Source organism: Streptomyces sp. SID13031 (assembly GCF_010548305.1).
Taxonomy (GTDB): domain Bacteria; phylum Actinomycetota; class Actinomycetes; order Propionibacteriales; family Kribbellaceae; genus Kribbella.
The window spans coordinates 57672-112771 of sequence record NZ_JAAGLV010000011.1; the positions used below are offsets into that span (position 1 = coordinate 57672).

Consider the following 55100-nt stretch of genomic DNA (forward strand, 5'->3'; position numbering starts at 1 on the left):
GTGCCTCGACAGCTCCCCGCTGATCTGGCCGGGTTCAGCGGTCGTAGACACGAGCTCGCCCAGCTCGATGCCCTGCAATCCGGCCAGGCAACCGCCGAACTGGGTATCGTCGTCGGCACCGCCGGGATCGGCAAGACCACTCTGGCCGTCCACTGGGCGCGGCGGGTCGCGGACAAGTACCCCGACGGACAGCTCTGGATCAACTTGCGCGGTTTCGGTCCGGGCAGCTGTCTGTCCATCGGCGCGGCGCTGACCAAGTTACTCCGATCGCTCGGAGTTGCTCCCGCGCAGATCCCCTCGGATCCAGAAGAACAGAGCGCGCTGTTCCGCTCGCTCCTCGATGGTCGCCGAATGCTCCTGGTACTCGACAACGCCAGCAGCGCTCAACAGGTACGCGCGTTGTTGCCGGGCGCAGCAGGCTGCTTCACCCTCGTCACCAGTCGCCGTCAGCTGTCCGGCCTGGTGGCCACAGCTCAGCCGGCCGTGATGGTCCTGGATCTGCTGAGCGAGGAGGAATCCCGCGAGCTGATCCGCCGCCGGCTCGGCAGCCGGCGGCTCTACGGACAGGACCTGGCGGTCGACGACCTCATCGCGCTGTCGGCACGTCTCCCGCTCGCCTTGGCCATCGTGGCAGCGCGCGCAGCCACGAATCCCCACTTCGAGCTGAGCACCCTCGCATCCGCCCTGCGAACCGTTGGCGGTCTGGAGCGCTTCGCGGAGGTGGATCCGGAGACCGAGATCCGGTCGGTCTTCTCCTGGTCCTACCAAGCATTGAGCGAGCCGGCCGCGAGACTCTTCCGATTCCTCGGTCTCCATCCAGGACCGGATATCAGCGCCGCCGCCGCCGCGGGCGTCGTCGGCCGATCGCTGTCGGAGGTGACCGGCCCGTTGCGAGAACTGTGCGATGCGCACCTGATCAACGAGGTTGCGCACCGGCGATACGCCCTTCATGATCTCCTTCGCGCGTACGCCGCAGAGCTCGGCACGAAACATGATGGACCGGCAGCCCTGATGCAGGCACGGCAGCGTATGTTCGACTATTACCTGCTCACTGCCTACACCGGCAGCGGCGCATTGCCCCAAGTGGACCTGATCGCCCCTGATCCGCCTTCGGCAGGTATCGAGATCGAGCCACTCGGCGACTATCACCAGACGATCACCTGGTTCACGACCGAACACCAGGTGCTGCTCGCAGTCCTCAAGGAGGCGGTCGACCAGGGCTTTGCGATTCACGTCTGGCAGTTGGCCTGGACGCTCACCGAGTTTCTGTACCGGCGTGGACATTGGCGCGACTGGTCGGCGGTCCTGGAGGAATCCCTCACGATGGCCATCCAGCGCCACAACCGGGTTGAGCAGGCGCGCTGCCACCGCGGGCTGGCGTATGCGTTCGCGCGGCTCGGTCAATTGCCTAAGGCAACACTCCATGTCGAGCATGCGCTCCAGCTGACCAGCCAACTCGCAAACCCGACGTGGTCGGCCTTTGCCCATCGGAGCGCGGCGTTGGTGCTCGAGGCCGAAGGTCGTCAGTTGGATGCGTTGTCGCACGACCTGGAAGCCCTGCGGTTGTTCGAGTCGATCGAACACCTACCGGCGCTGGCGAGAACACTGAACACGGTCGGCTGGAGTTATGCTCAACTCGGTGATACTGAGGCTGCTCTCCAGCACTGCACGCGGGCCCTGTCGCTGCTGAGAAGGCTGGGCGACCGGCAGGGCGAGGCGGCTACCTGGCACAGCCTGGGATTCGCGCATCAGCATCTTGGCCACCGGACGGAGGCCATCGACTGTTACAGCCGCGCCGCGGACCTGTTCCGTGAACTCGGCGACCGCTACAAAGAGTCGGAATGCCTGATGCATCTCGGCGAGGCCTGCCAGGAAGCTGGGGACCTGTCCGGCGCACGCCGGTCCTGGCGGTCGGCCTCGGAGATTCTCGGGCCCTTCGCCGAGCTGGACATCGCGCCCATCAATTCCCGGCTGCGCTCCATCCAGATCCTGACCGACCGCTCAAACTGACCTGCTCTCCAGCAGTGCGGCTCAGTCGGTCCGGCAGAACTCGCGGAGTGCAGTGGCGAGCGCCTTGGGATCGAAGCTGTGCTGTTGCCCGGTGACTGGCCGGACCGTGGCCGTGGGCAACAATTCGCCGACGGCCCGGGCCGCCGTGACAAGCCACGGCTCGGTGCCCTCGCCGTACAGGACCAGGGCAGGAACGGTTACCTGCGGCCAGCGGTCCTTGGGCAGCGCTTCTCCGGACATGGTTCCCGCCATCAGCCGCCCGTCATAGGCGATCGTGTGAGCGGCCTCTTCGAGAGCCGGCCAGAACGGTGTCTGCCGTAGCTTTCCGACAAGCTCGACCGGCAGCGCGGCGGCAGCGGTGAGAAAGAGTTCGACTGCGTCGCCCCGGCGGTCCTCGTCGATGGAGAGTTCGAGCTGCTGCACATAGTCGGCAGGCAGGGGCGGGCGGCTGTTGCCCACGACGAAAGGTGGTTCGAACAGAGCCAGCCGACTGACCGGAAGGCCGCCCTCAGTCGCGTCGAGCGCGAGGACCGCGCCCGAGGACTGACCGCAGATGACCGCCGGTGTACCGAAGACCGCGATCAGCGCATCCAGATCCTCGATCTCACGTTCGACCCGGTATGGCAGCATCTCGGAACTCTCGCCCCGGCCACGACGGTCGTAGGTGACGACGGCGAACTCGTCCGACAGCAGTTCCGCGGACTCCGCGGCCGCTGGGTTCATCGCCCGGTAACTGGTGGCTCCCTCCACGAAGATCAGTGGAACACCGTCGCCGCGTACCTCGTAGCAGATCGTCGTACCGTCCACCGAGTGCACTTTGTCGCGCAGGACCTCAGTCATTCTGCCGCTTCTTTCGTCGTGAGGGTGATGGTGTCCTGTGGCGGGTGTGGCCTGATGGTTCGCGATGCAGAGGCCGCCGCAGTGGCAGGAATACAAGCTGGGTGCTCGCTCCGTTGCCAGGGTTCGGCGACGGTCGAAACTCTGGCCCATGAGCCTTCGGCGTCATCCGAAAGGTTGCTCGTAGCAAGGGGCAGGCTCGACAGTTTCTCCCACTACGCGTTCAGCATCCTTCGGAGGTGCGACCTATTCCGGCGCGTTGACAGCAGGCATTCGCAGCAGAGTGTTTCGCCGAAAGAGGAGCTCACGATGTTCATCACCGCCGTCACTGCCGCCACTGCCGAACGTGTTTCGGTGAGGAATCTGATCAAGGCCAGCCTGGTGGCAGTAGTTTTAGCTGCGTTGGCCGCTGAGGTGCTGACTGCCCTTGTCCGGGCTGCAGGCGTCGATCTCGCGGTTGGTAACCCGGGCGGCAAGGCCGACAGCGTCGTACCGGTCGCGTTCGGCGCCTGCGCGATCAGCCTCACTCTGGCCATGATCGCCGGCACGTTGCTCGCCTTGCTCATCAACCGTTTCTCGAGTCATCCGGCGCGTACCTACATCCGGACGACAATTGTTCTGACGGTTGCCTCACTTGCCGCCCCGCTCACGGCCGCCGGTACCTCCACCGCAACGAAACTGACTTTGATCGCCGTCCACCTGACCGCGGCCTCGATCATCATCCCCGCGGTCGGCCGTCGCCTTGGGCGGCCGTAGTGGGACCCCTCGCGGGAGACTGCTCAGGTCGTGAGGCGGAGGCGTTCGGTCTCGGCCTTGTTGATGTCGGCCGCTGTGCTGAGCAAAGTGGTGGCGAAACGTAACTGGTCGTCGTCCATCGTCTCAAGATGGCTGGCCCATCGACTGTAAATCGGCCCGAGCAGTTCCGCAGGTACTCCGTGTTTGCCGTCACCAAGACCTCGCGACGATCAGCCGTGTCCCGGCTCCGGGTGATCATGTCGGCCTTCTCCAGCCGATCCAGGGCATCGGTGATGCCGCCGCCGGACGTCAGGCTTGACCGCTCGGCGAGTTCGCCCGGTCGCTGCGGTCCATGGAGCGTCAGCAAGTGCGCGAGTTGCAGGTCAACGCCACGTATTTCCCACGGATCGCGCCACGGTGTCCTGGTACATCACTGCGTGAACCATGAAGTTCCGCATCGCGAGGTTCATCGGTGGCGCGAGCTCGTTGCCGACGATGCGACGTACTGGTTCACCGACGGCTCCTTCGAGGGCGTCGAGGCGATCGCGGCGGCCGTCCAGCGGACCTTCGACGAGATCGTGGACGAGGTCTGCACGATCAGCGACCTCCACTGGGTCTGTACCACCCCCGACTGCGCCGTCGTCCGCTATCAATTCCACTGGGCGGGTGATGATGGGGTGGTGGGACGCAAACGGAAGCCTGACCGCCACGAGACCCTCGCCGACCTGGTCGGTGAGGTGGTGGTGGGCGCGGACCTTCAGGCACTCGTGGACGTCTGCGGGTTGTACTGAAGCCAGCGAGACCGGCCCATCGAACAGCGGCGGGCCGTCGTACAGCATCAGGCGATGTACTTCGCGAGGTGTTGGGCGGTGAGGGTTGAACTGTTGGCTATGAGGTTGGCGGGGGTGCCTTCGTAGACGATGTGGCCGCCGTCGTGGCCGGCGCCGGGGCCCAGGTCGATGATCCAGTCGGCGTGGGCCATGACTGCTTGGTGGTGTTCGATGACGATGACCGACTTGCCGGAGTCGACCAGGCGGTCGAGGAGGGCGAGGAGTTGTTCGACGTCGGCGAGGTGGAGGCCGGTGGTCGGTTCGTCGAGGACGTAGATGCCGCCCTTCTCGCTCATGTGGGTCGCCAGCTTGAGGCGCTGGCGCTCGCCGCCGGACAGCGTGGTGAGCGGCTGGCCGAGGCTCAGATACCCGAGGCCGACCTCCGCGAGGTGCTCGAGGATCTTGTGCGCCGCGGGAGTGCGAGCATCGCCGTCGGCGAAGAACTTCTCCGCATCCGCCACGGACATCGCCAGTACCTCGCTGATGTCGCGACCGCCGAAGTGATACTCCAGCACCTCCTCCTTGAACCGCTTCCCCTCGCAGACCTCGCAAGTGGTCGCGACCCCGGCCATCATCGCCAGGTCGGTGTAGATGACGCCCGCGCCGTTGCAGTTCGGGCAGGCGCCCTCCGAGTTCGCGCTGAACAGCGCCGGCTTCACCCCGTTGGCCTTCGCGAACGCCTTGCGGATCGGCTCGAGCAGACCCGTGTACGTCGCCGGGTTGCTGCGCCGTGAACCCCGGATCGCCGCCTGGTCGATCGACACCACGTCAGCCGAGGCCGGTACCGAGCCGTGGATGAGCGAACTCTTCCCCGATCCGGCGACCCCGGTCACCACGGTCAGCACACCGAGCGGGATGTCCACGTCGACGTCCTGCAGGTTGTGCGTCGACGCGCCCCGGATCTCGAACCTGCCGGTGGGCGTCCGTACCTCCGGCTTCAGCGATGCCCGGTCGTCGAGGTGACGGCCGGTCAGCGTCCCACTGGCGCGCAACCCCTCGATCGAGCCCTCGAAGCAGATCGTGCCGCCGGCCGTACCGGCGCCGGGACCGAGATCGACGACGTGGTCGGCGATCGCGATCGCCTCCGGCTTGTGCTCGACGACGAGCACCGTGTTGCCCTTGTCGCGCAGCCGCAGCAGCAGTTCGTTCATCCGCTGGATGTCGTGCGGGTGCAGCCCGATCGTCGGCTCGTCGAAGACGTACGTGACATCGGTCAGCGAGGAACCGAGGTGCCGGATCATCTTCACCCGCTGCGCCTCACCACCCGACAGCGTGCCGGCCGGCCGGTCGAGCGACAGGTAGCCCAGCCCGATCTCCACGAACGAGTCGAGCGTGTGCTCCAGCTTGTCCAGTAGGGGCGCGACGGACCGCTCGTCCAGACCGCGGACCCAGTCGGCCAGATCGCTGATCTGCAGCTTGCAGGCGTCGGCGATGCTGATCCCGTCGATCTTCGACGACCGGGCGCCCTCGTTCAGCCGGGTGCCGTCGCACTCGGGACACGTCTGGAAGGTGATCGCTCGCTCCACGAAGGCGCGGATGTGCGGCTGCATCGCCTCGACGTCCTTGGCCAGGAACGACTTCTGGATCTGCGGGATCAGTCCGGTGTAGGTGAGGTTGATGCCCTCCACCTTGATCTTGGTCGGCTCCTTGTAGAGCAGCGCCTGCAGTTCCTTCTTGGTGAACTTCGCGATCGGCTTGTCCACGTCGAAGAAGCCGCAGCCGCGCAGGATCCGGCCCTGCCAGCCGTCCATGCTGTAGCCCGGGATGGTGAGCGCGCCCTCGTTGATCGTCAAGCTCGCGTCGTACAGGGCGGTCAGGTCGAAGTCGGTGACCGAGCCGCGTCCTTCGCAGCGCGGGCACATGCCGCCGGTGATGCTGAAGGTACGGCGTTCCTTGGTCTCCTGGCCGCCCTTCGACAAGGTGACCGCGCCCGCGCCGCTGATCGAGGCGACGTTGAAGGAGAACGCCTGGGACGAGCCGATGTGCGGCTGACCGAGGCGGCTGAACAGGATCCGCAGCATCGCGTTCGCGTCGGTCGCCGTGCCGACGGTGGAGTGCGGGTTGGAGCCCATCCGCTCCTGGTCGACGATGATCGCCGTCGTCAGTCCTTCCAGCACGTCGACGTCGGGCCGCGCCAGCGAAGGCATGAAGCCCTGTACGAAGGTGCTGTAGGTCTCGTTGATCATCCGCTGGGAATCGGCCGCGATGGTGCCGAACACCAGCGAGCTCTTCCCCGACCCGGAGACGCCGGTGAACACCGTCAGCCGGCGCTTCGGGATCTCGAGGCTGACGTCCTGCAGGTTGTTCACCCGCGCGCCCTGGACCCGGATCAGGTCGTGGCTGTCGGCAACGTGTTGCCCGGTCGACGGCGTACGGGCCGTGGTGCGCTTGCTCATCGGTTCTCCATCTCGTCGGGCGGAACCGTCGCCGACGGCGCCGCCTGGCAGGGGATGCGGGAGTGCTCAGCCGGCCTGTTGCAACCGGACCATGTTGCCCGACGGGTCCCGGAAGGCACAGTCGCGGACGCCGTACGGCTGGTCGATCGGCTCCTGGACGATCTCGACGTCGGTGGCCTGCAGTTTCGCGAAGGCGGCGTCGACGTCCGGGGTGGCCAGCAGGATGCTGGCGAAGGTGCCCTTGGCCATCATCTCGGCGATGAGCTTGCGCTCGTCCTCGGTGATCCCGGGGTCGACGGCCGGCGGGTGCAGGACGATGTTGGTGGTCGGCTGGCCGGGCGGGCCGACGGTGAGCCACCGCATGCCGTTGTAGCCGACGTCGTTGCGGAGCTCGAAGCCGAGCGCGTCGCGGTAGAAGGCGAGCGCGGCGTCGGCGTCGGTGTGCGGGAGGAAGCTTGCGCTGATCGTGATGCTCATGTCGGTGGTCATGGGCATCACGCTAGCTGTGCGTCGGGGGCCGGTGCTTCTCGATTCCTGATCGGTCTGGTCACCTGTTTCGAGACCAGGGACGGCATCCCGGCCAGCTCGCCGGCCGCGTCCCGCCGGTAGACACTCGGCGGTACGCCGACGAGCTCGGCGAACCGGGTGCTGAAAGTGCCCAAGGAGGAGCAGCCGACCTCGAAGCAGACGTCGGTGACGCTCAGGTCGCCCCGGCGCAGTAGCGACATCGCCCGCTCGATCCGGCGCGTCATCAAGTAGGAGTACGGTGACTCTCCGTAGGCGAGCCGGAACTGCCGGCTGAGATGCCCGCCGGACATGTTGACCCCACGCGCCAGCGCCTCGACGTCGAGCGGCTGCGCGTACTCCCGGTCGATCCGGTCGCGGACGCGGCGCAGCAGCGCGAGATCGCGCAGATGCTGGTCCTCGTCCGTCCGGCTCGTCACCCCAAGATCGTGCCATATTCCCGGATCAACGGGACTGGTCCGGCAAGTAGGCGCACTATGGAACCGGCTGGAAGGAGGCTCGCATGTCTGGACCTGGCACCCCCTTCGCGGTGCAGTTCGGCGAGGGCCGGAGAGTTGAGACTCCGACCGGGGACCTGGTCACCGTCAAGGCGGACACCGCCGGTACGAACGGCTCGTTGACGGTGCTTGAATTCCTGATCGGGCCGAAGCAGGGGCCGGCGCGTCACACCCACCTCCGCGAGGACGAACTCTGGTACGTCATCGAGGGTGACTTCCGGTTCAAAGCGGGTGACGCCATGCTCCACGCGTCGACGGGCGGGATGGCCTTCGGGCCGCGCGGCGTACCGCACGCGTTCCAGAACGTGGGAGACACGCCGGGCCGGCTGCTCGTGGTGTCGACGCCATCAGGCCTGGAACGATTCTTCGACCAGTTCGCGGAAGCGCTCCCCGGGCCGGTCGCCCCGGACCTGCTCGCGGCCGTCGGCCACGCCAACTGGGTCGAGTTCGTCGGCCCACCGGTCGGAGTCACCGACCCACTCGACTGAAGCCGGCGCAGAGGAGATCGTCGCCCGGCATAACTTTCTCGCGCTTTTGCTCATCGTGCTTCCTGTAGGGGGAGGAGCACTAGTGAGTGGGGGAAGTTGTGAAGGGTATGCGAGTTGTGAGTGCGGCGGTGGGGTTCGCGCTCGCGGTGAGTGGGGTCGTGGTGGGGTCGCAGGCAGTGGCTGCGGAGCCGGTGAAACCCGGAATCGCAGTACTGCCTGACCTGCCCGAGTTGGGGTTCGCGCAGTTCGACCCGGGCACGAGTAACGTCGTACCGGCTGCCAAGGCAGCGGCGAACGACGTGAAAAGCCTTGCTGGCAAGGGAGCCGCGGTTGGCACCGGCACCGGCATCTACACCTGCCCGGGGTTCAGCACTGTCGACGATGCGACCTCCGTCGCGCAGCTTCAGGCCGACACCTACGCCTGGGGTCCCTACGCTCCGTACAAGGTTGGCAACGGCAACGGGAACGTCAACTGGCGGCTCAATCCGTACAAGAACCCCAGCTGGTACATGTGGTTCCACTCACTTCGTTGGCTGGGGCAAGGAATCATTGCCGGCAGTCAGGGCAACACCGCCGCCCTCAGTCGGGTGACTGCGATCACCAAGGACTGGGTCACCGACAACTCGTACTCGTGGAAGGCCGACATCGGCGCCTACGAGTCCACGATGCACCGGACCAACGTGCTGCTCTGCCTACGCCAGGCGGTTATCTCGGGGCTGGGTGTCACCGCGCTGCCGGCGTCGTACGCGTGGCTCGACACCGCGCTGGTCAACCACGCCAGGTTCCTGACCGCCAACTGGAGCGGCGCCTGGAACCACGGCACGGAGGAGAGCATCGGACTCTTCGGTGTCGGTTGCACGCTGAACCGCAACGACTACAAGACGACAGCGCAGAGCCGGCTCGCGGCCGGCATCACCACGTCGATCGACACGCAAGGCTCGACCAACGAGCAGTCGACCGCCTATGCGCAGTTCAACTACGCACTCTGGGGACGAGCCGTCGACGCGCTCGCGGCGTGCGGAGCCGACCCCGGTACGACGATCACCAGCCGGCGGGAGTTGCTGGCCGGCTGGCTCGCGCTCGCCACGAACTCGCTCGGCAAGCTGCACCAGCTCGGCGACTCCGAGGTGGTGGCGACCAACCCGATCGCCGGTACGCCGTTGCTGTACGCGGGCACCAAGGGCGTCGAGGGACCCACTCCGGTCCGGCGGATCGGCACCTTCACCGCCGGCTACGTCTTCGGCCGCACGGGATGGGGCGAGACGCGAACCTTCGCGCAGGAGTCGACGTACAGCATCCGGTACGGCGCCTCGCGTGCCCTGCATGGCCACAGCGACCACACCGCCATCACCTATACGTCGCGCGGTCGCGAGATCCTGATCGACGGCGGCCATGCCGGGTACCAGAACGATGTCTGGCGCACCTGGGCCAAGAGCCCGTACGCCGCCAGCGCCATGACGACTCCGTTGGCGCCGGACAGTAACCCGGTCACGAAATTGACCCGGTCAGTGATCAGCCCGAGCTCGGAGTTCTACCAGTTCGCGGACGTACCCGGCGCCGGGATCAGCCGCAACCGCGCAGTACTGGTGCTCAAGGACCCGGATCTGATCGTCAGCCTCGACCGGGCGAGCTCCAAGAAGGCGCAGCAGTTCCAGACGCTGTGGCACCTGCCGTCCGATCAGAAGGCGACGGTCTACTCGCGGACGACGGCGATCGGGATGAAGCCCGGCGACGCGACCCGGACCATCCTCTTCCAGGTCCCGTACCTGCAGGCGTTGCCGGCCGGCGCGATCTTGCTCAAGCAGGGCAAGACCAGCCCGATCCAGGGCTGGCACTACCCGAACATCTTCACCCGGAACCCGGCCCCGACCCTGCTGTTCGCCAGGTCGGGGACGAGCGCTTCGATCCTGTCCGTGATCGCACCGGTGCCGGCCACCGGATCCGTTCAGTACAAGGGTCGCTGGTCCGGTACGACGTACATCGTGGATCTTGTTGTCGCAGGCAAGAAGGTCTCCTTCGGCATCACCGCGGGCGGATCGCTCTACCGGGTCCCCTGAGTCACCGCTTCACCGAGGGCCGGCTCGTCGAGAGCCGGCCCAGCCAGGGCCGGCTGGTCGGTGGCCGCCTGGTCGAAGGCTGCCTCGCCATGGAGGTCGATGACGGGGAGCAGCCGGTCGAGCCAGCCGGGCAGCCACCAGTTGGCGTTGCCGAGCAGTTTCATCGTCGCGGGGACCAGGACCAGGCGCACGATCGTCGCGTCCACCGCGATGGCGACGGCCAGGCCGAGGCCGAACATCTTCGCGGTCGGGTTGGAGCCCAGGACGAAACCGAAGAAGACCGCGATCATGATCAGAGCGGCCGAGGTGATGACGCGGCCGGTGACCGCGATGCCACGGACGACCGAGGCCTCGTTGTCGCCGGAGGCGACGTACTCCTCCCGGATCCGCGAGAGCAGGAAGACCTCGTAGTCCATCGACAGACCGAACAGGATCGCGAACATGAACAGTGGGATGAAGGGCAGGATCGGCAGCGGCGCCTCTACGCCGATCAGCTCGGCGCCCCAGCCCCACTGGAACAGCGCCACCATCACACCGAAGGAGGCGCCGATGCCGAACAGGTTCATCAGCGCCGCTTTCAGGGGCACCAGGATCGACCGGAAGACCAGGGTCAGGAGCAGGAACGACAGCAGCAGGACGGCGCCGATGAACCACGGCAGCCGGTCGGCGACCTTCTCGCCGACATCCGTGGAGTTGGCTGTCTGACCACCGACGTGGGCCTGCGCCGGGCTCTGCCGGAGTACGGCGGGAAAGACCTCCGCCCGGAGCCGCTTGATCGTGTCGAGCGTGGCGTCGTCTTGTGGCCCGGTGGTCGGGTAGGCCAGCAGCGTGGCGACTCCCGCGGTCTGCTCGGGCGTTGCCACGGAGGCGATTCCACGGTCGGCGCTGATGGCGGTCTGCAGTGGTTGCAGGATGCCCGGATCCCCTGCGAGGTCGACCGCGATGACGAGCGGACCGTTGGCGCCTGGGCCGAAGCCTTCGGCGACGAGGTCGTAGGCCCGGCGTTCGGTGCGCTGTTGAGGAAGCGTGCCCTCGTCGGGGGTGCCGACCCGGAGGTCGAGCGCCGGCGCGGCCACGGTGAGCAGGAGGACAGCGGCGCCGATGGCGTAGGCCTTGGCGTTCCTCGACACATGCTCGCCCCAGCGCTGCCACCCCGAGCCCGCGCGCGGGCCTGTCGCGGAGTCATGGCGGTGCCGGAACCCGAGGCGGTTGATCCAGTGCCCGGCCAGGCCGAGGAAGGCCGGCAACAAGGTGATCGAGGCAACGACCATCGTCAGCACGATGAGCGAGACGGCGACGCCACCGGCGGTCAGGAACGGTACTCCGGCGACGGTCAGGCCGAGGATGGCGACGACCACCGTGCCGCCGGCGATGACGACTGCCTGACCGGCGGTGGCGACGGCCCGACCGACCGACTCCTCGACGGGCAGTCCCTGAGCCAGGTACTCGCGATGCCGGGTGACCAGGAACAGGGCGTAGTCGATACCGACGCCCAGACCCACCATGCTGCCGATCACGGGTGCCCAGCTGGGGATCTCGATCAGGTAGGTGACCAGCGACAGCGAACTGATGCCGAGGGCGATGCCGAACAGGGCCAGGCCGATCGGGAGCCCCATCGCGATCACCGATCCGAACGCGACCAGCAGGATGACGACGGCCGCGATCAGGCCGGCCAGTTCGCCGATCCCGGTATTGGCCTCCTCGAAGGCGCTCATCAGGTCGCCGCCCGTCTCGAGCCGGATCGGCGAGTCCGTCGCGGACCGGTCGGCGAAGGCTTCGAGGTTGGCGCGATCGGCCTCGGTGAGGTCCTCCATCACCGGGTATTGCAGCCGGATGATCGCCACCCGGCCGTCAGGCGAGATGGTCGTATCACCCACCGAGAGCATGTTGGGTAGCTCGGCGGCACCGGTCCGTACCGTCGACAAGGCCGCCCGCGCCTCCGGGGAGCCGGTGAAGGTCGTCTTCCCGTCGCGCGGGGTCGCCACCAGCTGGGCGGTCAGCCCGGCCTGGTCCGCGCCGGCCTTCGTCAGCAGGTCGGTCGCTTGCTGGGAGTCGAGTCCCGGCGCGCCGAAGGTGTTCTCCAGCTTCCGGCCGAAGGCGCCGGCAGCGGTGATCACCAGCACGGCGAGGACGAGCCAGGTCCCGATCACCGTCCACGGGCGGCGGGCGGCGTACCGGCCCAGGCGGTAAAGAGCGTGCGGCATCATTCGGGTCTCCTTGGGTGGTACCGGCGAATCTCGGTCCCAGCGTGGCGAGAGCCGGTGGCCGGTACCTCGGGCGAAGGGCCGGACTTTCCTCGGCTGTCCGGTCGACCAGCGCGCCGTACTTTCGGTCGGTACGCGAGGCGCTCAGGCTGTCTACGCTGTGGCCATGGTGAAGAACGCGGTCCGTGCGCTGTTGGCCGAGCCACGCGCGCCGCAGCCGCCGAGGCGGGTCTGGCGGGACTGGGCACTCGTCGCCGTGCTGGGGCTGACGGCTCTCCTCGAAGGCGTACTGCGCGAGGACGTGGTCTGGCGGCCCGTCGCGGTGGTGGCCGCGCTGGTTGTCGTGGTCGCGCTCTTGTGGCGGCGTACGCATCCGTTGGCGGTGGTGGGCGTCGCGTTCGGCATCGCGATCGCGCTAGCTATTGCCGGGCTGGTCGGCGACGTCACCTCGGTGGGCCTGTACATGATGGTTGCGGTGGTGCTGCTGCCCTACTCACTGGCCCGCTGGGGATCCGGCCGGGAGGTCGCGGCCGGGCTGGCGATCTTACTGGTCGCCCTCGTGCTGGGGACCGCTGCGGAGTACGAAGGGATCGGCAGTGCACTGGCAGGGGGTGTGTTCCTGCTGTCCCCGGCGGCGTTCGGGGCCGCAGTCCGCTACTGGGCAACTTCCCGGCTGCGAGAGCTCGACAAGATGAGGCTGTGGGAGCGTGCGCAGCTGGCCCGCGAACTGCACGACACGGTCGCGCACCACGTCTCGGCCATCGCTATCCGCGCTCAGGCCGGCCGGGTTGTCGCCGCGTCCCATCCCGAGGCGGCGATGGACGCGCTGGCGGTGATCGAGGTGGAGGCCTCGCGCACGCTCGCCGAGATGCGCCTGATGGTCGGCAGCCTTCGGGCGGACGAGTCGGCGGCGCTCGCTCCGCAACAGGGTGTGGCCGACCTCGAGCAACTGGTCGCCAGTACTGTCGGAGACCGGCCGCGGGTCGAGCTGGAGCTGTCCGGAGATCTCGCCGGCCTCGTGCCTGCCGTCGGGGCGGCGATCTATCGCATCGCCCAGGAGTCGATCACCAATGCGGTCCGGCACGCCCGCCACGCCACCCGCATCGACGTCCGGGTCGTCGGTGATACCAAGTGGATCCGGTTGACCGTCGTCGACGACGGCGACGTCGGGTCGGCCGGGAGGAACCCGCTGGGCTATGGGCTCGTCGGTATGACCGAGCGAGCCGCCCTGCTCGGTGGCTCCTTCACCGCAGGCCCCGGCCCGGATCGGGGTTGGACCGTCGAAGCGGTACTGCCGCGGACAGGGCTGGCCCGATGACCATCCGGGTGCTGGTGGCCGATGACCAGGAGCTCATCCGCACCGGGCTGTCGATGATCCTCGGCGCCCAGCCGGGGATCGAGGTCGTCGGTCAGGCGGCCGACGGACTCGAAGCGGTGGAACTCGCCCGCCGGCTCCGTCCGGACGTCTGCCTGTTCGACATCCGGATGCCCGGCCTCGACGGGATCGCGGCGACCCGCGCCCTCGCCGGTCCCCAGGTCGCCGACCCGCTCGCGGTCGTGGTGATCACCACCTTCGATCTCGACGAGTACGTCCACGGCGCCCTGAAGGCGGGCGCTCGCGGGTTCCTGCTCAAGGACGCGGGACCCGAGCTGCTCGTGCAGGCGATCAACGCCGCCGCCGAGGGTGACGCGCTGATCGCTCCCAGGATCACCGCGCGGCTGCTCACGGCGTTCTCCGACACCCGCCTCGGCCGGCCAGCGGTCCAGCCCGTCGAACCGCTCACCAGCCGCGAGGAGGAGGTGCTGATCACCGTGGCCCGCGGCCGGACCAACTCCGAGATCGCCGAGGACCTGCACATCAGCCTCAGCACGGTGAAGACCCACCTGGCGAGCGTGATGACCAAGCTCGGCGCGCGCAACCGGGTCGAGATCGTCATGTGGGCTTACGAAACCGGCCGGATCGGGTAATGCTCGCCGGTGCTGGTACCGGTGGCAACGTGTCGGCGGTGGCCGAAGGGTCGTAACTGTCCGGGGCTGGGTCTAGTGTGCGAGCGGTCAGGGCAATTCGGGCGAAAAGGGGCAAACTGATGGCATCTCGACTCAATCCGTACATCAGCTACAGCGGGAATGCACGGCAGGCTTTCGAGTTCTACCAGACGGTGTTCGGGGGCGAACTGGTGGTCAACACGTTCGGGGAGTTCGGCGCCTCGGACACGGCTGACGCCGACAAGATCATGCACGCGCAGCTGGAGACCCCACAGGGGTACTGGCTGATGGGCGCGGACACCCCGAGCTACCTGGAGTTCACGCCCGGCAACACGATGTCGGTCAGCCTGAGCGGCGACGACAGCGCCGAGCTGCACGGCTTCTTCGACCAGCTGTCCGGGGGCGGCACCGTGACGACGCCACTGGAGAAGCAGATGTGGGGCGATGAGTTCGGCATGGTCACCGACCAGTTCGGCGTCGCCTGGATGGTCAACATCGGCCAACCGCAGAGCTGACTCACCGGATTTAATCGAGTACTCCGCGGCATGATCTGGCCGTTACCGTCGAGGGAGCCGACGGAAATGGGCAGATCGTGAACAAGGTCTTGTTCGACGCAGTGCGGCACAACAACTGGGCGACCCAGGAGTTGCTCACGTTCTGCCGGGACCAGGACTTCACCGCGGAGCAGCTCGAAGTGACGGGCGTCGGCACCTTCGGCGGCATCCTCGCGACGCTGCGCCACATCATCACCTGCGACGGCAGCTACCTGCGCCGGCTGGCGTCGAGTATGCGGTCAGTTGTGCAGGTTTTGCACTAGGGCGGTGGATTCGTGGACGGGGGTCAGTGGTGCGCCGGTGGTGTACCAGGTGGTCAGGTTGTCGACTACCAGTTGGCCCATGGCGTTGCGGGTGGGGGTGGTGGCGGAGCCGACGTGGGGGAGGAGGACTGCGTTGTCGAGGTCGAGGAGGCCGGGGTGGACTTTGGGTTCGTGCTCGAAGACGTCCAGGCCGGCGCTGAGGATGGTGTTGGAGTGTAGGGCTTCCACCAGGGCCTCTTCGTCGACGACGGTGCCGCGCGCGACGTTGATGAGGATGCCGTCGGGGCCCAGGGCCTGCAGGATCTCGGTGTTGACCAGGTGGCGGGTCTCGTCGCCGCCGGGGATGACGATCATCAGGATGTCGACGGCCGTCGCCAGCTCGAGCAACGTCGGGTAGTAGCGGTAGGCAACGTCTTTCGGGTGCCGGTTGTGGTAGGCGATGGAGATGCCGAAGGCTTCCGCGCGATGGGCGATCGCCTCGCCGATCCGGCCGAGGCCGAGGATGCCCATCGTGCGGCCGCTCAACGTTGCCTTGGTCAACGGATACCCGCGCTCGGGCCATGAGCCGGCCCGCAGGTAGCGCTCGGCGCGGGAGAGTTCGCGGGCCGTCATCAGCAACAGGCCGAGGGCGGTATCGGCGACCTCGTCGTCCAGTACGCCGGGAGTGTTCGTGACGATCACGCCCCGCTCGGCCGCCGCGGCCGCGTCGATCTTGTCGTAGCCGACGCCGAAGCTGGCGACGAGTTGCAGCGCGGGCAACCGGTCCAGGAACGCACCATCGATCGTCGTACCACCGGTAGCGACCGCCGTGATGTCCTTGGCGCGTTCGGCCAGCAGCGCGTCCGGATCGTCCGCCTCCCAGAGCCGGATCACGTCGAAGTTCTCCGCGATCCCCGTCAGTACGGTCTTGTTCATCGGGCCAGGTATCAGCACGGTGGGACGTGACATCGCAACTCCCGCAGGTCGAGGACTACCCGAACCCTATTTCGCCTCCTCTGCCGCGAGACGGACGGCCCATCCCCGGACGGCAGAGACCGGCCACCACAACCTCGTGCTACGGCCCGGGCGCCGCCGCCCCCAGCGATCAGCTCGAAGAGCGCACAACCGCCCAGCAGCACTCCCGCCGAGGCGGCATCGACAGCTAATTCATACTCGCGCACCCAGGATTCCACCCGCTCGCCAAGCACGCTTGGCACTCTAGCCGTCTCCTCCCAACAAGCAGGGGGTACCGCGGTCGTAGTACCGGCGAGCACCATCGGGGTAGAACAGTGAGGAGCCGACCATGATCATCGACTGCGCTTACTACCGGGACGGCCGCCGCCAGCACGTCGGGGCGATGTCGGTGGAGGACGCCGCGTCGCACTGCCGGCTGGGTGGGTTCGTCTGGCTCGGGCTGTTCGACCCGACGCCGGAGGAGCTCGCGCAGGTCAGCAAGAACTTCGGGCTGCACGAGCTCGCGGTCGAGGACGCCCAGACATTCCACCTGCGGCCGAAGGTCGAGCCGTACGAGGGGGACATCCGGCTCGTCATCCTGCGCACCGCCCGGTACGACGACGAGCGGGAGGAGGTCGACTTCGGCGAGGTCAGTGTGTTCGTCGGGCCGTCGTTCGTGATCACCGTCCGGCAGGGAGTGGCCAGCGAGTTGCACGGCGCCCGGACGCGGCTCGAGCAACGGCCCGAGTTGCTGGAGAACGGGACGAACTCGGTGCTGTGGGCAATCCTCGACCAGGTGGTCGACACCTATGGGCCGGTGGTGGCCGAGCTGGAGCGCGATATCGAGGAGGTCGAGCGGACCGTGTTCGCGGGAACGGTGGCGCCGACCGAGCGGATCTACTTCCTCCGGCGCGAGGTGACCGACTTCTACCGCGCGGTGCACCCGCTGCTCGCAGTACTGGCGACGATCGAGCGCGGAGCTCGGAGTACCGGGTTGTTGCCGTACTTCCGGGACGTCCGCGACCACCTGGTGCTGGTGAACGAGGAGGTCGCCGCGCAACGCGACCTGCTCGCGACGGTGCTGGAGGCGAACATGGCGGTGATCTCGGTGGAGCAGACGAAGGTGAGCGTCCAGCAGAACGCGACCATCGAGCAGCTCACCAAGCTCGCGACGGTCTTCCTGCCGCTGACCTTCGTGACCGGCTTCTTCGGCCAGAACTTCGGCTGGCTGGTCGACCACGTCGGCGCCTTCTGGGACTTCGCCGTCCTCGGCCTGGGCGGCCTGCTGATCCCTTGTATCGCCCTCTTCATCTGGTTCCGCCGCCAGCGCGCGGCCAGAAGTCAGCTGTAGTTCGGCCCAGCCGGCCGGGTGACGGCTCCGAAATGGCATCGGTTGCGTCCGAGCTGTAACGGTTCAGGGGAGAGGGGCGATTCAGGGGTATGGGATTTGATGAGCCGATGACGCGGGACCCGCTGTTCTGGGCGGGGATCGTGCTGGGGACGGTGCTGGGGATCATCGGGGTGATCACGCGCGACCTGAGTGGCGGATCCGCCGTCTGGGCGGTGCTCTGCGGCGTGTTCGGCTTCACCTGGCTGGTGGCCGGCGGGCTCGGGGTGGTGATCCGTGGCTACTTCCGGCGTCGGCGGGATCGGAAGGCCGACATCGGGTTGCTGCTGAAAGACGGCGTACAGCTCAAAGAAGTCGAGTAGAGGTCAGTAGCTGGCCGCTACTTTCAGCATGCTTGAGGCATGACGGAGAACAGAGCGGCCAGCCTGCACGCGTACTTCGGGTATCGGGACGCGGTCGCCGCGTTGCGGTGGCTCGAGGATGCCTTCGGGTTCGAGACGACGATGGAGTATCCCGACGACAAGGGCGGGATCATGCATGCCGAGCTGCGGCGCGGCGAGGCGAGTTTCACCCTCTTCACCGACGAGGAGGGGTACGACAAGCCGTCGCGCAAGGGCGACAGCGTCGGGCACGGGCTCTACCTCGCGCTCGGGTCCGAGGCCGAGGTGGACGAGCTATACGCCACCGCGACCAAGCACGGCGCCGAATCGGTCTGGACCCCAGACAACACCGAGTGGGGCAACTACCGCTGCCGCGTCACCGACCCCGAAGGCTACGAGTGGACCTTCGGCACCCACGTCCCCGGTCAGCCGACCGGCGAGTGGGCTGAGGGGTAGGGCGTTTAACCTGCTTCCATGCCGAGTCTGATCGTCATCCGGGGCAACTCCGGGTCCGGGAAGAGTTCTGTCGCCGAGGGGATCAGGGCGGCGTACGGGCCCGGGGTCGCCTGGATCGAACAGGACCACATCCGGCGGATCATCTTCGCCGAGCTGGACCAACCCGACGGCGCCAACATCACCGCGATCGGGCAGCTTGCCCGGCTCTCGCTGGACCGGGGTTTCGTCACCGTTGTCGAGGGCATCATGCCGACCGTCCGGTACGGCGAGATGCTGACCCGGCTGGCCGGTGAGCACGACGGGCCGTCGTCCTTCTTCTACCTCGACGTGCCGTTCGAGGAGACCTCGCGCCGGCACCTGACCCGGGCGAAGGCGACTGCGTTCTCGGTCGAGGAGATGCTGACCTGGTACCAGGAGCGCGACCTGCTCGGCCGACCGGACGAGACGGTCATCGACGAGACGAGTTCGCTGGCGCAGACGATCGAGAGCATCGCCAAGATCGCTGGTTTGTAACGGGTTTGCTGACTTTGCAGAGGTAGTTTCAACTGCTGGTCGGCGGGGTGTGCGTTACGGGGTGAGACGAGTAAGTTACTCCGCATGCCCGCCACCAGTCCGTTGTATGCGTTGTACGTCCGTCGCCTCCGTTCCCAGCTCGCCGGGCGGGCGCTGCCTGCGCACATCGGTGTGGTGACGGATGGGAACCGGCGCTGGGCGCGGGGCAAGGGACACAGCAACCCGAGCGTCGGTCACCGGCGCGGCGCGGAGCACATCGAGAATCTGCTCGGCTGGTGCGAGACGGCCGGCGTACCGCACGTCACCGTCTTCCTCTGCTCGACCGAGAACCTCGCCAAGCGTGACGATGCCGAGGTCGCGTACCTGATGGAGGTCGTCGAGGAGATCGTCGCCGGCCGGCTCGCCCAGCCCGGCGGACGCTGGCAGGTGCACATCGCGGGCCTGCTCGACCTGCTGCCGGACAGCACCGCGCACGCGCTGAAGAACGCGGTCGACGCGACGAAGGACGTCGCCACCGGCAACCACATCACCCTGGCGATCGGCTACGGCGGCCGCCAGGAAGTAGTCGAGGCAGTCCGCTCCCTGCTCGAGTCCGAAGCGGATTCCGGCAACGATCTCAACGGCCTGGCCGAAACCCTCAACGCCGACGACATCACCAAGCACCTCTACAACGTCGGCCAGCCGGACCCGGATCTGATCATTCGCACCAGCGGCGAACAACGCATGTCGAACTTCCTGCTCTGGCAGAGTGCCTACTCCGAGCTCTACTTCTGCGAGGCATACTGGCCCGCCTTCCGCGAGGTCGACTTCCTCCGAGCCCTCCGCTCCTACGCCGACCGCCACCGCCGCCGCGGCGCGTAGTACCAGCCGCCGGTACTGCGCTCAGGGGCAGTAGTCGGGGGTGAAGTCGTCCAGGGTGGTGATTCTGTACTGCGAGGTGCCGGGGGAGGCGCCGTAGGACGGGGGCTCATTGGCGGCGCGCCAGTCGTGGCGGACCTGGCCTGGTTTGAGGGTTTTCAGGTCGGCGAGGGTGAACTCGGTGCGGCGGCCGGACCAGCTGTGGCCGCTGGCCCAGGGTTTGATGACGATGATGCCGGTGGGACGCAGCTTCGGGACCGGTTTGCTCGGTGGCCAGTCGGCGGTGCCGGTCAGCAACGGGATCTCGTCGATTGCCGTGAAGGGATGCCGGTTCTCGTAGACGAGCGTGGACGGCGACACCGGGTCGGTGAACAGCTCCAGCTGGGTGATGTCGCCCTTGCAGTTCTGCAGGACGATGACTGGGTTTCCTGCCTCGTCGACCGTCATGCCGACCACCGCGGATGACACCCGCGGCCCGCAGGCCGTCAGGGATGCGGCGCAGAGCAGGAGGCCCGCGAGTAGTACCGCTCGTTTCTGCTTTCCCCACCCCATCTCGTCAGAGTAGGTGGGGTAGGGAGCGCCCGTCGGGTTTACAGCGTGCCGAGGTCTTCGAAGATGAGGGCCGTGCGGGTGCCGAGGACTTCGGGGATGGCCTGGAGCTTCTCGAGGACTATTCGGCGCAGGCCCTCGTTGTCGGCGGCGCGGACCAGCAGGATGGCGTCGAAGTCGCCGCCGACCAGGGCCATGTGCTTGACCTCGGGGATCGCCTGGAGCTGTTCGCGCAGCGCTCGCCAGGAGCTCTGGCGGAGACTGAGAGTGACGTACGCCGAGGTCGCCAGCCCGAGTTTGCGCGGGTCGACCGTGGCGGTGAAACCGGTGATCACCCCGGTTGAGGTGAGGCGCTCGACCCGAGCGTAGGCGTTGGCGCGGGAGATGTGCACCTGGTCGGCCAGGGCACGGATCGAGAGCCGGCCGTCGCGGGTCAGCGCCGTCACGATCTGCCGGTCGATCTCATCGAGCGCCGGGGCGGCGACCATCTGTCCAGGCTGGGCCGCGCCGACCGTCACGTCATCGGACATTCTGCTCCTCTGGATCACCATCTCGGACCGAACGTCCTGGGATTTTCCCAGCTATGGATCCGAATGGCTACAAGTATGACGATGAACCATCCGTCCGTCTCCCTGCGTAGGAGGGTTCATGACTACCGTCGAGGAGCGTTTGCTCCCCTCCGCCGACCCGGTCCAGCTCGTCGACGAGCACGGCACCCGGCACGACAACCCGCAGTACGGGATGCCGGCGCCCGATGCTCTCGTCGACGGTTACACACAGTTGGTCGTGGGCCGCAGGATCAACGACCAGGCCAGCGCGCTCGTCCGGCAGGGCCGCCTCGCGGTCTACCCGTCGTCACACGGCCAGGAGGCCTGCCAGGTCGCGGCCACGATGGTGCTCGGCGAGCAGGACTGGCTGTTCCCGACGTACCGGGACACCGTCTCCATCATCAGCCGCGGCGTCGACCCGATCGAGACGCTGACGCTGCTGCGTGGTGACTGGCACTCCGGCTACGACCCGTACGAGCGCAAGGTGGCGCCGCAGTCGACGCCGCTCGCGACGCAGCTGATCCACGCGGTCGGGGTCGCGCACGCCGCACGGCTCAAGGGCGAGGACACCGTCGTGATGGCGCTCTGCGGCGACGGCGCGACGAGCGAGGGCGACTTCCACGAGGCGCTGAACTTCGCCGCCGTGTTCAAGGCGCCGGTGGTCTTCTTCATCCAGAACAACGAGTACGCGATCTCCGTCCCGCTCGCGCGGCAGACGATCGCGCCATCCCTTGCCCACAAGGGCATCGGGTACGGCATACCGGGAGAGCGGGCCGACGGCAACGACCTCGCCGGGCTGCTCGCAGTGCTCGGCTCGGCCGTCGCGAAGGCGCGGGCAGGCGAGGGTCCGCAGCTCGTCGAGGCGCACACGTATCGCGTGCAGGCGCACACGAACGCCGACGACGCGACCCGCTACCGCAACGACGAAGAGGTCACGCCGTGGCTGGAGCGCGATCCACTGAAGCGGCTTGATGCGTACCTCACCGAGCAGGGCCTGCTGGACGAGGACAAGAAGCAAGAGGCCGCCCGGTCGGCGGATCGGGTCGCGGCGGAGCTGCGCACCGGGCTGATGGCGGAGGTGTCGCCGGATCCGGCCGAGCTGTTCGCCCATCTGTACGCGACGCAGACTCCGCAACTCAAGGAGCAGGCGGCGTTCCTGCAGGACGAGCTCGCGCGAGAAGAGGCCTGACCATGACGCACCAGAAACTCACCATGGCCCAGGCGCTGAACCAGGCGCTGCGCGACGCGATGAAGGCCGACGACACCGTGCTGATGTTCGGCGAGGACGTCGGCGCGCTCGGCGGGGTGTTCCGGATCACCGACGGGCTGACCGCGGAGTTCGGCGAGGATCGCTGCTTCGACACCCCACTGGCCGAGGCCGGTATCGTCGGAATGGCGGTCGGGCTGGCGATGAACGGGATGCGGCCGGTCGTCGAGATGCAGTTCGACGCGTTCGGCTACCCGGCGTTCGAGCAGGTGGTCAGCCACGTCGCGAAGATGCGCAACCGCACCCGCGGCAAGGTGACGCTACCGATGGTGATCCGGATGCCGTACGCCGGTGGCATCGGCGGCGTCGAGCACCACTGTGACTCCTCCGAGTCGTACTACGCACACACGCCGGGCCTGACGGTCGTTGCCCCGGCCACCGTTTCTGACGCCTACACATTGTTGCGCAAGGCAATCGAGTTCCCGGATCCGGTGATCTTCATGGAGCCCAAGAAGCTGTACTGGGCCAAGGAAGAGGTCGACCTGACCGTCGAGGAGCCGGGGATCGGCAAGGCCGTCATCCGCCGTGAAGGTGGTGACGCGACGTTGATCGCGTACGGGCCGTCGGTGCCGATCGCGCTGGAGGCGGCCGAGGCGGCTGCGGCCGAGGGGCGTCAGTTGCAGGTGGTGGATCTGCGGTCGATCGTGCCTTTCGACGACGAGACGGTGTGCGCGGCTGTCCGTAGTACCGGGCGGGCTGTCGTGGTCGCCGAGGCGAGTGGATTCGCGAGCGTCTCGTCGGAGATCGTTGCCCGGGTTACCGAAAGGTGCTTCCACTCGCTGGCGGCGCCGATCCGGCGGGTGACCGGATTCGACATCCCGTACCCGCCGCCGAAGCTGGAGCGGCACCAGCTGCCCGGCGTCGACCGGATCCTCGATGCGGTCGACAGCCTGCAGTGGGAGGACTCGTGAGCGGCACCCAGACCTTCCTGCTGCCGGATCTCGGCGAGGGCCTGACCGAGGCGGAGATCGTCCGCTGGCTGGTCGAGGTGGGTGACGTCGTCGCTGTCGACGCTCCCATCGCCGAGGTCGAGACGGCCAAGTCGATCGTCGAGGTCCCGTCCCCGTACGCCGGTGTTGTCGCCGAACTCCACGGACCGGCCGGATCCACCATCGACGTCGGCAAGCCGCTGATCACCATCGGCGTCATCGCCCCGGCCGCCGAAACCTACCGCGAGGAAGAAAAAGCCGGCTCCGGCAACGTCCTGATCGGCTACGGCACCCCGGAATCCGCAGGATCAGGCCGCCGCCGCAGACCCCGCGGTACTGCGGTTGTTCAACCTGTCGTCGAGAAGGCGACGGTGCGAACTGTTCCGTTGGTGATCTCGCCGTTGGTGCGACGGCTCGCCAAGGACGCGCAGGTTGATCTGCACATGCTGGACGGCTCCGGTGCGGGTGGATTGATCATCCGCCGGGATGTCGAGGCTGCTATCTCAGCGAAGACCGAAAATCCTTTGGTGGTTGATGAAACTACTGCTGATTCGCGCACCGGGCTGGTCGAGTTGCGACGGATTCCCATCAGCGGATTCCGGAAGGCGGTGGCGACTACTTTGAGCCGTAGTCGCCGGGAGATTCCGGAGGCGACCACCTGGGTCGATGTCGACGCGACCGCGCTGCTCGAGGCTAGGGAGTCGTTGCGGACAGCAACGGATCCCGGCCCCGGACTGCTCGCCTTGATGGCGCGTTTCGTCACCGCTGGGTTGAAGAAGTATCCGGAGCTCAACGGGTTCGTCGACACCGAGCGCGAGGAGCTGGTCCAGTACGACGGGGTCAACCTCGGCCTCGCGGCACAGACCGAGCGCGGCCTGGTCGTACCGGCTGTGGTCGACGCTCACCTGCTGACCGCGCGGCAGCTTGACGCGGAGATCCGCCGGCTGACCGCCTCGGCGCGGGACGGGAAGCTGACGGCTCATGAGCTGGCCTGTGGGTCGTTCACGCTGAACAACTACGGGAGTTTCGGCGTCGACGGCAGCGCGGCGATCATCAACCACCCGCAGGTCGCGATCCTCGGCGTCGGCCGGATCATCGACCGCCCGTGGGTGGTCGACGGCGAACTCGCGATCCGCAAGCTCACCCAACTCTCACTCGTCTTCGACCACCGCGTCTGCGACGGCGGCACCGCGGCCGGCTTCCTCCGCTTCGTCGCTGACGCCTTCGAATCACCGACCTCGATTCTCGCGGACCTCTGAGCCGCTCTTGTGCACAACGACAGGAGGTAGTGCCTGTTTTGTGGCCGACCGCCGCTCCCTTGAGCGTGCAGCTCGACCGGACAGCCGACTACTTCCTGTCGTTGTGTACGGCACTAGATGAGCTGACGCGGGCGCAATCCGATCAGGATGGCGCGGAGACCGGTCTGGAAGCGTGCTTCCGGGCCGGCTGAGTCGTCTCGGCTGAGGTAGGCGGCCAAGGTGCCCGCGCCGATGCCCAGCTGATCCCCGGCGGCCGACGCCCACTCGGCTTCTGTGAGACGGCTCCTGCGGACGGTCGCGCTCCAAGCTGCGTCCGTCACCGCGGCTCCGACGACGTAGTGGAAGACAGCAGACACGGCGGCGTCCAGATAGACGCCCTTGAACCCGGCCGACTTGAGGATGGCCAGCATCCGCTCGGCATAGGCCTGATAGTTCGGCCCGAGCCCGGCGTGGCTCGCCATCAGCTGCGCCGCCCACGGATGCTCAGCCAGTACGTCGTACGCAGCGTGCGCCAGCACCGTCAACCGGTCGCGCCAGTCGCCCTCCTCGGCCGGCACCAGCGCGTCCGCCAGCACTGTGTCGACCGCGAGCTCGAGCAGGTCGTCCTTGTTCGCCACCCGCCAATAGAGGGCCGACGTCGCCGCCGTACCGAGCTCGGCGGCCAGCCGGCGCATCGAGAGTTTCTCCAGCCCGTCCCGGCCGAGCATCCCGATCGCGGTCCGGACGATGTCCTCCCGGCTCAGCGCCGCCCGGGTCTCACCCGCCTCGGCCCGCAGCCACACGGACCCGAGCACCGTCTTCGCATCCGCCTCGCGTGCCATGCGCCGGATCATAGCTGAACCAATGTCTCAGATAGCAACACGACGTTTCAGTCGAGGCAAAAAACAAATGGCCGGTCCCCGTGGGACCGGCCATTCGCGGGGGTGGGACTAGTTGTTGATCTGAGTCGTCAGTGCCGTGGCGTACGACGCGACCTCGGAGTACACGCCCGGGTTGCCGGCGTCGGCGCAGCCGAGACCCCAGGAGACGACGCCGAACAGCCGGCCGTTCAGGACCAGCGGGCCGCCGGAGTCACCCTGGCAGGAGTCCTTGCCGCCCGCCTTGTAACCGGCGCAGATCTCGCCGTTCGCGACATAACCCTCGCCCGCGTAGACGTCGAGGCAGTACGCGTCGCCGAGGACCGGTACGAGCACCTTCTGCAGGCGGTTCGCCGGGCCGGTGCCCTCGGTCTCGCCGTACCCGTAGGTGGTCGACTGGGCGCCGACGGCGTCCGCCGCGCGGCTGGTCTCCAGCGGCAGGGTGGTGACGCCGGTGAACGGCGTGGTCAGGGTCAGGACGGCGACGTCGTGGCCGCTGACCTGGCCGTACTGCGGGTCCTTCCAGATCTTGGAGATCTTCGAGGTCTTGCCGCCGGTGCTCGAGTTCAGGTTGTCGCGGCCCTGGATCGCCGTGTAGGTGCTCCGCGGCTGCGTGACGCAGTGCGCCGCGGTGACGATCTTGTTCGCCTTGACCAGGGTGGCGCCGCAGTACTGGCCGACCGGGGACGACGAGTTGCTGTTGTTCAGCGCGATCATCCACGGGACCTGCGCAGTGCTGGCGGTACTGCCGCCGACGATGTTCGTGCCGGGCGGGGGCGTCCGGGCCTCGGCGGTGCCGATGGCGCCGGCTGATGCCAGGGCGACTACGGCCGCGGCGAGCACTGCACGGAACTTGAGCTTTCCGGTCATGCCTCACACTCCAGAGTTCGTCTCGGGCCGCAAATGGGCGGAGCGGCCGAATACAGAGAACAATTGAACGTTCACTGTAGGTAGCGCAAGCGATTGCCCGGGCACATCGGTGACGGCGCAGTCCCGTGCCACAGACTTAAGTTGCGGGCCGAGGTGCCGAGGACCGACGAATCCACCGTCGGGACGGCGAAAACTCGGATCATGAGCGAAGACAGCCGAATGAACCGAGCCCAGTTCCTCACTCGAGCCGCAGCTCTCGGGCTGGTCGCAGCAGCCGGTACTGCGGGCGCAGGCGCCGCGTCGGCCGCCCCGGCCAGGCGACTCGCCTTCAAAGGTGTGGCGTACGACGTGGGGACCGGGTTTCTCGGGGATGACAGCCGGGTGCGGTGGAATGTCGACTTGATGCGGGGGGAGCTCCGGGCGATCAAGGGTCAGTTGAACGCGAACTGGGTGAGTGTTTACGGGAGCCATGTCGGGCGGTTGCGGGAGACCGCTGAGGAGGCGCTCAGGCGGGGGCTGAAGGTTTCGGTGCAGCCCCGGGCGTTCGATCAGCCGCAGAGTGCCGCGCTGGAGCAGTTGCGGCAGGTCGCGCGGGATGCGGAGCGGCTGCGGCGGAGGTACCGGCCTGAGGTGATTCTGGTGATCGGGTGCGAGTTCATGTTGTTCACGCCGGGGATCGTGCCGGGGGCGAACTTCTTCGAGCGGGTCGAGTATCTGACCAAGGGTGAGTTCGACCTGGCCGAGCTGCAGCGCAAGCTCAGCGGCTACGTGAAGAAGGCCGTGAAGGTTGCCCGCAGCAACTTCAACGGCCGGATCACGTACGGTGCCGCGTCGGATCTGGAGGAGATCGACTGGTCGCTCTTCGACATCGTCGGCCTGGACTACTACTCGTACCACGCCGATCGTGCCGGCCACACGAAGGAGCTGGCGCCGTTCCGCCGGTGGAAGAAGCCGATCATGATCCTGGAGTTCGGCTGCTGCACGTTCACCGGCGCCCCGGAGCTGGGCGGGATGGGCTGGGACATCGTCGACTTCACCGTCGACCCGGTCCAGATCAAACCCGGCTACGTCCGCGACGAACAGGAGCAGGCCGACCATCTCCGGACCATGCTCGAGGTGTTCACCGCCGAAGGGTTCCTGGGCGCCTCGCCGTACACGTTCATCTCACCGGACGCACCGCATCGCGAGGAACGGAAGTACGACGAGGACATCGCCGCTTTCAGCCTCTGCAAGGTGATCCGGCAGACCTCTTCGGACCCAGCGTCGAAGTACCGCTGGGAACCGAAGAAGTCCTTCCATGCCGTCAGCAACTTCTATGCCGGTTGCTGAGCTCCGTCAGACGACGTTGAAGGTGTCCGGGTTCGGCCCGGTGCGCTCGTCGCGCTCGAGACCGTTGAGCGCCTCCAGATCGGCGCCGGTCAGCTCGAAGTCGAAGACCGCGAAGTTCTCCCGGACCCGGGCCGGGGTGACCGACTTCGGGATCACGATGTTCCCGTGCTGCAGGTGCCAGCGCAGGACGACCTGGGCCGCCGTCTTGTCGTACTTCGCGGCCAGCTCGGTCACCGCTGTCTCGGTGAGCAGCGAGCCGCCCTTGGCCAGCGGGCTCCACGCCTCGGTGGCGATCCCGTGCTCGTTGCCATAGGCCCGTACCGCATCCTGCTGCAGGTACGGGTGCAGCTCGACCTGGTTGACGGCCGGGACGACGGACGAGCCCGACGCGAGCTGCTCCAGGTGGGCCGGCTGGAAGTTGGAGACGCCGATCGCGCGGACCACGCCGTCGGCGGCCAGCTTCTCCAGGGCGCGCCAGCTGGCGGCGTACTTGCCGAGCTCGGGAGCCGGCCAGTGGATCAGGTACAGGTCGAGGTAGTCGAGGCCGAGCAGGCCGCGGCTGCGCTCGAAGGCGGCGAGCGTCTCCTCGTAGCCCTGGTCGGCGTTCCACAGCTTGGTGGTGATGAAGAGCTCTTCGCGGGCGAGGCCGGAGGAGGCGAGTGCCGTCCCGACGCCGGCCTCGTTCTGGTACGCAGCGGCGGTGTCGATGCTGCGGTAGCCGGCCTCGAGTGCGGTCGTGACGGCTGCGGTGGTCTCGGCGTCGGGGACCTTGAAGACGCCGAATCCGAGCTGCGGCATCTCGACGCCGTTGTTGAGTTTCACGGTGGGAATCATCAGAAGCTTTCCTTCAGTAGTCAGTGTCAGACGGTGGTGAGTGCGGGTTCAGGAGTTACCGCTGACCGCTGGCGCCGGTCCAGCAGGCCGGAGGTCAGGGCGACCGACAGACCGGCCGCTGCCAGGGCGGCGCCGACCCAGTTCGGAGCGGTGTAGCCGAGGCCGTGTTCGATGGTCAGGCCACCAAGGTAGGCGCCAACCGCGTTGCCGAGGTTGAAGGCGGCGATGTTCGCCGCAGAAGCGAGTGCCGGAGCACCGGCCGCCTTGTCCATCACACGCTTCTGCAGCGGAGCCACGGTCGCGAAGCCGGCCGCGCCGAACAGCGCGATCGTCACCGCTGCCGGTACCCGCCCATGAGCGGTGAAAACGAAGGCCACCAGTACTACGGCGAGCGCCGCCAGGATCACGTACAGGCTGGGCATCAACGAGCGGTCGGCCAGCTTGCCGCCGAGCAGGTTGCCGACCACGAGCCCGCCGCCGAACAGGACGAGCAGCCAGGTGACGGCGCCGGACGAGAAGCCGGCCACCTCGGTCATCATCGGCGCGATGTAGGTGAAGGATGCGAACACCCCGGCGAAGCCGAGCGCGGTCATCGCCAGCGCGAGCCAGACCTGCAGGTTGCGGAAGACGGCCAGCTCGCTGCGCAGCCCGGGCCCTTCGCTGACGCTCTGCCGGGGGACCAGGAAGACGATGCCGAGCAGGCCGATCACGCCGAGCACGGTGACCGCCCAGAAGGTCGAGCGCCAGCCGAAGGCCTGCCCGAGCGCAGTACCGCCCGGCACTCCGAAGACGTTCGCGACGGTCAGGCCGGTGAACATCAGCGCGATCGCGCTGGCCTGCTTGGCCTTGGGGACCAGCGAGGCGGCGACCACGGAGCCGACGCCGAAGAAGGCGCCGTGCGACAGTGCCGCCACGATCCGCCCGGTCATCAGCACGCCGTACGACGGCGCGAGCGCGGAGATCAGGTTGCCGACGATGAAGACGCCCATCAGCGCGACCAGCACGGTCTTGCGGGAGATCTTGGACCCGATCGCGGTCAGCAGCGGGGCGCCGACGACGACGCCGAGGGCGTAGCCGGAGATCAGCAGACCGGCCGAGGGGATGCTGACGCCGAAGTCGGTGGCGACCTCGGGCAGCAGGCCCATGATGACGAATTCGGTGGTGCCGATCCCGAAGGCACCGATGGCCAGCGCTAGCAACGCGGCAGGCATGGCTTCTTTCTCCTTGAATGTAGTCTTGTGACTGTTACCGGCGCCCGCGATAGTTGCACACGCGGACTATTGCATGAGCCTTATACTGCCTCATGCATCGGTATTGTTCAAGTGAGGACACCAGGAGGAGCCATGGGACTACCGGATGACGCTGCTGAGGCGCGTGCTCAGGGCTGGCGGACCCTGGCCGCTCTGCATGCCCGGATCGAGGACGAGCTGGAGCGCGCGCTGCAGAAGCAGCACGGGCTTTCGGTCAGCGAGTACTCCGTACTCGACGTGCTCGGCCGGCAGGAGGAGCACCACCTGCGGATGAATCAGCTGTCGAACGCGGTCGTGCTCAGCCAGTCGGCGACCACGCGACTGGTGAACCGGCTCGAGGACCGCAAGCTGCTGGAGCGGTACCTGTGCCCGACAGACCGCCGAGGCATCTACACCGAGGTCACGGAGGCCGGCCGCGCGCTGCTGGCCGAGGCCGAGCCGACGCACGACGAAGTACTGACCGCTGCCCTGCAGAAGGCCGCTGAGTTCCCGGAGCTGGCCCCGCTCGTCGACGCTCTCGCTCAGCTGGCTTTGCCTCTGGCTGTCTCCGCGAAGGTCTGACACCGCAACCTTTGGACCGCTCCGTCGTCATTCTGTTGTGAGGCTGATGACAGGAGAACGTATGGCGGCGGGCGCGGCACTGGGCGACCCGTCGTTCGAGGAACTCTTCCGACTGCATGCCGGCCGGCTCGTCCGGCTGGCCCACCTGCTCGGGGCGGGCGATCCGGAGGACGTCGTACAAGAGGCGTTCTGCCGCTTCTTCGTCGTGCACCGCGACCGGCGGCCCGAGAACCTGGTCGGCTACCTGAACCGGATGGTGGTCAATGAGGTCAGGACCCGGCAACGCCGCAACAAACTGGCCGACCGCAAACGGCTGCACCTGGTCAGCGCGCCGCCCGCGAGCGAGCAGGTCGAGCGGGACGAATCGGTCACCGCGCTGGTTCGCGCGCTCCGCGAGCTGTCGCCCAGGCAGCGGGAGGCGCTGGTACTGCGGTACTGGCTCGACCTGCCGCTCGCCGATATCGCCGTCGCCATGGACGTCCGGCTCGGCACGGCCAAATCACTCGTCAGCCGCGGGATCTCCCGGCTCGGACAGCAGCTCGAGGATCACCGATGAACGAGACCGAAACCCGCCTGACCGCTGAGCTGAAGCAGGAAGCGGACGCCGTCCAGCCCGACCTCGACCGGATGTGGTCGGCGATCCAGGAACGGACTCGCGAGGGCAGCGCCGATGCCTCGGTCGTGCAGGGTGCCCGGCCGTGGCGCCGGCGAGCGGCGCCGTACGTGGCTGCCGCCTCGGTCGCCGCCGTGCTGGTGACCGTTGCCGTCGTCAATGATCACGGCCGCGGGCCGTCACCGGCCACCCGGACCACCCCGACGCAACCGGCCACCCCGCAACCGTCCACCCCGCAGCAGGCAAGCAAGGGTCCGACCGGTCCGGTCGACCTGCCGGTCGGGGATTGGGCCTGTCCGGACCGGACCGGCATCACCCCACGGCGCAGCCTGCAGACGTACGAGCTGCCGATGTTCTTCGTGGACCCGCGCGAGGTGCCCGATGAGGCCACCGACCATCAGGTACCGCGCTATCACTTCACCATCGACGGGAACACCGGTGTGCTCGACTACGGCGATGCCGAGGGCCGACGCATCTCGCAGACCAAGCTGATCCGGGCCGGCGACCGCTGGCGACTCAGCGATCGCACCGTCTGCTCCGGCGCCGATGGCCGGCCTTCGCCCAACCCAGTTGCCCTTGGCAAGTACACGGAGAAGCCGCTGCCGTTCGAGGCTCGCTCACTGGGGGTTCAAGCGACACCGCCGACGGGGACGCCGTTGCTGGTCGACGATCGGACCTACTTCGACGGGACCGGACAGCTCCACCAGACCACCCTCTACGCCTACCCGGCCAAGGGCGGCTACGCCTTCGCGCGGATGCCGGCTGACGACAGCTCATACGACTCCTCGGTGACTCCCGAGAACCGCCTCGGCGGCGACAGCGCCCAGGTGGATTCGCGAGATACCCCCTTCGGCGCCTACGCGGGCAACCTCGACCTGATCCTCAGCTATCTGACCAAGGACCAGGACGTGACCGGGCTCCGCATCACCAGCTCCTCCGGCCGTCCGCAGGGTCCGGCGCAGAAGCTCACCTTCCCCGGCGGCAAGACCCTCTACACCGCGATCGCCCGCTCGAAGATCGACGGCGACACCCTCGTGACCGTACTCCGCAAGAGCGGCAACGAGCCGCCACGAAGGTACTGACGCCCGGGGCTGTGGGTTAGCTGAAGATGTCGCCCTGATCCTGGTCTGGCGGGCAGTCCGCTGGCCAGGATCGGGGGCATGGGTGAGATCAGCGAACGAGCCGCCGTACGGCGGTTGCAGGAGCGGTTTGGGTTCGGACCCAAGCCGGGTGGGCTGGATGTGGGCTTTGATGCTGCCTTGGCGCAGTTGTTCAGTACTGCGGCCGACCCGGGCGCGACTCCGCCGCCTGCGCTGAGCCTGCCGGGCATGGTGGAGAAGGGCGACTCGGAGGCCAAGAAGGCGGCCAACAAGGCGCGGGCGGCGCAGGAGCTGAAGGCCTCGGCCTGGTGGCTGGACCGGATGGTTGCCGGGGATCGCGCGACCGAGCGGCTGGCCTGGTTCTGGCATGGGCATTTCGCGACCAGCAATCAGAAGGTGCGCAGCGCTCGGCTGATGCTGGCGCAGAACCAGATCTTCCGGGCCCAGGGGCGCGGGAGCTTCACCCAGCTCGCGCGGGCGATGATCGTCGATGCGGCGCTGATCAAGTGGCTCGACGGGAACGACAATCGCAAGGGATCCCCCAACGAGAACCTGGCGCGGGAGTTCCTGGAGCTCTTCACGCTCGGGATCGGCCACTACACCGAGGTCGACGTCTTCGAGGGCGCCCGCGCGCTGACCGGCTGGACCGTACGGCGTACTTCGGCGAAGGCCACCCTGATGCCGAAGCGCCATGACTCCGAACCGAAGACGGTCTTCGGCAAGACCGGTGACTTCGGTGCCGTGGATTTTGCCGAGCTGGCGTTGGCGAAGCCCGGGTCGGCGGCCTTCGTGATCGGCCGGTTGTGGTTCCGGCTCGTCTCGCCGACGTCGCCTGACTCGGCGGCGCTCGCGCGGTTGGTCGCGGCGTACGGGAGCAAGCGGGACATCCAGGCGGTACTGGCGGCGATCGTTGTCGAGCCGGCCTTCCGGGACAGCTCGTCGGCGATGGTGAAGCAGCCGGTCGAATGGGCCGTCGGCCTGATGCGTGCGCTCGGGGTGCGGCCGGCGGGGCTCGACGACAAGACGAAGCTGAAGGTGCTGGCCGGGTTGCGGGGGATGGGGCAAGTGCCGTTCCGTCCGCCGAGCGTTGGCGGCTGGCCGTCGGGCGCGAGCTGGCTGACGACCTCGGCTGGGGTGGCGCGCCTGCAGCTCGCGCAGCTGATCACCAAGCAAGCCGATCGTGGGCAGACGGCGCAGGCCGGGCAGTCGGCGTTTGGGCAGCTCGGGAAGTCGGGAGCTCGGGTCGACGGAGTACGTGTTCTGCTCGGAGTGGAGGCGTGGTCGGCGCGGACCCGGGACGCCTTGGCCGGTCTGACCGATCCTGCGCAGTTGACCGCGGTGGCGGCTTGCGCCCCCGAATACGTAGTGAGTGGCTGAGGAGAATCATGGACAACCTGACCCGACGCCGGTTCCTGACCATGAGCGGAGTCACCGCCGCTGGAGCACTCGCAGTGGGTGCCACTCAGGTGAGCTGGTCCGACCTGATGAGCGCGGCAGTCCAGAATCCCTTGCAGAGTGGGGATTCCGTGCTGGTGGTCGTCACTTTGTACGGTGGCAACGACGGGCTCAACACGGTGGTACCGGCCGGTGATGCGGAGTACCAGAAAGCGCGGCCGGACCTGGCGTATCAGCCGAACGAAGTACTGGAGGTCGGGGACGGGCTCGGGCTCAATCCCGGGCTCAAGGGCCTGAAGGCGTTGTGGGACGAGAAGGCGCTCGCGATCGTCCGCGGGGTCGGGTATCCCCAGCCGGACCGGAGTCACTTCCGGTCGATGGCGATCTGGCAGACCGCGTCGCCGAAGACGCCCGTTCCGACGGGTTGGCTAGGCCGCTGGCTCGATGCGACCGGCGCCGATCCGTTGCACGCGGTGTCGGTGGAGCCGACGCTGCCGCCGTTGCTGGCAGGGGCGACGACGGCGGCAGCGTCATTACCCGTTCGTGGCTTGAAGATTCCGCCCGGCAAGCTCGGTACTGCGTTCGCTGCGCTGGGCAAGCCGAGTCCCGGCGAGGAGCATTGGCGGGCGGCCGCGGCGAAGTCACTCGGCGATCTCCAGAACGCGGTGCGGGTGCTCGGTGGTGCTGTGCATGACCAGGCTGAGCGGGACGACGACGAGGACGAGGCGAGGACCAAAGGCGCCTCAGCCGGTGGTGGGTCGCAGCTTGGCGCGCAACTGGAGCTCGTGGCCGGGTTGGTCGAGGCCGGTGTGCCGACGCGGGCGTACTCCGTATCGCTCGGTGGATTCGACACGCATGCCGATGAGCGGGGGACTCAGGAACGGTTGCTGGGCGAGCTCGACGGCGCGCTGACGCCTTTCGTGCAACGGATGCGGAAGAGCGACCGGGGTCGGCAGGTCGTCGTTCTGGTGTACTCCGAGTTCGGGCGGCGGGTGCACGCGAACGGGAGCGACGGGACGGATCACGGGACGGCCGGGCCGCTGTTCGTACTGGGCGACCAGGTGCGTGGCGGGCTCTATGGTGAGCAGCCGAGTCTGACCGAGTTGTCGAACGGCGATCTGGTCGCGACGACCGACTTCCGTGATGTCTACGCGACGATGCTGCGCGGCGTACTGGGCGCTGATGGGGAACGGATCCTCGACGGGCACAGCGGGAATGTCGATGGATTGCTCAAGGTTTGACGAGTGGCACGGTCAGCAGGAACGCCGCGCCGGGTCTGCCGTCGGGACGGTCGGTGGCGATCAGGTCGCCACCGTGAGCCCGCGCGAAACCGCGAGCGATCGGGAGCCCGAGGCCGGAGCCGCGACTGCGCTCACCGTGCACGAGCCGCTGGAAGATCCGCTCGCGATCCTCTGCTGGAACCCCAGGGCCGTTGTCCTGGACAACTACCTGGACCTGATCGTGGTTGTTGCTGAGGACAACTTCGATCAACCCCCGGGTGCCGGTGGCGTTGCGGGCGTTGTCGAGCAGGTTGGCGAGGATCTGGGTGAGGCGGTCGGGGTCGGCCTGGAGTTCGACCTCCGGACCGTTGACCTGGATGGTGTGGCCGGGGGCCATCAGGTGGAGGCGGTCGGCCTGGGTCTGGGCGAGGTGCTTGAGCAGGACGGGTTGGTGGCGAAGTACGAGGCCTGCGTCGATCCGGGCGAGCTCCAGCAGGTCGGCGACCAGGGTGCCGGCGCGGCGGGACTCGCGGACGAGGAGGAGTTCGAGTTCTTCGCGACGCTCGGCCGGGGCGTCCGGGCCGAGCTGGAGAAGGGTTTCGGCGGCGGTCTGCAGGCCGGTGACCGGCGTCCGGAGTTCGTGGGCGGCGTCGGCGACGAACTGGCGCATGTACTGCTCCGCGCCGCGCGCCGTCCGCTCGGCGCCTTCGAGTGAGTCGAGCATCTCGTCGAAGGCGGCGGCCGTGCGGCCGAGTTCGGTGTCGCTGCGCGTTGGTTGCAGACGGCCACCACGGCGACCGGCGGCGATCGAGCGAGCCAGCGAGGTCATCGCATCGAGGGGAGCCAGCGCGACGCGCATGCCGAGGATCAGTGCGATGGCGGTGATCACCAGGGCGGCGGCGCCGGCGATGAACAGAACGCGTTGCAGCGTGCGGCTCGCGCCATCCAGTAGAGCGGTGTCGGTGGACAGGATGAGGGTGGCGCCGCGGGTGCGCTGACCAGCGGCGAGCGTGACCTGCACTTGCCGGATGCCGCTGCCGGGGTCGACCGCCGGTGCGCCGAAGACCTGGCCGTTGCGCAGCGTCAGGGTGACTCGGATGCCATCGGCATCGATCCGCCGGACGAGGTTGTTCGGGGCAACGTTCTGCCGGGCGAGTTGCTGGGCGAGCTGGGCGCGGCCGGTCAGCAGGGTGCTGAGGTTGCGCTCGGCCTGGGCGTCGAAGATCGCCTTGACCGCCAGACCTGTGATGGGCAGGACGACGAGCAGCACCACGAGGGCGGTGAGGGTCACGCGGCGGCGCAGCGAGGTGGCGTTCAGTCCCGCGCCCCGGGTCCGGTCGCTCACGCGGGGGCTCGCAGGATGTAGCCCGCGCCGCGGATGGTGTGGAGCAGTGGGGGTGTGCCGAGCTTGCGGCGCAGGGCGCTGACGTGCACCTCGACCAGGTTGGCGGCGTAGTCGTCGTATCCCCACACTGCGGCCAGGAGTTGAGCCTTGCCGACCACCTTGTCCCGGCGGCCGGCCAGGAACAGGAGCAACTTCAGTTCGGTTGTGGTCAGGTCGATCCGGCTGCCCGCACGGCTGACCGAGCTGGCCTCGACGTCGATCACCAGGTCGGCGATCTCCACGATCGTTCGCAACCGGCCCATCCGGCGCAGTACGGCCTCGACGCGGGCGATCAGCTCGGCGAGGACGAACGGCTTGACCACGTAGTCGTCGGCGCCGGTGCGCAGACCATGCAGTCTGTCCTCGACGGCGTCCCGAGCGGTGAGCAGCACGATCCCGGCGTTCGAGACGGCGCGGACGACCCCGAGCAGGGCGAAACCGTCCCGCCCGGGCAGCATCACGTCGAGCAGGACGACGTCGGGCCGGAATGCCGCCAGGTCGCGTTCGAGCGCGTCACCGTCGGCGCGGGTCAGTACCTCGCAGCCGGCCTCTTCCAGGGCGATCCCGACGGCGGTCCGGATCGCCTCCGCGTCCTCGACCACGAGGACTCTCGCCACCATCCGCCCATCGTGCCATCGCGGGGTCCTCCGCCCGTACTTCGGACGCCGGGCTTCAGCGCACCTTCAGCTTCCGGCCTGGCTTCCGCCTGGTGGGAGACTGGGGGTGGCGGAAGGAGTTGCGATGCCGAAGCGGGACAAGCGCACGGTGTACTTCTGGCTGATGGGGACGTGCATCGGGCTGATCGTGCTCGCCTGGTTCGTCGTCCGCCTCTTCTCGATCCCCGCCGCCATCGGGATGAGCGCGGTCGCCGCCGTCATCCCGCCGATCGCCGCCATCGTCGGCAACCGGCCCCAGCAGTAGCTCCTACTCCCAGACGCCGGCCAGTACTTCGATGAACGCGGCCGCGAGTGGATCCGGGGTGCCGCGCGTGTAGGCGGTGAGCGTTCGGCGGGTCGGCGGCTCGGTTCGTAGTACATGGCCGTCGAAACCTGGCGGGAGGATGTTGGACGGGACCAGCGCCGGGCCGAGTCCGGCGGCTGCGAGTGCGGGGGCGGCAGCGGTCTGTTCGGTGTGGACGGCCGCGCGCGGCTCGAAGCCGGCCTTCGCACAGGCCTGGTTGAGTACGTCGGCCAGTCCGTGGCTGGGCGTGTAGCGCACCCAGCTGCGGTCGGCCAGATCCTTCAAGCGGACAGACTCCCGGCCCGCGAGCGGATCGTCGTTGGCGACGACTACGACCAGCTCCTCTTCGCCCAGGACGTGGGTGCTGCCCGGCCAGTCCTTCGGCGTCGGGCCGACGGCGAGATCGGCCTGGCCGGCGTTCATCGCTTCGGTCAGCTCGTCGGTGTGCCGGTGCTCGAAGAGGCGGATACCGACGTCCGGGTGGGTCCGGCGCCAGGCTTTGAGCGCGTCCGGGAGGATGCCGAGGCTGATCGAGTAGAGGGTCGCGATCTGCAGCTCGCCGACCTCCAGCCCGGCGGCCTGGCGCGCGGCGCAGGTGGCCCGCTCGGCGTCGGCGAGCGCGGCCCGGGCGTGCGGGAGCATCGCGCGGCCGGTCGGGGTCAGCCGGATCGCGCGCGGAAGGCGCTCCAGCAGCGGGCTGCCGGTGGACCGCTCGAGCGCCCGGATCTGGTGCGAGAGCGCGGGCTGGGTGACGTGCAGGAGCTCGGCGGCCTTGGTGAACGACCCCAGGTCGACGACGGTCACCAGATATTCGAGCTGCCGTAGCGTCGCCATGAAGCGAGTTTATGGGATTGGTGATAACTATGCGTTGGACTTATCCACAGGGTTAGCCACAGGCTGGGGATATGGAACAGAAGAAGGTCGCGCTGGTCGTCGGTGCTCGTGGAGTGATCGGTACCAACCTGGTCGAGCATTTGGAGTCCCTGCCGGACTGGCGGGTGATCGGGCTCTCTCGACGGGGTGGGGTCGACACCGCCCGCGTGCGGCACGTCGCAGTGGATCTACTGGACCCCGATGACACGCGCTTGAAGCTGTCCGGGCTGACGGACGTGACGCACGTCTTCTACGTCGCCTACCAGGACCGCCCGAGCTGGGCCGAGCTCGTCCCGCCGAACCTCGCGATGCTGGTGAACGTCGTCGACGCGATCGAGCCGGTCGCCCGTGGACTGCGGCACGTCAGCCTGATGCAGGGCTACAAGGTCTACGGCGCGCATCTCGGGCCGTTCAAGACGCCGGCCCGCGAGGATGATCCGCCACATCTGCCGCCGGAGTTCAATGTCGACCAGCAGCAGTTCCTGGAGCAGCGTGCGGCTGCTGGCACTTGGGAGTGGTCGGCGTTGCGGCCGTCCGTCGTCGGTGGAGTTGCCCTGGGCAACCCGATGAACCTCGCGGTCGGAATCGCTGTGTACGCGTCGATCTCGAAGCAATTGGGGGTGCCGTTGCGGTTCCCCGGCAAGCCCGGGGCGTACGACAGTTTGCTGGAGATGACCGATGCGGGGCTGTTGGCCAAGGCAACTGTCTGGGCGGCGACCTCGCCGGCGGCGGCCAACCAGGCGTTCAACATCACGAACGGGGACCTGTTTCGCTGGAACGAGCTCTGGCCGAAACTCGCCCGGTGGTTCGGCCTGGAGGTCGCGCCGCCGCTGCAGATGTCCTTGGCCACGGTGATGTCAGGCAAGGAAGGGCTCTGGAAGGAGCTCCAGGCGACCCACGGGCTCGCGGCCACGCCGTACGCCGACGTCTCGTCCTGGCCGTTCGCGGACTTCGTCTTCGGCTGGGACTACGACTTCTTCGCCGACGGCTCCAAGGCACGGCGGGCCGGCTTCCACGAGTACGTCGACACCGAAGCGATGTTCCTCACCATCTTCGAAACCCTCCGCCGCCAACGCATCATCCCCTGACCCGCGGCGCCATTTCGGCGGTGTCACCCGGGAGTCACGGGTGACAACCCACAACCTGAGCGGTTAACCGCCGAAATGCGGGCGCCGCGGGGTGGGGTGGGTGTGGCATGCTCCGGGCTGTGGTGGGTCAACGGGTGGGTCAAGGGTCGGGTCAGGGCGCCGGACGGGTGTTGGGGGTCAACCTGCGGGCTCGGCGGGATGAGCAGGGGATCTCGCTGTCGGAGTTGGCGCGGCGGTCGGGGATCGCCAAGGGGACGCTGTCGCAGCTGGAGTCGGGGGCGGGTAATCCGACGATCGAGACGGTGTTCAGTCTGTCGAACGCTCTGGGCGTGCCGGTGTCGTCGCTGCTGAACGAGCCGCCGGCGTCCGACCTGGTCCATGTGCGGTCGGCCGACGTCGATGTGCTGACCGGTGACGCGGTGGATCTGCGGATGCTGCGGCGGCTGGAGCATCCGGGGTCGCTGCTGGAGGTCTACGACCAGCAGATCCGCGCCGGCGCGGTGCAGCACTCGGCCGGGCACCCGGGGACCGAGCACCACGTAGTACTGGCTGGGCGGCTGCGGATCGGGGCTCAGGGGCGGCAGTTCGAGCTGGGCGCCGGGGACTATCTGGCGTTCCGGGCTCATGGGGCGCACGAGTACGAGGCGCTGGACGGGCTGGTGCGGTCGGTGTTGCTGCTGGAGTATCCGCCGGACGTGCGGCCGGCGCCGCTCGATGGGCTGCATCTGAGCTGAGTTCGGGTGCCCGTTGACCTGGGGCCGCTGACGGACGTACGCTCGGATCGTTCATTTTACTGAACGGTCAGCGAGAGGTCCGGATGGCTGAGGTCGACGTGGTGGTGGTCGGGGCGGGCATCGTGGGTGCCGCGTGCGCCGAAGCCCTGTCGGCTGCCGGCGTCCGGGTGCTGGTGCTGGATCGCGGGGCACCTGCTTCCGGTACTACGGCGGCCGGCGAGGGCAACATCCTCGTCTCGGACAAGGCGCCGGGGCCTGAGCTCGACCTGGCGATCGCTTCGCGCGCGGAGTGGCTCGCAGTACTGGATCGGCTGCCGGAGCGGGTCGCCGATGTCGAGTGGGAGCCGAAGGGCGGGCTGGTGGTCGCCACCGGCGATCCGGGGCCGTTGGAGGATTTCGCTGCTGCGCAACGGGGCGCCGGGGTCGACGCCCGGGTGATCAAGCCTGCGGACGCTTTCGAGTTGGAGCCGCTGCTCACTCCTGCGGTGACCGTTGGCGTGTACTACCCGGACGATGCCCAGCTCCAACCGGTGCTCGCGGCGACGGCGTTGCTGGCGGCAGTACGGGCTCGTGGTGGGTCTGTCCGGGGTGGCGTGACGGCTCTGGCTGTACGCCGGTCCGCTGGGCGGGTGACCGGGGTGGAGACCGACTCGGGGGTTGTCGCTTGTGGCGCGGTGGTGAATGCGTGTGGGCCGTGGGCCGGCTCCTTCAGCTCGTTGGCGGGTGCGCCGATTCAGATCTTGCCGCGGCGGGGGATGATCTTGGTGACCGCGCCGTTGCCCGAATGCTTTCGGCACAAGGTTTATGACGCCGACTATGTGGGTGCGGTCGGGAGTAGGAACGCGGATCTGCAGACGTCGACCGTGGTGGAGTCGACGCGGGCGGGGACCGTGCTGATCGGGTCGAGCCGGGAGCGGATCGGGTTCGATGACGCGGTGCGGGTGAAGGTGCTGAGGGAGTTGGCGCGGAAAGCCATGGGGTTGTTCCCGTTCCTCGGCGAGGTGTCGGTGATGCGGGCGTACGGCGGGTTTCGGCCTTATGCGCCGGATCACTTGCCGGTGATCGGGGCTGATCCGCGGGTCGCCGGGTTGTGGCATGCGACTGGGCATGAGGGTGCTGGGATCGGGTTGGCTGCTTCTACCGGGCGGTTGATCACCGAGCTGTTTCTCGGGCTCGCGCCGCATGTGGATCCTGCGCCGTTCCGGGTTGACCGGCCGGCGTTGCTGGGTGGTGTGTCGTGAGTCCGTACCTGCGGCTGGCGTCCGGTGATCCGGCTGAGCCGCGGCTGGGTGCGGCGATCGCGATCACCGTGGATGGTCAACCGGCCAAGGCGTTGCCGGGGCAGAGCGTCGCGGCCGCGCTGATGGCCGATGGTCGCGATTCTTGGCGTACTACGCGTGGCGGCGAGCGGGCGCGTGGCGTGTTCTGCGGGATCGGCGCCTGCTTCGACTGCCTGGTCGTCGTCAACGGCTTGCCGGACGTACGCGCATGCCAGCGGACTGTCTCCGCCGGCGACTCGATCAGCACGCAACACGGCGCAGTCCTGCCTCCGACGCGGCCTCCGACGCCGACGCCGACGGCCGGGGGTCATCAGAGCGACTTTGTGCACCACCTGAGCGTTTTGCGGCAGGCCAAACGCTCAGGTGGTGCACAAGGTGCTCTGGGCAACGGAGTCCGGGTGGTGCCGGTTGTGGTGGTGGGAGCGGGGCCGGCCGGGATGAGTGCTGCGGTGGCGGCGGCTGATGCCGGTCGGGAGGTGTTGCTGGTTGATGCTGCTGCGAGTGTCGGTGGGCAGTTCAACCGGCAGTTGCCTGCGGAGTTCCGTGCGCGGCGACCGGAGAAGTTGCAGCACGGCTGGCGGGCGTTCGCGCGACTCCGCGATCGGATCGCCGCTGACCCGATGATCACCCACCTGAGCGACACCAGCGTGTGGGCGGTCGAACGGCCCACGGACGTGTGCGTCGGACGTACCCGGCTCTGGTTGCAGACTGGTCCGGCCGATGCCGCCGGGCGACAGGTCTCGGCTGTGGAGACTCCCGCGTTGGTACTAGCGACGGGCGCGTATGACCGAGTGCTGCCGTTCCCTGGCTGGGATCTGCCGGGTGTCTACAGCGCAGGAGCCGCTCAAGCACTGGCGAAGGGCCAACGAATCGCCGTCGGCAAACGAGTGCTGGTAGCCGGTACCGGCCCTTTCCTGCTCCCCGTCGCCGAGTCCCTGGTAGGCGTCGGCGCCAAGGTGATCGCGCTACTGGAAGCCAACCACCCGATAACCGTAGCGAAGGGCTGGCTCTCGGACCCGGTAGCCGCTGCCGGCAAGTTCCTCGAAGGCGCTACCTATGCGGCTCTACTTGCCCGCCACCGAATCCCCCTGAAACACAGCCGCACAGTCATCGCCGCCCACGGCACCAACCGAGTAGAAGCAGTCACAACCGCCCGCCTCGACCGCGACTGGAACCCGATCCCCGGCACTGAAGAACGCATCGAGGTAGATGCCGTCTGCCTGGGGTTCGGCTTTACTGCCAACCTCGAGCTCGCAGTCTCCATTCGCTGTGAGCTGGCCGAAGGCGCGGTAGTAGTGGACGACAACCAGCAGACCACCGCGCCGGGCGTCTGGGCAGCAGGAGAGCTGACAGGCATAGGTGGAGCTGCTCTGGCAGCGGCCGAGGGACAGGTAGCAGGCGCGGCGGCTGCCTCGGCCTCGTCGCCTTCGGCGACCTCGGGAATGGGTGAGGGAGAAGGCGCAACCAGGGCGGTTGCGAGTGGGGGCGTATCCAGTGCGGTTGCGAGCAGGGGTGCAGCCAGTGCGGTTGCGACTGGAGGTGTCGCCAGTGCGGTTGCGGGTGGTGGTGTCGCCAGTGCGGTTGCGACTGGAGGTGTCGCCAGTGCGGTTGCGGGTGGTGGTGTCGCCAGTGCGGTTGCGACTGGAGGTGCCGCCAGAACGGTTGCGAGTGGAGGTGTCGCCAGGGCGGTTGCTAAAGGCAAGCGGTTTGCGGTGGCTCTTGCGGCTGCTTATCCCGTGCGGGATGGGTGGCTGGGGTGGAGTGACTCCGGGACCGTTGTGTGTCGGTGTGAGGAAGTGGAGCGAGGCGCGGTCGAAGAGGCTGTGGGGGTGCGGGAGGTGGAGGGGGCGCGAAGTTTGAAGCTTGCTTGCCGGGCTGGGTTGGGGATGTGTCAGGGGCGGGTTTGTGGGCGGAATGTCGCCGCGATCAGTGGAGTGAAGCAAGGGGACGGGCGGCCTGTGGGGCAGCCGGTTCGGTTGGTGGATTTGGCTTCGGCGGAACAACTGGAGGACTTGTGAGTGAGAAGCTTGATGGTGTGATCGTCGCGACCGCGCTGCCGTACGCGGTGGATGCGTCGGCGCCGGCGGGGTTGCGGCCGGACTATGAGAAGTACGCCGAGCATTGCCGGTGGCTGATCGAGAACGGGTGTCGTGGGGTTGGGCCCAACGGGTCGTTGGGGGAGTACTCGTCACTGACCGATGATGAGCGGCGGCAGGTGGCGCGGACCGCGATTGATGCTGTCGGCAACGATGGGATCGTGGTGGTCGGCGTGCACGGCGCCGGTGCGCACCAGGCGCGGGCTTGGGCTGAGAAGGCGGCGGAGGATGGGGCGGATGGCGTGCTGTGCTTGCCGCCGACCATGTATCGCGCTAACCGCGGCGAGGTGATCCACCACTACACCGAGGTCGCCAAGGCCGGGCTGCCGGTGATGGTCTACAACAACCCGCACGACACCAAGGTCGACCTGACGCCCGATCTGCTCGCCGAGCTGGCGCAGATCGAGAACATCGTGGCGGTGAAGGAGTTCACCGGCGACGTCCGGCGGATCCTCGAGATCCGCGAGCTGGCGCCGAGCCTGACCGTCGTCGCAGGTGCCGACGACCTCACGCTGGAGGCGCTGCTGATGGGCGCGACCGGCTGGTTCGCCGGGTTCCCCAATGTCTTCCCGGCCGAGTCCGTCCGCCTGTACGACCTCGCGCTCGCCGGGGACGTCAAGGCGGCGCGGGAACTGTACGAACCGCTCGTCGCCGCGTTCCGGTGGGACTCGCGGGTCGAGTTCGTGCAGGCGATCAAGTACGGGATGGACTACGTCGGCCGGTACGGCGGCCCCTGCCGCCCGCCGCGCGGACCGCTCGTACCCGAGCATCTCGCCCAGTTGGAGCTGGATATGAAGAAGGCAGTGGAGTCGCTGGTATGAGGTCGATCCGGACCTTGAGCGCGATCGACTCGCACACCGAGGGGATGCCGACGCGGGTGATCACCGGCGGTGTCGGGGTGATCCCCGGCGCGACGATGGCCGAGCGGCGCGAGTACTTCCTTGCCCACGACGACGACCTGCGGCTGTTCCTGATGAACGAGCCGCGCGGCCACTCGGCGATGAGCGGCGCGATCCTGCAGCCGCCGACCCGGCCGGACGCGGATTGGGGTGTGCTCTACATCGAGGTCTCGGGCTGCCTGCCGATGTGCGGCCACGGAACCATCGGCGTCGCGACCGTGCTGGTCGAGTCGGGCATGGTGACGGTGACCGAGCCGCTCACCCAGGTACGGCTCGACACTCCGGCAGGCCTCGTCGTCGCGGACGTTGCCGTCAGCAACGGTCGGGCCGAGCACGTGACGATTCAGAACGTACCGGCGTACTCGCACGCCTTGGACGCCACGGTGAAGGTCGACGGGCTCGGGGAGGTGACCTACGACCTGGCGTACGGCGGAAACTTCTACGCGATCCTGCCGTTGGAGCAGCTCGGGATTCCGTTCGACCGTTCGGAGAAGGACCGGATCCTGCAGGCCGGGCTGGACATCATGGATGCGATCAACGCGACCGACCGGCCGGTGCACCCGCTCGATCCGTCGATCAACGACTGCAAGCACGTGCAGTTCACCGCGCCCGGCGTCGATGGCGCCCACTCCCGCAACGCGATGGCGATCCACCCAGGCTGGTTCGACCGCTCACCCTGCGGCACCGGAACCTGTGCACGGATGGCCCAGCTCCACGCCCGCGGCGAGCTTGCCCTGAACCAGGACTTCGTCAACGAGTCCTTCATCGGCACCCGCTTCACCGGCCGCCTCCTCGAAGAGACCACCGTTGGCAACCACCCAGGCGTACTACCAACCGTCACCGGCCGAGCCTGGATCACCGGCATGGGCCAATACCTCCTCGACCCCACCGACCCCTTTCCCACGGGCTTCGTCCTCTGAGGGTCCTGTCCCTACCGACAGGACATAGTCCCCGGATGACGGCCGGCCGCCGCTACCCTGAGCGTGGCGCCCACGTGGACACCGGACTATGTCCTGTCGGTAGGAACACCCCACCTACCCGAGGCTCCCCGCGCGGGTGCCCCGGTTGTGGCGACGCACAGGACAGGCGCCGATCTGGCGTACTGGTGGGTGCTCAAAGTGGGGCTAGGTGGTGAAGTGGAGGGATTGGCCGGGGCGGAGTTGGGCGCAGGCGTCCAGGTCGTTGGCGGTCACGTAGGCGATGACGGGGTAGCCGCCGGTCACCGGGTGGTCGGCGAGGAAGAGGACGGGGAGGCCGGACGGCGGGATCTGCAGGGCGCCAAGGGCCATGCCTTCGCTGGGGAGTTCGCCTAGGTGGACGCGTTCCAGCGGGACGCCCTCGAGTCGTACGCCGATGCGGTTGCTGTTGCTGCTGACGGTGTAGCTCTGGCCGATCAGCGACTTCTCGGCAAACCAGTCCGCACGCGGCCCAGGAGTCACCCGTACTACGACCTCACCCGCCGCCGGGTCCGCGACCGGGGCGAAGTCGACGCCCGGCATCGGACCGTGCTCGCGCCCGATGGGCAACGCGTCACCGGCACTCAACACTGCCGGGCCGAGCCCTGAGAGTAGATCGGTCGACCGCGATCCGAGCACCTCGGGAACCGCAATCCCACCACGTACTGCGACGTACGTCCGCAACCCACTCGTCGGCGCACCGAGCCGCAGCACCTCGCCGGCGCGGAAGGTGGTCGGCGCATTGAGTGGCGCACCGGGGCAAGGTGCACCGGTGACGGCGATCACCACATCCGCCTCGGCGCGGAGGCTGAGCCCCCCGAAGGTCGCCTCGATCGCCGCAGCGCCTGGCCTGTTACCCACCAGCCGATTCGCCAACGCGTAGGACCGCTGGTCAGCCGCCCCCGACCGCGGGACGCCGAGCGCAGCCTGCCCGAGCCGCCCACGATCCTGGACCGTTGCCAACGGCCCCGGATCGACCACCGTCAACCCCGTCATCAGCGCCCCCGGACGCTCGCCGCTGCGCGGCTCCGCCCCGCTACTGAGAGCCCCCGAGCGTTCGCCGCTGCGCGGCTCCGCCCCGAAGAGGAGGGGAAGGGCGCGCGCCCTGCTCGCCTTCGCGCCAGATCGGCGCCCGCCGCGACGCCGGCCGTCCCGAGCTCGCCACCGCGGACCGCTCCGACAACATCCCAGCTATCCGTGCCTGCGCCTCTGCGGACCGCGCCTTCGCGGCCGATCGCGCAGCGGGTTGGCCGCTCTGTGCTCATCAGCTTGCTGTCTTTACGAAGCGGATGCGGCGGCCGGGGTGGAAGAGCGCGGCGGGGGTGCGGGGTTGGTCGAAGATCTTGAGGTCTGTGTGGCCGAGTAGTTGCCAGCCGCCGGGGGACTCTCGGGGGTAGACGCCGCTGAACTCGCCGGCCAGGGCTACCGCGCCGGTGGGGACTTTGGTGCGGGGGGATTTGCGGCGGGGGATGTCCCAGGAGCCGGTGCCGGTGAGGTAGCCGAAGCCGGGGGAGAAGCCGCAGAAGGCTACGGTCCAGTCCTCGCTGGTGTGGCGTTTGATGACGTCTTCGATCGAGCAGCCGAGGAGTTCGGCCAGGTCGGGGAGGTCTTCGCCGTCGTAGGTGACTGGGATTTCGAGGAGGTCGCCGTCTGCGCGGACGCCGTCGGTCGGCTGGACTGAGCGCAATAGACGGGTGAGTGCGTCCAGGTCGGAGCCGTCGGTGGTGACGAGGACAGTGCGGGCGGCTGGGACGATGTCGATGACGCCGGTGGGGGGTACCGCGGACAGCGCCGCGTAGTACCCGAGGACCTCGTCGAGATCCTCGAGCTCCACCAGTACGGCGCGGTCGCCGGCGGGCAGGATGCGCATCAGCGGCCGAACGGGGTCAGCGTGACCCCCGCCCCCTCCAGCGCCTTGCGGACCTGTTGCGCGATCTCGACCGCGCCCGGAGTATCGCCGTGCACGCAGATCGAGGCCGGCGTCAGTTGGAGGGACCCTCCTGAGCTGTCCTCGATGACCCCGCCGGTCGCCATCGCAGTACACCGCGCGGCGATCTCCAAGCCGTCGTGCAGCACCGAGCCGGCTTCACGCCTCGACACCAAGGTGCCCGCAGGTGTGTAGGCGCGGTCGGCGAAGGCTTCGTGGATGACGGTCAGCCCGGCCTCGGCGGCCAGCCGGAGCCAGGCGGACCCGGGCAGCCCGAGCACAGGCAACGACGAGTCGTAGTCGACGATCGCGCCGACTACCGCCGCTGCCTGCTCCTCGTGCGTGCCGATCGTGTTGTAGAGCGCGCCATGGGGTTTCACGTACCGGACGCGATCGCCCGCGATCCGGGCGAACGCGTCCAGCGCGCCGATCTGGTAGACGACCTCGTCGCGCAGTACGGCGGGTTCGACGTCGAGGAAGCGGCGGCCGAAGCCGGGCTTGTCGTCGTACCCGACGTGCGCGCCGATCGCGACGCCGCGCTCGACCGCCTGGCCGGTCACCCGGCGCATGATCGACGGGTCGCCGGCGTGGAAGCCACAGGCGACGTTGGCGCTGGTAACGACGTCGAGCAACGCGGTGTCGTCGCCCATCGTCCACGAGCCGAAGCCCTCACCAAGATCGGCATTGAGGTCCATCAGGTGCCTCCTAAACTGAAGAGCTAACCGAACAGTTCGAACACGGGCTTCACGGACCGGACGGCCAGGTAGATGGTCAGCAGCCAGGCTGCGCCGCCGAGCAACAGCAACCATCTGGGGTACTCGTACCCGCGCAGCAGATCCTTGCGCTGCCATGCCACCCAGAGAAGCACACCGATCCCGACCGGGAGCAGCAACCCGTTGAAGGCGCCGGCGAAGACCAGCAGCTGGGTGGGCGCGGTGCCGATGGACAGGTAGATGACCGTGCTGACGGCGATGAACGCGACCACGAGGATCGTCCGGGTCTTGTCCGTCGTCTTCGTCCGGGACGTCACGAAGGTGACCGTCGTGTACGACGCACCGATCACGCTGGTGATCGCCGCCGCCCAGAGCACCACCCCGAAGGCCCGCAACCCGAACTCGCCGGCCGCGTGCTGGAACGCCGAGGCGGCCGGGTTCTTGGGGTCGAGCGCCTGGCCGCCCGCCACGACGCCCAGCACGGCCAGGAACAGCACGATCCGCATCACGCCGGTGATCAGGATGCCGGTGATCGAGCCGCGGGTGATGTCGCGGAGGTGCTGTGGCCCGGAGACGCCCGAGTCGAGCAACCGGTGCGCGCCGGCGTACACGATGTAGCCGCCGATGGTGCCGCCGATCAGGGTGGTGATCGACAGGAACTGGACCTGGTCGGGCAGCACCACGTTCTTCAGCGCCGTCCCGACCGGTGGGCTCGACGTGATCGCGATGTAGGTGGTGAGCAGGATCATCAGCGCGCCGAGGACGAGCACCACCCGGTCCATCGCCATCCCCGCGCGCTTGGACAAGAAGATGCCGATGGCGATCAATGCGGAGAGGGCGCCGCCGAGCTTGGGATCGAGGCCGAGCATCGCGTCCAGGCCGAGGCCGGTACCGGAGACGTTGCCGATGTTGAAGACCAGCCCGCCGACGAACAGCAGCGCGGCCATCGCGTAGCCGAGCCCGGGGGCGACCAGGTTGCCGAGCTCCTGGGCGCGCCGGCCGGAGACGCCGATCACCCGCCAGACGTTCAGCTGCAGTGCGATGTCGACCAGGATCGACAGGGCGATCGCGAATGCGAACGCGGCGCCGAGGGAGACCGTGAAGGTCGTCGTCTGGGTGATGAACCCGGGCCCGATGGCCGAGGTGGCCATCAGGAACATCGCGCCGATCAGCGTCGACTTGGTGCTCGCCTTCATCGCGGTCTCGGGCGTTTTCCTGCCCGCCGCGGGCGGCAACTGCCGGCTGCTGCCATGGCCCGTACTGCGGGTCGGCTGCCGTCGGACGGGCTTCGAGGTCGGTTTCGTGGGTGGCTTCGACATGGCGGTGCTCCTGGATCTTCAGAAAGCTTTCGGTCGGTCTCCTGCAGACGGTCGGTAGGTGTCTGAACGCCGTGAGTGATTTGAGAGTAGAGATTGTTCAACAATCCTGCAAGACTCTTGTTCATCGAAATTTCCCACCGTGCCTGGGAGTGAGCGATGATGCAGAGATGTCCATCAGTCAGCGCAGCGACGACGACGGCCGGCAGGCCTGGCTCCGGGGTGTCGCCGCCGACGTGGCCCGCCAGGACCGGAGCAGCTCGGCCGAGCGCGCGGCGAACATCCTCCGCCGCAGCATCACCGAGGGAGCCCTGCGCCCCGGCGCCCAGCTGTCTGAGGTCGAGCTCACCGAGGTCCTCGACGTCAGCCGGAACACGCTGCGCGAGGCCTTCCGCCTGCTCACCCACGAAGGACTGCTGGTCTACAAGCTGCACCGCGGCGTGTTCGTGCCCGAGCTGGACGAGCGCGATGTGGTCGACCTCTACCGCCTCCGCCGCGTCCTGGAGGTCGATGTCCTCCGTGGGCTCACCCACCGCACCCCCGAGCTTCCCGACGAGCGGCTCGCGCCGCTGCGAGCCGAGGTCGAGGCCGCCGAGGCCGCTGCGGTCGACGGCCGCTGGGCAGCGGTCGGTACAGCGAACATGCAGTTCCACCGCCACCTCATCGGCCTCGCCGACAGTCACCGGCTCGACGACATCACCGGCCGCCTGCTCGCCGAGCTCCGCCTGCTCTTCCACGTCATCGCCACCCCGCAGGAGCTGCACGAGCCGTACATCGCCCGCAACCGGGGCATCTACCAACTCCTCTGGGAGCGCAAGTACGAAGGGGCCGCCAACCAGCTCCAGGTCTACTTGCTCGACTCGGAGCAAGGTCTGCTGGACGCCTTCAAAGCGAGGTGACGCGTGCTGACCCCGGCCGACGCGCGAGCGCAGTACCGGGCCGGGCTGGTCGCGCCGACCTCGGGACACGCACCGGGCTTCACACAGGCGAACCTGGTCGTCCTGCCGCGCGACTGGGCCTACGACATGCTGCTGTTCGGCCAGCGCAACCCGAAACCGGTGCCACTGCTCGACGTCACCGACGCAGGATCGACCAGTACTACGCTTGCGCCCGGCGCTGACCTGCGCACCGACCTCCCGCAGTACCGGGTCTGGCGGGATGGCGAGCTGGTCGATGAGCCCGCCGAGGTGGTCGACCTCTGGCGCGATGATCTGGTCAGCTTCCTGATCGGGTGCAGTTTCAGCTTCGAACGCGCGCTGCTCGACGCGGGGGTCCCGGTCCGCAACATCGAGCAGGGCCGGAACGTGTCGATGTACCGGACGAATCGCGAGTGCCGTCCGGCGGGGCGGCTGAGCGGTCCGCTGGTGGTGTCGATGCGGCCGATTCCGGCCAGTCTGGTGGCGACGGCAGTACAGGTGACCGTGCGGATGCCGCGGGTCCATGGGGCGCCCGTGCACGTGGGTTCGCCCGAGGCGCTGGGCATCGTAGACAATGCACAGCCGGACTTCGGGGACCCGGTCGAAGCGGAGCCAGGTGATGTTCCTGTTTATTGGGCTTGCGGAGTGACACCCCAAGCTGCGTTGATTGCTTCTAGGCCCCCCTTCGCGATCACACATGCCCCTGGGCACATGTTCGTGACGGACGTGCCCGATGCCGTCTATCGCGAGCCCTGAGGGGGAGCAGATGAGTGAAGACCGGACTGAAGAGCAGCGGAAGTCCTACCGGCCGATCGACGCGGCCGGGTTCCGGGCGTCGATCGCGCGGGACTGGGGCCCGGTCGACCGGTCGGTGGTGTTGCCGGACGGGCTGGCCGACGCTGCGGCGGAGCACCGGCGCAAGCTGAGTGCCGCGCTGCCCGGCCGCCGGATCGCGGTGGCCGCCGGTCGCGCGCCGGTCCGGTCGAACGACACCGACTACAAGTTCCGCGCGGACAGCGACTTCGTCTGGCTCACCGGTTGCCAGGCCGAGGGCGCGGTCCTGGTCATCTCGGCCGACGGCGACGCGACCCTCTACCTACGCGAGACGGCCGGCCCCGGCGAGGCCGACTTCTTCGCGAACGCGCGGGACGGCGAGCTGTGGATCGGGCCGGTACCAGGCCTGAAGGACTGGGCCGACGCGTTGCAGCTGCCGTGCCGCCCGATCGAGGAGTTGCCGGCCGCCGCGCGCGGCGCAGTGCCGGCGATGATGACGACCCACGGCGTGGAGCCGCTGCTCGACGCGTTGGTGGGTGGCAATTCGTCGAACACGCAGGAGCTCAGGCAGTCGCTGGCCGAGCTCCGCCGGATCAAGGACGACTGGGAGCTCGACCAACTGCGCGAGGCCGTCGCCGCGAGCGTGCTCGCCTTCGCCGACGTCGCGCGCGAGCTTCCCGAGGCCGTCCGCGGTGGCGGCGAACGCTGGCTGGAAGGCACCTTCGACCGCCGCGCCCGGACCGCGGGCAACGGGCCCGGCTATGCGTCAATAGTTGCTGCGGGCAACCATGGCCCGGTGCTGCACTGGGTCCGCAACGACGGCGCGGTCCGCGAGGGCGACGTGATCCTGCTCGACGCCGGCGTGGAGACGCGCACCCTCTACACGGCTGACGTGACCCGGACCTTCCCGGTGACGGGCGAGTACACCCCGGCGCAGCGCCAGGTGCACGACCTGGTCCACAAGGCGCACGTCGCGGCCTTGGATGTCGTCCGGCCCGGTTCGCCGTACCGGGCCTTCCAGTACGAGGCGATGCGGGTGCTGATCGAGGGCCTGCAGGACTGGGGTGTCCTCGACGTCTCGCTCGACGAGGCGCTCGGGCCGGACGGGCAGCAGCACCGCCGGTACGTGGTCTGCGGGCTCGGCCACTACATCGGCCTCGATGTCCACGACTGCGACGCCGCCCGCCCGGAGACCTACTTCGCCGCCGACCTCGACGTCGGGATGGCGCTCGCGGTCGAGCCGGGGCTGTACTTCCACCCCAACGACGAGACCATCCCGCCCGAGCTGCGCGGTATCGGCATCCGGATCGAGGACAACGTGGTGGTCCACTCCGACCGCCTCGAGATCCTCACCGAGGCCCTCCCGATCACCACCGACGGCCTGGAGGCGTGGACCCGCAGTCACCTCCCGAAGTGAGCCGCCCCTTGCGTACCGTGAGGGTATGAAGCTGATCGGCTGGGGAGTCCTGGTCATCCTGCTGGACTTCCACTACCAGGGCGTCGATCTGATCGTCGACCTGGCCGGCTGGATCATGCTGTACGTCGGGCTGCGCCGGATCTGGCGACTCGACAACGCCTTCCGGGTGGCGACGGGGTTCGCCTTTGTCGGCGCGGTCGCGTCGATCCCTGAGCTGTTGCCGTTGTTCGGCGGCCCCGCCTTCGTCGGCGGTGAGGCCCGGTTGGCGCTGCTCATCTTCGTGGGTGGAGCGGTGATCATCCTGACCTGTACCGGCCTGATGCGGGTGGCCGACCAGGCCGGCGACCGGTCGCTGGAGAGCCGGGCGCGGTGGTTGCGCGGTACGGAGGCGGTCTCGGTCGTGGTGAGCCTTCTCATCGGGCCGCGGCAGGCCATCGTGATGGGTGGTGGCGATCCGGTCGGGGGTGTCGTCGGGCTGTTGGCCTTCTTGTCGCTCGGGCTGGCCTTCGTCGCGGTCGTCTGGTTCGTGCTGCTGATGTTCTCGCAGAGCGTGGTGAACCCGACGACCGTCCGTAGTCAAGCAATCACTTAAAATAATTTGGTCACCTGCGGTAACGCCGGGCCCTCCAGCACGATGTAAGGAGCGGGGGAGGGTCAATCTCGGCCTGGTGCGTGGCAGTGGGGGGCCGCGGCTACGCACCGGCCGAGCTGGCCCCGAGTGGGAACCCGGGGGGGATCCCATGGTTTTGATTGCACGGGGGGATTTACGTGATGAACCTGCGAGTGCGGGTAGTGCACTGCGCGTGCGCCGGAGAGCACCACTGGTACGCCGATATCGACGACACGGACGATCCGCAGCCCGACGATCCCTACTGGTTCGTCGATCGCTGCGGAAGCCAGTCCGAAGCTCTCGAGCTCGCCTGCGCCCAGCTCCTCGAGCTGTCCGGCGAGGTGCTGGAAGCCGACTCCCTGACCCGCGTCCAGGAAGCCCGCCTCGTCCGCGTCTGATTCAGCCGGTCGGCTGTACTGCGGCGTCCCTTTGGGGGACTTGTTAGGGTCGGTGGCCTGATGACTGAGACGACGACCGCCGTAGACGCTCCCGCCGGATCGAAGCACGCGACGGTGTTCCGCGTGGTGGCGATCGCCGAGGCGCTGTCCTGGACCGGCCTGCTGATCGGGATGCTGTTCAAGTACGTGCTGTCCGACAACGAGATCGGCGTGAAGATCTTCGGCCCGGTGCACGGCGCGATCTTCATCAGCTACGTGATCACCGTCCTCGCGGTCCGCAAACCGCTGCGCTGGAGCATCCCGGTCACGCTGGCGGCGCTCGCGGCCAGCATCCCCCCGCTGTTCACCTGGTTCTTCGAGCTTTGGGCCCAGCGCACCAACCGGCTGTCCTGAGTTCACCCGCTACCGGATTGACGCGCGCCGTCGGTCCGCCGTACCGTCGCGGCGAGTGATGAAAGCAGCAGCCGCATGAACCCGTGCGGGAGAGACCCGGGCCTGACCCGGGCGCCGTAGGAGCAACTCTCCCCAAGAATCTCTCAGGCACCTTCACCGTACGGGCGAGGCACCTCTGGAAGGCACACTGCCTGACAGAGCGGGGAGGCATACCAATCGGTCAGTGACGACCAGGAGGCCTCCAGCATGGCGATCAGCGTTTTCGACCTGTTCAGTATCGGGATCGGCCCGTCGAGTTCCCACACCGTGGGACCGATGCGAGCCGCCCGCACCTTCGCTCTCGGCCTGGCCGACGACGGCTTGCTCGACCGTACTGCGGCCGTGGAGTCGCAGCTGTTCGGGTCGCTCGGGGCCACCGGCCACGGGCACGGCAGCAACAAGGCGGTCATCCTCGGTCTGGAGGGTGAGGACCCGGAGACGGTCGACACCCGCACGGTCGAGAGCCGGGTCGCCGCGGTCCGCGAGGCGGGCCGGCTACGGCTGGCCGGGCAGCACGAGATCGTCTTCGACGAGAACAGCCAGCTCATCATGCACCGGCGCAAAGCGCTGCCGTACCACCCGAACGGGATGACCTTCCTGGCCCGCTCGGCCGACGGCGCAGTACTGCGGGAGCGTACCTACTACTCGGTCGGTGGCGGTTTCGTCGTCGACGAGAACGCCGCGGCCGGCGATCGGATCGTCGCGGACCGGACACCGCTCAAGTACCCGTTCCTCTCCGGTAACGCGCTGCTCGACCGGTGCCGCGAGTCGGGGCTGCCGATCAGCGAGGTGATGCTCGCCAACGAGCTGGCCTGGCGGACCGAGCCCGAGATCCGCGAGGGCCTGCTGCACATCTGGCAGGTGATGCAGGACTGCGTCGACGAGGGTTGCGAGACCGAGGGCACGCTGCCGGGCGGGCTGAAGGTGCCGCGCCGGGCGCACGCGCTGCACCGCAAGCTGAGCAACGACAAGTGGTCGGTGGATCCGCTGAAAGTGATGGACTGGGTCAACCTGTTCGCGCTCGCGGTGAACGAGCAGAACGCGTCCGGCGGCCGGATCGTCACCGCCCCGACGAATGGTGCCGCGGGCATCATTCCGGCGGTACTGCACTACTACCGCCGATTCGTGCCGGGGGCAACGGAGGACGGCGTGGTCCGGTTCCTGCTCGCGGCCGCGGCGATCGGCGTTCTGTACAAGGAGAACGCGTCCATCTCCGGCGCCGAGGTCGGCTGCCAGGGCGAGGTCGGTTCGGCCTGCTCGATGGCGGCCGCGGGGCTGTGCGAAGTACTGGGCGGCACACCCGAGCAGGTGGAGAACGCGGCCGAGATCGCGATGGAACACAACCTCGGGCTGACCTGCGACCCGGTCGGCGGGCTGGTCCAGATCCCCTGTATCGAGCGCAACGCGATGGCGTCGATGAAGGCGATCAACGCGGCCCGGATGGCGATGCACGGCGACGGGGTGCACGTCGTCTCGCTCGACAAGGTGATCAAGACGATGCGCGAGACCGGCGCCGACATGAAGGTCAAGTACAAGGAGACGTCACGAGGCGGCCTGGCCGTGAACGTGATCGAGTGCTGACGGATCCTCGACGTGCGCATTGTGGCCCAGCCCGGGCAAGGTGATGACCGGATCGCTTAGTGCGGTCAGGTCGGCGTCGTTGTTCATCGGGTCCAGCTCACCACGGGCCTGCCCGCAGGCGCCCGGCGACGAGCGCCTGGGCTCCGTCGGGAAGAGCTGGCCCAGCTTGCCGGGTTGTCGGTGGACTACATCCTCCGGCTCGAGCAGGGCCGGTCGTCCGCGCCGTCTGTCCAGGTGTTGACGGCGCTGGCCCGGGCGTTGCGGCTGAGCGACGCCGAGCGCGACCATTTGTTC

56 protein-coding genes, 1 pseudogene and 1 riboswitch (2 of these 58 cut by a window edge) are annotated in these 55100 nt (G+C 68.0%); of the genes and pseudogenes, 38 read left to right on the forward strand and 19 right to left on the reverse strand.

All coding sequences use genetic code 11. The annotated features are described in order from the left end of the window. Window positions 1–2010 carry the 3' portion of a BTAD domain-containing putative transcriptional regulator gene (locus G3I17_RS22115; RefSeq protein ID WP_164599306.1) on the forward strand. The gene continues 822 nt to the left of window position 1, outside the view, so 2010 of the gene's 2832 nt are visible here — the last part of the coding sequence; its start codon lies beyond the left edge, outside the window; its stop codon occupies window positions 2008–2010. 21 nt (window positions 2011–2031) lie between these two features. Here the strand turns inward: G3I17_RS22115 and G3I17_RS22120 are convergent, their stop codons facing one another. Further along, window positions 2032–2850: an alpha/beta hydrolase gene (locus G3I17_RS22120; RefSeq protein WP_164599308.1), complete on the reverse strand. Its 819-nt coding sequence runs from the start codon at window positions 2848–2850 to the stop codon at window positions 2032–2034. 306 nt (window positions 2851–3156) lie between these two features. On the opposite strand from G3I17_RS22120, the gene G3I17_RS22125 reads away from it, so the two are divergent. After that, complete coding sequence (locus G3I17_RS22125; protein ID WP_164599310.1) at window positions 3157–3603, forward strand: DUF6069 family protein; 447 nt, start codon at window positions 3157–3159, stop codon at window positions 3601–3603. Window positions 3604–4019: 416 nt separating this feature from the next. Further along, entirely contained in the window at window positions 4020–4373 is a 354-nt protein-coding gene (locus tag G3I17_RS22135; RefSeq protein ID WP_164599314.1) for a nuclear transport factor 2 family protein, read from the forward strand. A 47-nt stretch (window positions 4374–4420) separates the two neighbouring features. Here the strand turns inward: G3I17_RS22135 and G3I17_RS22140 are convergent, their stop codons facing one another. From G3I17_RS22140 to G3I17_RS22150, 3 genes are all read right to left on the reverse strand, one after another. Next, on the reverse strand, window positions 4421–6808 hold the full coding sequence (locus G3I17_RS22140; protein ID WP_164599316.1) for an excinuclease ABC subunit UvrA: 2388 nt from the start codon (window positions 6806–6808) through the stop codon (window positions 4421–4423). Between the two features lie 66 nt (window positions 6809–6874). Then, the gene (locus G3I17_RS22145; RefSeq protein WP_164599684.1) at window positions 6875–7285 is read right to left on the reverse strand and encodes a VOC family protein; all 411 of its coding nucleotides are present in this window, start codon (window positions 7283–7285) and stop codon (window positions 6875–6877) included. 17 nt (window positions 7286–7302) lie between these two features. Next, a complete protein-coding gene (locus G3I17_RS22150) occupies window positions 7303–7752 on the reverse strand; it encodes a helix-turn-helix transcriptional regulator (protein ID WP_164599318.1) in 450 nt (149 codons plus the stop codon). Window positions 7753–7835: 83 nt separating this feature from the next. On the opposite strand from G3I17_RS22150, the gene G3I17_RS22155 reads away from it, so the two are divergent. Next, window positions 7836–8318: a cupin domain-containing protein gene (locus tag G3I17_RS22155; RefSeq protein ID WP_164599320.1), complete on the forward strand. Its 483-nt coding sequence runs from the start codon at window positions 7836–7838 to the stop codon at window positions 8316–8318. Between the two features lie 107 nt (window positions 8319–8425). Beyond that, window positions 8426–10375 carry a heparinase II/III family protein gene (locus G3I17_RS22160; protein WP_203590596.1) on the forward strand — a complete coding sequence of 650 codons (1950 nt, stop codon included), beginning with the start codon at window positions 8426–8428 and terminating at the stop codon, window positions 10373–10375. On the opposite strand, the gene G3I17_RS22165 is transcribed toward G3I17_RS22160, so the two are convergent. Continuing rightward, a complete protein-coding gene (locus tag G3I17_RS22165; RefSeq protein ID WP_239062779.1) occupies window positions 10360–12582 on the reverse strand; it encodes an MMPL family transporter in 2223 nt (740 codons plus the stop codon). The two genes, G3I17_RS22160 and G3I17_RS22165, sit on opposite strands and share 16 nt — an antisense overlap. A gap of 163 nt (window positions 12583–12745) precedes the next feature. On the opposite strand from G3I17_RS22165, the gene G3I17_RS22170 reads away from it, so the two are divergent. The 4 genes from G3I17_RS22170 to G3I17_RS22185 all read left to right on the forward strand — a co-directional run bounded on the left by G3I17_RS22170 (window position 12746) and on the right by G3I17_RS22185 (window position 15382). Continuing rightward, window positions 12746–13897, forward strand: coding sequence for a sensor histidine kinase (locus G3I17_RS22170; RefSeq protein ID WP_164599322.1), 1152 nt, complete (start codon window positions 12746–12748; stop codon window positions 13895–13897). Beyond that, entirely contained in the window at window positions 13894–14547 is a 654-nt protein-coding gene (locus G3I17_RS22175; RefSeq protein ID WP_164599324.1) for a response regulator transcription factor, read from the forward strand. Before G3I17_RS22170 ends, G3I17_RS22175 begins: the two co-directional genes overlap by 4 nt. A gap of 119 nt (window positions 14548–14666) precedes the next feature. Further along, entirely contained in the window at window positions 14667–15080 is a 414-nt protein-coding gene (locus G3I17_RS22180) for a VOC family protein (RefSeq protein WP_164599326.1), read from the forward strand. A gap of 77 nt (window positions 15081–15157) precedes the next feature. Next, entirely contained in the window at window positions 15158–15382 is a 225-nt protein-coding gene (locus tag G3I17_RS22185; RefSeq protein WP_164599328.1) for a DinB family protein, read from the forward strand. Here G3I17_RS22185 and G3I17_RS22190 read toward each other — a convergent pair. Beyond that, the gene (locus G3I17_RS22190; RefSeq protein WP_203590597.1) at window positions 15359–16330 is read right to left on the reverse strand and encodes a 2-hydroxyacid dehydrogenase; all 972 of its coding nucleotides are present in this window, start codon (window positions 16328–16330) and stop codon (window positions 15359–15361) included. The genes G3I17_RS22185 and G3I17_RS22190 overlap by 24 nt on opposite strands. A 334-nt stretch (window positions 16331–16664) precedes the next feature. Here G3I17_RS22190 and G3I17_RS22195 point away from each other — a divergent pair, with 334 nt between their 5' ends. From G3I17_RS22195 to uppS, 5 genes are all read left to right on the forward strand, one after another. After that, window positions 16665–17666, forward strand: coding sequence for a magnesium and cobalt transport protein CorA (locus tag G3I17_RS22195; protein ID WP_164599330.1), 1002 nt, complete (start codon window positions 16665–16667; stop codon window positions 17664–17666). Window positions 17667–17773: 107 nt separating this feature from the next. After that, window positions 17774–18025, forward strand: coding sequence for a hypothetical protein (locus G3I17_RS22200; protein ID WP_164599332.1), 252 nt, complete (start codon window positions 17774–17776; stop codon window positions 18023–18025). Between the two features lie 39 nt (window positions 18026–18064). Continuing rightward, window positions 18065–18499, forward strand: coding sequence for a VOC family protein (locus G3I17_RS22205; RefSeq protein WP_164599334.1), 435 nt, complete (start codon window positions 18065–18067; stop codon window positions 18497–18499). An 18-nt stretch (window positions 18500–18517) separates the two neighbouring features. Next, window positions 18518–19012, forward strand: coding sequence for an AAA family ATPase (locus G3I17_RS22210; RefSeq protein WP_164599336.1), 495 nt, complete (start codon window positions 18518–18520; stop codon window positions 19010–19012). Window positions 19013–19096: 84 nt separating this feature from the next. Beyond that, the gene (gene uppS, locus G3I17_RS22215; RefSeq protein WP_164599338.1) at window positions 19097–19873 is read left to right on the forward strand and encodes a polyprenyl diphosphate synthase; all 777 of its coding nucleotides are present in this window, start codon (window positions 19097–19099) and stop codon (window positions 19871–19873) included. A gap of 21 nt (window positions 19874–19894) precedes the next feature. On the opposite strand, the gene G3I17_RS22220 is transcribed toward uppS, so the two are convergent. Together G3I17_RS22220 and G3I17_RS22225 are read right to left on the reverse strand one after the other, a co-directional pair. Continuing rightward, a complete protein-coding gene (locus G3I17_RS22220; RefSeq protein WP_164599340.1) occupies window positions 19895–20422 on the reverse strand; it encodes a hypothetical protein in 528 nt (175 codons plus the stop codon). 38 nt (window positions 20423–20460) lie between these two features. Further along, on the reverse strand, window positions 20461–20949 hold the full coding sequence (locus G3I17_RS22225) for an Lrp/AsnC family transcriptional regulator (RefSeq protein WP_164599342.1): 489 nt from the start codon (window positions 20947–20949) through the stop codon (window positions 20461–20463). 118 nt (window positions 20950–21067) lie between these two features. Between G3I17_RS22225 and pdhA the strand changes: the two genes are divergently transcribed. The 3 genes from pdhA to G3I17_RS22240 are packed head-to-tail and all read left to right on the forward strand — an operon-like array spanning window position 21068 to window position 24422. Continuing rightward, complete coding sequence (pdhA, locus tag G3I17_RS22230; protein ID WP_164599344.1) at window positions 21068–22156, forward strand: pyruvate dehydrogenase (acetyl-transferring) E1 component subunit alpha; 1089 nt, start codon at window positions 21068–21070, stop codon at window positions 22154–22156. A gap of 2 nt (window positions 22157–22158) precedes the next feature. After that, complete coding sequence (locus tag G3I17_RS22235; RefSeq protein WP_164599346.1) at window positions 22159–23145, forward strand: alpha-ketoacid dehydrogenase subunit beta; 987 nt, start codon at window positions 22159–22161, stop codon at window positions 23143–23145. Continuing rightward, window positions 23142–24422: a dihydrolipoamide acetyltransferase family protein gene (locus G3I17_RS22240; RefSeq protein ID WP_164599348.1), complete on the forward strand. Its 1281-nt coding sequence runs from the start codon at window positions 23142–23144 to the stop codon at window positions 24420–24422. Before G3I17_RS22235 ends, G3I17_RS22240 begins: the two co-directional genes overlap by 4 nt. Before the next feature lie 113 nt (window positions 24423–24535). On the opposite strand, the gene G3I17_RS22245 is transcribed toward G3I17_RS22240, so the two are convergent. Both G3I17_RS22245 and G3I17_RS22250 read right to left on the reverse strand, forming a co-directional pair. Then, window positions 24536–25243 carry a TetR/AcrR family transcriptional regulator C-terminal domain-containing protein gene (locus G3I17_RS22245; RefSeq protein ID WP_164599350.1) on the reverse strand — a complete coding sequence of 236 codons (708 nt, stop codon included), beginning with the start codon at window positions 25241–25243 and terminating at the stop codon, window positions 24536–24538. 108 nt (window positions 25244–25351) lie between these two features. Further along, window positions 25352–26149, reverse strand: coding sequence for a serine protease (locus tag G3I17_RS22250; protein ID WP_164599352.1), 798 nt, complete (start codon window positions 26147–26149; stop codon window positions 25352–25354). Window positions 26150–26350: 201 nt separating this feature from the next. Here G3I17_RS22250 and G3I17_RS22255 point away from each other — a divergent pair, with 201 nt between their 5' ends. Then, window positions 26351–27478: an abortive phage infection protein gene (locus G3I17_RS22255; RefSeq protein WP_164599354.1), complete on the forward strand. Its 1128-nt coding sequence runs from the start codon at window positions 26351–26353 to the stop codon at window positions 27476–27478. Between the two features lie 6 nt (window positions 27479–27484). Here the strand turns inward: G3I17_RS22255 and G3I17_RS22260 are convergent, their stop codons facing one another. Together G3I17_RS22260 and G3I17_RS22265 are read right to left on the reverse strand one after the other, a co-directional pair. Continuing rightward, window positions 27485–28312, reverse strand: a complete 828-nt coding sequence (locus tag G3I17_RS22260; protein ID WP_164599356.1) for an aldo/keto reductase — start codon at window positions 28310–28312, stop codon at window positions 27485–27487. Between the two features lie 26 nt (window positions 28313–28338). Further along, a complete protein-coding gene (locus G3I17_RS22265) occupies window positions 28339–29523 on the reverse strand; it encodes an MFS transporter (RefSeq protein ID WP_164599358.1) in 1185 nt (394 codons plus the stop codon). 132 nt (window positions 29524–29655) lie between these two features. Here G3I17_RS22265 and G3I17_RS22270 point away from each other — a divergent pair, with 132 nt between their 5' ends. The 5 genes from G3I17_RS22270 (at window position 29656) to G3I17_RS22290 (ending at window position 34472) form a co-directional block, all read left to right on the forward strand. Beyond that, the gene (locus G3I17_RS22270) at window positions 29656–30123 is read left to right on the forward strand and encodes a MarR family transcriptional regulator (RefSeq protein WP_164599360.1); all 468 of its coding nucleotides are present in this window, start codon (window positions 29656–29658) and stop codon (window positions 30121–30123) included. A 46-nt stretch (window positions 30124–30169) separates the two neighbouring features. Next, on the forward strand, window positions 30170–30679 hold the full coding sequence (locus G3I17_RS22275) for a sigma-70 family RNA polymerase sigma factor (protein ID WP_164599362.1): 510 nt from the start codon (window positions 30170–30172) through the stop codon (window positions 30677–30679). Next, window positions 30676–31818, forward strand: a complete 1143-nt coding sequence (locus G3I17_RS22280) for a hypothetical protein (protein WP_164599364.1) — start codon at window positions 30676–30678, stop codon at window positions 31816–31818. Before G3I17_RS22275 ends, G3I17_RS22280 begins: the two co-directional genes overlap by 4 nt. A 78-nt stretch (window positions 31819–31896) precedes the next feature. Further along, window positions 31897–33213 (forward strand): DUF1800 domain-containing protein, encoded by a 1317-nt coding sequence (locus tag G3I17_RS22285; protein WP_164599366.1) that lies wholly within the window; start codon window positions 31897–31899, stop codon window positions 33211–33213. 8 nt (window positions 33214–33221) lie between these two features. Beyond that, on the forward strand, window positions 33222–34472 hold the full coding sequence (locus G3I17_RS22290) for a DUF1501 domain-containing protein (protein WP_164599368.1): 1251 nt from the start codon (window positions 33222–33224) through the stop codon (window positions 34470–34472). Here G3I17_RS22290 and G3I17_RS42190 read toward each other — a convergent pair. Beyond that, complete coding sequence (locus G3I17_RS42190; protein WP_203590598.1) at window positions 34462–35796, reverse strand: HAMP domain-containing sensor histidine kinase; 1335 nt, start codon at window positions 35794–35796, stop codon at window positions 34462–34464. The two genes, G3I17_RS22290 and G3I17_RS42190, sit on opposite strands and share 11 nt — an antisense overlap. After that, window positions 35793–36455: a response regulator transcription factor gene (locus tag G3I17_RS22300; protein ID WP_164599370.1), complete on the reverse strand. Its 663-nt coding sequence runs from the start codon at window positions 36453–36455 to the stop codon at window positions 35793–35795. Before G3I17_RS22300 ends, G3I17_RS42190 begins: the two co-directional genes overlap by 4 nt. 121 nt (window positions 36456–36576) lie before the next feature. Between G3I17_RS22300 and G3I17_RS22305 the strand changes: the two genes are divergently transcribed. After that, entirely contained in the window at window positions 36577–36756 is a 180-nt protein-coding gene (locus G3I17_RS22305; RefSeq protein ID WP_164599373.1) for a DUF3099 domain-containing protein, read from the forward strand. Window positions 36757–36759: 3 nt separating this feature from the next. On the opposite strand, the gene G3I17_RS22310 is transcribed toward G3I17_RS22305, so the two are convergent. Continuing rightward, window positions 36760–37629 (reverse strand): LysR family transcriptional regulator, encoded by an 870-nt coding sequence (locus G3I17_RS22310; RefSeq protein ID WP_164599375.1) that lies wholly within the window; start codon window positions 37627–37629, stop codon window positions 36760–36762. A 71-nt stretch (window positions 37630–37700) separates the two neighbouring features. Between G3I17_RS22310 and G3I17_RS22315 the strand changes: the two genes are divergently transcribed. The 6 genes from G3I17_RS22315 (at window position 37701) to G3I17_RS22340 (ending at window position 44685) form a co-directional block, all read left to right on the forward strand. Continuing rightward, window positions 37701–38756, forward strand: coding sequence for an SDR family oxidoreductase (locus tag G3I17_RS22315; RefSeq protein WP_164599377.1), 1056 nt, complete (start codon window positions 37701–37703; stop codon window positions 38754–38756). A gap of 167 nt (window positions 38757–38923) precedes the next feature. Further along, entirely contained in the window at window positions 38924–39490 is a 567-nt protein-coding gene (locus G3I17_RS22320; protein ID WP_343238376.1) for a helix-turn-helix domain-containing protein, read from the forward strand. An 83-nt stretch (window positions 39491–39573) separates the two neighbouring features. After that, complete coding sequence (locus G3I17_RS22325) at window positions 39574–40731, forward strand: FAD-binding oxidoreductase (protein WP_164599382.1); 1158 nt, start codon at window positions 39574–39576, stop codon at window positions 40729–40731. Then, complete coding sequence (locus G3I17_RS40965; protein ID WP_164599384.1) at window positions 40728–42788, forward strand: FAD-dependent oxidoreductase; 2061 nt, start codon at window positions 40728–40730, stop codon at window positions 42786–42788. The genes G3I17_RS22325 and G3I17_RS40965 overlap by 4 nt, the downstream gene beginning before the upstream one ends. Then, entirely contained in the window at window positions 42785–43687 is a 903-nt protein-coding gene (locus tag G3I17_RS22335) for a dihydrodipicolinate synthase family protein (protein ID WP_164599386.1), read from the forward strand. Before G3I17_RS40965 ends, G3I17_RS22335 begins: the two co-directional genes overlap by 4 nt. Then, the gene (locus G3I17_RS22340; protein WP_164599388.1) at window positions 43684–44685 is read left to right on the forward strand and encodes a proline racemase family protein; all 1002 of its coding nucleotides are present in this window, start codon (window positions 43684–43686) and stop codon (window positions 44683–44685) included. Before G3I17_RS22335 ends, G3I17_RS22340 begins: the two co-directional genes overlap by 4 nt. A gap of 204 nt (window positions 44686–44889) precedes the next feature. Here the strand turns inward: G3I17_RS22340 and G3I17_RS22345 are convergent, their stop codons facing one another. The 4 genes from G3I17_RS22345 to G3I17_RS22360 all read right to left on the reverse strand — a co-directional run bounded on the left by G3I17_RS22345 (window position 44890) and on the right by G3I17_RS22360 (window position 48680). Continuing rightward, window positions 44890–45717, reverse strand: coding sequence for a biotin-dependent carboxyltransferase family protein (locus tag G3I17_RS22345; RefSeq protein ID WP_164599390.1), 828 nt, complete (start codon window positions 45715–45717; stop codon window positions 44890–44892). Window positions 45718–45985: 268 nt separating this feature from the next. Beyond that, window positions 45986–46591, reverse strand: a complete 606-nt coding sequence (locus tag G3I17_RS22350) for an allophanate hydrolase subunit 1 (RefSeq protein ID WP_164599392.1) — start codon at window positions 46589–46591, stop codon at window positions 45986–45988. Further along, window positions 46591–47343, reverse strand: coding sequence for a 5-oxoprolinase subunit PxpA (locus G3I17_RS22355; RefSeq protein WP_164599394.1), 753 nt, complete (start codon window positions 47341–47343; stop codon window positions 46591–46593). The genes G3I17_RS22350 and G3I17_RS22355 overlap by 1 nt, the downstream gene beginning before the upstream one ends. Before the next feature lie 23 nt (window positions 47344–47366). Continuing rightward, window positions 47367–48680, reverse strand: coding sequence for an NRAMP family divalent metal transporter (locus G3I17_RS22360; RefSeq protein WP_239062780.1), 1314 nt, complete (start codon window positions 48678–48680; stop codon window positions 47367–47369). Window positions 48681–48847: 167 nt separating this feature from the next. On the opposite strand from G3I17_RS22360, the gene G3I17_RS22365 reads away from it, so the two are divergent. From G3I17_RS22365 to G3I17_RS22405, 8 genes and pseudogenes are all read left to right on the forward strand, one after another. Beyond that, on the forward strand, window positions 48848–49576 hold the full coding sequence (locus G3I17_RS22365) for a GntR family transcriptional regulator (protein WP_164599397.1): 729 nt from the start codon (window positions 48848–48850) through the stop codon (window positions 49574–49576). Window positions 49577–49579: 3 nt separating this feature from the next. Next, window positions 49580–50350, forward strand: coding sequence for a putative hydro-lyase (locus G3I17_RS22370; RefSeq protein ID WP_343238377.1), 771 nt, complete (start codon window positions 49580–49582; stop codon window positions 50348–50350). 10 nt (window positions 50351–50360) lie between these two features. Continuing rightward, window positions 50361–51785 carry an aminopeptidase P family protein gene (locus G3I17_RS22375; protein ID WP_164599399.1) on the forward strand — a complete coding sequence of 475 codons (1425 nt, stop codon included), beginning with the start codon at window positions 50361–50363 and terminating at the stop codon, window positions 51783–51785. A 25-nt stretch (window positions 51786–51810) separates the two neighbouring features. Continuing rightward, window positions 51811–52377 carry a hypothetical protein gene (locus G3I17_RS22380; protein WP_164599401.1) on the forward strand — a complete coding sequence of 189 codons (567 nt, stop codon included), beginning with the start codon at window positions 51811–51813 and terminating at the stop codon, window positions 52375–52377. Between the two features lie 179 nt (window positions 52378–52556). Next, window positions 52557–52793 carry a hypothetical protein gene (locus G3I17_RS22385; RefSeq protein ID WP_164599403.1) on the forward strand — a complete coding sequence of 79 codons (237 nt, stop codon included), beginning with the start codon at window positions 52557–52559 and terminating at the stop codon, window positions 52791–52793. Window positions 52794–52853: 60 nt separating this feature from the next. Further along, complete coding sequence (locus tag G3I17_RS22390) at window positions 52854–53186, forward strand: DUF3817 domain-containing protein (RefSeq protein WP_164599405.1); 333 nt, start codon at window positions 52854–52856, stop codon at window positions 53184–53186. A 76-nt stretch (window positions 53187–53262) separates the two neighbouring features. Continuing rightward, window positions 53263–53355, forward strand: a riboswitch (glycine riboswitch). A 77-nt stretch (window positions 53356–53432) separates the two neighbouring features. Further along, window positions 53433–54806, forward strand: a complete 1374-nt coding sequence (locus tag G3I17_RS22395) for an L-serine ammonia-lyase (RefSeq protein WP_164599407.1) — start codon at window positions 53433–53435, stop codon at window positions 54804–54806. A 108-nt stretch (window positions 54807–54914) separates the two neighbouring features. Continuing rightward, window positions 54915–55100: pseudogene (locus G3I17_RS22405) on the forward strand (helix-turn-helix transcriptional regulator); it runs 362 nt beyond the window's last position.

Bases quoted from the DNA above. Each gene is read 5' to 3' on its own strand.
- G3I17_RS22225 (WP_164599342.1), bottom strand. From the start codon at position 20,949: ATGTCCGATGACGTGACGGTCGGCGCGGCCCAGCCTGGACAGATGGTC.
- G3I17_RS22360 (WP_239062780.1), bottom strand. From the start codon at position 48,680: ATGTCGAAGCCACCCACGAAACCGACCTCGAAGCCCGTCCGACGGCAG.
- G3I17_RS22365 (WP_164599397.1), top strand. From the start codon at position 48,848: ATGTCCATCAGTCAGCGCAGCGACGACGACGGCCGGCAGGCCTGGCTC.
- G3I17_RS22395 (WP_164599407.1), top strand. From the start codon at position 53,433: ATGGCGATCAGCGTTTTCGACCTGTTCAGTATCGGGATCGGCCCGTCG.
- uppS (WP_164599338.1), top strand. From the start codon at position 19,097: ATGCCCGCCACCAGTCCGTTGTATGCGTTGTACGTCCGTCGCCTCCGT.
- G3I17_RS22280 (WP_164599364.1), top strand. From the start codon at position 30,676: ATGAACGAGACCGAAACCCGCCTGACCGCTGAGCTGAAGCAGGAAGCG.
- G3I17_RS22220 (WP_164599340.1), bottom strand. From the start codon at position 20,422: ATGGGGTGGGGAAAGCAGAAACGAGCGGTACTACTCGCGGGCCTCCTG.
- G3I17_RS22355 (WP_164599394.1), bottom strand. From the start codon at position 47,343: ATGGACCTCAATGCCGATCTTGGTGAGGGCTTCGGCTCGTGGACGATG.
- G3I17_RS22200 (WP_164599332.1), top strand. From the start codon at position 17,774: ATGACGCGGGACCCGCTGTTCTGGGCGGGGATCGTGCTGGGGACGGTG.
- G3I17_RS22235 (WP_164599346.1), top strand. From the start codon at position 22,159: ATGACGCACCAGAAACTCACCATGGCCCAGGCGCTGAACCAGGCGCTG.
- G3I17_RS22310 (WP_164599375.1), bottom strand. From the start codon at position 37,629: ATGGCGACGCTACGGCAGCTCGAATATCTGGTGACCGTCGTCGACCTG.
- G3I17_RS22180 (WP_164599326.1), top strand. From the start codon at position 14,667: ATGGCATCTCGACTCAATCCGTACATCAGCTACAGCGGGAATGCACGG.
- G3I17_RS22165 (WP_239062779.1), bottom strand. From the start codon at position 12,582: ATGATGCCGCACGCTCTTTACCGCCTGGGCCGGTACGCCGCCCGCCGC.
- G3I17_RS22250 (WP_164599352.1), bottom strand. From the start codon at position 26,149: ATGACCGGAAAGCTCAAGTTCCGTGCAGTGCTCGCCGCGGCCGTAGTC.
- G3I17_RS22125 (WP_164599310.1), top strand. From the start codon at position 3,157: ATGTTCATCACCGCCGTCACTGCCGCCACTGCCGAACGTGTTTCGGTG.
- G3I17_RS22195 (WP_164599330.1), top strand. From the start codon at position 16,665: ATGATCATCGACTGCGCTTACTACCGGGACGGCCGCCGCCAGCACGTC.
- G3I17_RS22385 (WP_164599403.1), top strand. From the start codon at position 52,557: ATGAACCTGCGAGTGCGGGTAGTGCACTGCGCGTGCGCCGGAGAGCAC.
- G3I17_RS22290 (WP_164599368.1), top strand. From the start codon at position 33,222: ATGGACAACCTGACCCGACGCCGGTTCCTGACCATGAGCGGAGTCACC.
- G3I17_RS22210 (WP_164599336.1), top strand. From the start codon at position 18,518: ATGCCGAGTCTGATCGTCATCCGGGGCAACTCCGGGTCCGGGAAGAGT.
- G3I17_RS22170 (WP_164599322.1), top strand. From the start codon at position 12,746: ATGGTGAAGAACGCGGTCCGTGCGCTGTTGGCCGAGCCACGCGCGCCG.
- G3I17_RS22205 (WP_164599334.1), top strand. From the start codon at position 18,065: ATGACGGAGAACAGAGCGGCCAGCCTGCACGCGTACTTCGGGTATCGG.
- G3I17_RS22160 (WP_203590596.1), top strand. From the start codon at position 8,426: ATGCGAGTTGTGAGTGCGGCGGTGGGGTTCGCGCTCGCGGTGAGTGGG.
- G3I17_RS22390 (WP_164599405.1), top strand. From the start codon at position 52,854: ATGACTGAGACGACGACCGCCGTAGACGCTCCCGCCGGATCGAAGCAC.
- G3I17_RS22380 (WP_164599401.1), top strand. From the start codon at position 51,811: ATGAAGCTGATCGGCTGGGGAGTCCTGGTCATCCTGCTGGACTTCCAC.
- G3I17_RS22155 (WP_164599320.1), top strand. From the start codon at position 7,836: ATGTCTGGACCTGGCACCCCCTTCGCGGTGCAGTTCGGCGAGGGCCGG.
- G3I17_RS22120 (WP_164599308.1), bottom strand. From the start codon at position 2,850: ATGACTGAGGTCCTGCGCGACAAAGTGCACTCGGTGGACGGTACGACG.
- G3I17_RS22305 (WP_164599373.1), top strand. From the start codon at position 36,577: ATGCCGAAGCGGGACAAGCGCACGGTGTACTTCTGGCTGATGGGGACG.
- G3I17_RS22265 (WP_164599358.1), bottom strand. From the start codon at position 29,523: ATGCCTGCCGCGTTGCTAGCGCTGGCCATCGGTGCCTTCGGGATCGGC.
- G3I17_RS22300 (WP_164599370.1), bottom strand. From the start codon at position 36,455: ATGGTGGCGAGAGTCCTCGTGGTCGAGGACGCGGAGGCGATCCGGACC.
- G3I17_RS22260 (WP_164599356.1), bottom strand. From the start codon at position 28,312: ATGATTCCCACCGTGAAACTCAACAACGGCGTCGAGATGCCGCAGCTC.
- G3I17_RS22375 (WP_164599399.1), top strand. From the start codon at position 50,361: ATGAGTGAAGACCGGACTGAAGAGCAGCGGAAGTCCTACCGGCCGATC.
- G3I17_RS22350 (WP_164599392.1), bottom strand. From the start codon at position 46,591: ATGCGCATCCTGCCCGCCGGCGACCGCGCCGTACTGGTGGAGCTCGAG.
- G3I17_RS22245 (WP_164599350.1), bottom strand. From the start codon at position 25,243: ATGGCACGCGAGGCGGATGCGAAGACGGTGCTCGGGTCCGTGTGGCTG.
- G3I17_RS22190 (WP_203590597.1), bottom strand. From the start codon at position 16,330: ATGTCACGTCCCACCGTGCTGATACCTGGCCCGATGAACAAGACCGTA.
- G3I17_RS22140 (WP_164599316.1), bottom strand. From the start codon at position 6,808: ATGAGCAAGCGCACCACGGCCCGTACGCCGTCGACCGGGCAACACGTT.
- G3I17_RS22285 (WP_164599366.1), top strand. From the start codon at position 31,897: ATGGGTGAGATCAGCGAACGAGCCGCCGTACGGCGGTTGCAGGAGCGG.
- G3I17_RS22340 (WP_164599388.1), top strand. From the start codon at position 43,684: ATGAGGTCGATCCGGACCTTGAGCGCGATCGACTCGCACACCGAGGGG.
- G3I17_RS22325 (WP_164599382.1), top strand. From the start codon at position 39,574: ATGGCTGAGGTCGACGTGGTGGTGGTCGGGGCGGGCATCGTGGGTGCC.
- G3I17_RS22270 (WP_164599360.1), top strand. From the start codon at position 29,656: ATGGGACTACCGGATGACGCTGCTGAGGCGCGTGCTCAGGGCTGGCGG.
- G3I17_RS22345 (WP_164599390.1), bottom strand. From the start codon at position 45,717: ATGACGGGGTTGACGGTGGTCGATCCGGGGCCGTTGGCAACGGTCCAG.
- G3I17_RS22275 (WP_164599362.1), top strand. From the start codon at position 30,170: ATGACAGGAGAACGTATGGCGGCGGGCGCGGCACTGGGCGACCCGTCG.
- pdhA (WP_164599344.1), top strand. From the start codon at position 21,068: ATGACTACCGTCGAGGAGCGTTTGCTCCCCTCCGCCGACCCGGTCCAG.
- G3I17_RS22145 (WP_164599684.1), bottom strand. From the start codon at position 7,285: ATGAGCATCACGATCAGCGCAAGCTTCCTCCCGCACACCGACGCCGAC.
- G3I17_RS22255 (WP_164599354.1), top strand. From the start codon at position 26,351: ATGAGCGAAGACAGCCGAATGAACCGAGCCCAGTTCCTCACTCGAGCC.
- G3I17_RS22175 (WP_164599324.1), top strand. From the start codon at position 13,894: ATGACCATCCGGGTGCTGGTGGCCGATGACCAGGAGCTCATCCGCACC.
- G3I17_RS22315 (WP_164599377.1), top strand. From the start codon at position 37,701: ATGGAACAGAAGAAGGTCGCGCTGGTCGTCGGTGCTCGTGGAGTGATC.